This window comes from Streptacidiphilus melanogenes (assembly GCF_000787835.1).
Lineage (GTDB): Bacteria > Actinomycetota > Actinomycetes > Streptomycetales > Streptomycetaceae > Streptacidiphilus > Streptacidiphilus melanogenes.
In genome coordinates this window covers 1-42,510 of record NZ_BBPP01000055.1, presented here as the reverse complement: position 1 = coordinate 42,510, position 42,510 = coordinate 1, and the positions used below count along the sequence as shown (strand labels likewise).

General features: G+C 68.1%; 33 protein-coding genes and 6 pseudogenes. 16 read left to right on the top strand and 23 right to left on the bottom strand.

Annotated elements, in window-relative coordinates; all coding sequences use genetic code 11:
* Positions 1–166: 166 nt before the first annotated feature.
* Together TR49_RS47095 and TR49_RS35300 are read right to left on the bottom strand one after the other, a co-directional pair.
* On the bottom strand, positions 167–754 hold the full coding sequence (locus TR49_RS47095; protein ID WP_236653669.1) for a hypothetical protein: 588 nt from the start codon (positions 752–754) through the stop codon (positions 167–169).
* A gap of 264 nt (positions 755–1,018) precedes the next feature.
* A complete protein-coding gene (locus TR49_RS35300) occupies positions 1,019–2,596 on the bottom strand; it encodes an alpha/beta hydrolase (RefSeq protein WP_084725754.1) in 1,578 nt (525 codons plus the stop codon).
* Between the two features lie 592 nt (positions 2,597–3,188).
* Between TR49_RS35300 and TR49_RS42110 the strand changes: the two genes are divergently transcribed.
* Positions 3,189–4,036, top strand: a protein-coding gene (locus tag TR49_RS42110) for an IS5 family transposase (RefSeq protein ID WP_439654155.1) whose coding sequence is annotated in 2 segments (ribosomal slippage) — positions 3,189–3,540 and positions 3,540–4,036 — 849 coding nt in all. Because the reading frame shifts where the segments join, the coding sequence is not laid out codon by codon here.
* 157 nt (positions 4,037–4,193) lie between these two features.
* On the opposite strand, the gene TR49_RS35285 is transcribed toward TR49_RS42110, so the two are convergent.
* The 3 genes from TR49_RS35285 to TR49_RS35275 form a co-directional block, all read right to left on the bottom strand.
* Complete coding sequence (locus tag TR49_RS35285; RefSeq protein WP_042389549.1) at positions 4,194–5,054, bottom strand: RNA polymerase sigma-70 factor; 861 nt, start codon at positions 5,052–5,054, stop codon at positions 4,194–4,196.
* A complete protein-coding gene (locus TR49_RS35280) occupies positions 5,051–5,647 on the bottom strand; it encodes a carboxymuconolactone decarboxylase family protein (protein WP_042389547.1) in 597 nt (198 codons plus the stop codon). The genes TR49_RS35285 and TR49_RS35280 overlap by 4 nt, the downstream gene beginning before the upstream one ends.
* Positions 5,648–5,802: 155 nt before the next feature.
* Positions 5,803–7,017, bottom strand: coding sequence for a glycosyltransferase (locus tag TR49_RS35275; protein WP_042389545.1), 1,215 nt, complete (start codon positions 7,015–7,017; stop codon positions 5,803–5,805).
* A 127-nt stretch (positions 7,018–7,144) separates the two neighbouring features.
* Here TR49_RS35275 and TR49_RS35270 point away from each other — a divergent pair, with 127 nt between their 5' ends.
* Positions 7,145–7,510 carry a helix-turn-helix domain-containing protein gene (locus TR49_RS35270; protein WP_236653668.1) on the top strand — a complete coding sequence of 122 codons (366 nt, stop codon included), beginning with the start codon at positions 7,145–7,147 and terminating at the stop codon, positions 7,508–7,510.
* Positions 7,511–7,928: 418 nt separating this feature from the next.
* On the opposite strand, the gene TR49_RS35265 is transcribed toward TR49_RS35270, so the two are convergent.
* Positions 7,929–9,377: a tetratricopeptide repeat protein gene (locus TR49_RS35265; protein ID WP_063770253.1), complete on the bottom strand. Its 1,449-nt coding sequence runs from the start codon at positions 9,375–9,377 to the stop codon at positions 7,929–7,931.
* Positions 9,378–9,852: 475 nt separating this feature from the next.
* Here TR49_RS35265 and TR49_RS42105 point away from each other — a divergent pair, with 475 nt between their 5' ends.
* Entirely contained in the window at positions 9,853–9,978 is a 126-nt protein-coding gene (locus tag TR49_RS42105; RefSeq protein WP_369405361.1) for a hypothetical protein, read from the top strand.
* A gap of 23 nt (positions 9,979–10,001) precedes the next feature.
* Here the strand turns inward: TR49_RS42105 and TR49_RS35260 are convergent, their stop codons facing one another.
* On the bottom strand, positions 10,002–10,634 hold the full coding sequence (locus TR49_RS35260; protein ID WP_042389543.1) for a maleylpyruvate isomerase family mycothiol-dependent enzyme: 633 nt from the start codon (positions 10,632–10,634) through the stop codon (positions 10,002–10,004).
* A gap of 398 nt (positions 10,635–11,032) precedes the next feature.
* Between TR49_RS35260 and TR49_RS35255 the strand changes: the two genes are divergently transcribed.
* Positions 11,033–12,220: a preprotein translocase subunit SecY gene (locus TR49_RS35255; protein WP_160311692.1), complete on the top strand. Its 1,188-nt coding sequence runs from the start codon at positions 11,033–11,035 to the stop codon at positions 12,218–12,220.
* 88 nt (positions 12,221–12,308) lie between these two features.
* Here TR49_RS35255 and TR49_RS42100 read toward each other — a convergent pair.
* A pseudogene (locus TR49_RS42100) lies at positions 12,309–12,994 on the bottom strand (LysR family substrate-binding domain-containing protein); the annotation flags it as partial.
* Between the two features lie 9 nt (positions 12,995–13,003).
* On the opposite strand from TR49_RS42100, the pseudogene TR49_RS35245 reads away from it, so the two are divergent.
* A pseudogene (locus tag TR49_RS35245) lies at positions 13,004–13,710 on the top strand (SDR family NAD(P)-dependent oxidoreductase); the annotation flags it as partial.
* A gap of 65 nt (positions 13,711–13,775) precedes the next feature.
* Here TR49_RS35245 and TR49_RS35240 read toward each other — a convergent pair.
* Positions 13,776–14,243, bottom strand: a complete 468-nt coding sequence (locus tag TR49_RS35240) for a nuclear transport factor 2 family protein (RefSeq protein WP_042389533.1) — start codon at positions 14,241–14,243, stop codon at positions 13,776–13,778.
* Positions 14,244–14,518: 275 nt separating this feature from the next.
* On the opposite strand from TR49_RS35240, the gene TR49_RS35235 reads away from it, so the two are divergent.
* Positions 14,519–14,869 (top strand): hypothetical protein, encoded by a 351-nt coding sequence (locus tag TR49_RS35235; RefSeq protein WP_042389532.1) that lies wholly within the window; start codon positions 14,519–14,521, stop codon positions 14,867–14,869.
* A gap of 115 nt (positions 14,870–14,984) precedes the next feature.
* Entirely contained in the window at positions 14,985–15,626 is a 642-nt protein-coding gene (locus TR49_RS35230; RefSeq protein WP_042389530.1) for a DJ-1/PfpI family protein, read from the top strand.
* Between the two features lie 52 nt (positions 15,627–15,678).
* Here TR49_RS35230 and TR49_RS46085 read toward each other — a convergent pair whose 3' ends face one another.
* The 3 genes from TR49_RS46085 to TR49_RS35215 all read right to left on the bottom strand — a co-directional run bounded on the left by TR49_RS46085 (position 15,679) and on the right by TR49_RS35215 (position 20,001).
* Positions 15,679–15,873: a winged helix-turn-helix transcriptional regulator gene (locus TR49_RS46085; RefSeq protein ID WP_236653667.1), complete on the bottom strand. Its 195-nt coding sequence runs from the start codon at positions 15,871–15,873 to the stop codon at positions 15,679–15,681.
* A gap of 193 nt (positions 15,874–16,066) precedes the next feature.
* A complete protein-coding gene (locus TR49_RS35220) occupies positions 16,067–18,472 on the bottom strand; it encodes a ricin-type beta-trefoil lectin domain protein (RefSeq protein ID WP_084725751.1) in 2,406 nt (801 codons plus the stop codon).
* A 194-nt stretch (positions 18,473–18,666) separates the two neighbouring features.
* Complete coding sequence (locus TR49_RS35215) at positions 18,667–20,001, bottom strand: RNA-guided endonuclease InsQ/TnpB family protein (RefSeq protein WP_236653671.1); 1,335 nt, start codon at positions 19,999–20,001, stop codon at positions 18,667–18,669.
* A 47-nt stretch (positions 20,002–20,048) separates the two neighbouring features.
* Between TR49_RS35215 and tnpA the strand changes: the two genes are divergently transcribed.
* Positions 20,049–20,477 carry an IS200/IS605 family transposase gene (tnpA, locus tag TR49_RS35210; protein ID WP_084725750.1) on the top strand — a complete coding sequence of 143 codons (429 nt, stop codon included), beginning with the start codon at positions 20,049–20,051 and terminating at the stop codon, positions 20,475–20,477.
* Positions 20,478–20,588: 111 nt separating this feature from the next.
* Here the strand turns inward: tnpA and TR49_RS35205 are convergent.
* Positions 20,589–21,068 (bottom strand): annotated as a pseudogene (locus tag TR49_RS35205) (transposase); the annotation flags it as partial.
* A 292-nt stretch (positions 21,069–21,360) separates the two neighbouring features.
* Positions 21,361–22,737: an IS1380 family transposase gene (locus TR49_RS35200; protein WP_084725748.1), complete on the bottom strand. Its 1,377-nt coding sequence runs from the start codon at positions 22,735–22,737 to the stop codon at positions 21,361–21,363.
* A 106-nt stretch (positions 22,738–22,843) separates the two neighbouring features.
* Between TR49_RS35200 and TR49_RS40615 the strand changes: the two genes are divergently transcribed.
* From TR49_RS40615 to TR49_RS44785, 3 genes are all read left to right on the top strand, one after another.
* The gene (locus tag TR49_RS40615; protein ID WP_052434914.1) at positions 22,844–23,368 is read left to right on the top strand and encodes a hypothetical protein; all 525 of its coding nucleotides are present in this window, start codon (positions 22,844–22,846) and stop codon (positions 23,366–23,368) included.
* A gap of 86 nt (positions 23,369–23,454) precedes the next feature.
* Complete coding sequence (locus TR49_RS35190) at positions 23,455–24,465, top strand: WD40 repeat domain-containing protein (protein WP_042389524.1); 1,011 nt, start codon at positions 23,455–23,457, stop codon at positions 24,463–24,465.
* A 761-nt stretch (positions 24,466–25,226) separates the two neighbouring features.
* A complete protein-coding gene (locus TR49_RS44785; RefSeq protein ID WP_236653666.1) occupies positions 25,227–25,661 on the top strand; it encodes an SDR family NAD(P)-dependent oxidoreductase in 435 nt (144 codons plus the stop codon).
* 69 nt (positions 25,662–25,730) lie between these two features.
* On the opposite strand, the pseudogene TR49_RS47090 reads toward TR49_RS44785, so the two are convergent.
* A pseudogene (locus tag TR49_RS47090) lies at positions 25,731–26,247 on the bottom strand (transposase); the annotation flags it as partial.
* A gap of 154 nt (positions 26,248–26,401) precedes the next feature.
* Here TR49_RS47090 and TR49_RS35180 point away from each other — a divergent pair.
* The 3 genes from TR49_RS35180 to TR49_RS35170 all read left to right on the top strand — a co-directional run bounded on the left by TR49_RS35180 (position 26,402) and on the right by TR49_RS35170 (position 28,766).
* Positions 26,402–26,875 (top strand): hypothetical protein, encoded by a 474-nt coding sequence (locus tag TR49_RS35180; RefSeq protein ID WP_152627620.1) that lies wholly within the window; start codon positions 26,402–26,404, stop codon positions 26,873–26,875.
* Positions 26,872–27,300 (top strand): hypothetical protein, encoded by a 429-nt coding sequence (locus TR49_RS35175; RefSeq protein ID WP_042389518.1) that lies wholly within the window; start codon positions 26,872–26,874, stop codon positions 27,298–27,300. The genes TR49_RS35180 and TR49_RS35175 overlap by 4 nt, the downstream gene beginning before the upstream one ends.
* A gap of 284 nt (positions 27,301–27,584) precedes the next feature.
* On the top strand, positions 27,585–28,766 hold the full coding sequence (locus TR49_RS35170) for a hypothetical protein (RefSeq protein ID WP_152627619.1): 1,182 nt from the start codon (positions 27,585–27,587) through the stop codon (positions 28,764–28,766).
* A gap of 52 nt (positions 28,767–28,818) precedes the next feature.
* Here TR49_RS35170 and TR49_RS46070 read toward each other — a convergent pair.
* Positions 28,819–29,439 (bottom strand): annotated as a pseudogene (locus tag TR49_RS46070) (transposase); the annotation flags it as partial.
* Positions 29,440–29,583: 144 nt separating this feature from the next.
* Here TR49_RS46070 and TR49_RS46065 point away from each other — a divergent pair.
* Positions 29,584–29,878, top strand: a pseudogene (locus TR49_RS46065) (IS110 family transposase); the annotation flags it as partial.
* Positions 29,879–30,006: 128 nt separating this feature from the next.
* On the opposite strand, the gene TR49_RS43320 reads toward TR49_RS46065, so the two are convergent.
* The 5 genes from TR49_RS43320 to TR49_RS46900 form a co-directional block, all read right to left on the bottom strand.
* Entirely contained in the window at positions 30,007–30,588 is a 582-nt protein-coding gene (locus TR49_RS43320) for a hypothetical protein (protein WP_152627618.1), read from the bottom strand.
* A gap of 9 nt (positions 30,589–30,597) precedes the next feature.
* The gene (locus tag TR49_RS46525) at positions 30,598–31,932 is read right to left on the bottom strand and encodes an RHS repeat-associated core domain-containing protein (RefSeq protein WP_439654154.1); all 1,335 of its coding nucleotides are present in this window, start codon (positions 31,930–31,932) and stop codon (positions 30,598–30,600) included.
* 490 nt (positions 31,933–32,422) lie between these two features.
* Positions 32,423–32,779 (bottom strand): hypothetical protein, encoded by a 357-nt coding sequence (locus TR49_RS35165; protein WP_042389514.1) that lies wholly within the window; start codon positions 32,777–32,779, stop codon positions 32,423–32,425.
* Positions 32,780–32,879: 100 nt separating this feature from the next.
* Positions 32,880–33,191, bottom strand: coding sequence for a hypothetical protein (locus TR49_RS35160; RefSeq protein WP_042389513.1), 312 nt, complete (start codon positions 33,189–33,191; stop codon positions 32,880–32,882).
* Positions 33,192–33,546: 355 nt separating this feature from the next.
* On the bottom strand, positions 33,547–33,684 hold the full coding sequence (locus TR49_RS46900) for a transposase (protein ID WP_084725756.1): 138 nt from the start codon (positions 33,682–33,684) through the stop codon (positions 33,547–33,549).
* A gap of 572 nt (positions 33,685–34,256) precedes the next feature.
* On the opposite strand from TR49_RS46900, the gene TR49_RS35155 reads away from it, so the two are divergent.
* The gene (locus TR49_RS35155) at positions 34,257–40,673 is read left to right on the top strand and encodes an RHS repeat domain-containing protein (protein ID WP_152627617.1); all 6,417 of its coding nucleotides are present in this window, start codon (positions 34,257–34,259) and stop codon (positions 40,671–40,673) included.
* Positions 40,674–40,737: 64 nt separating this feature from the next.
* Here the strand turns inward: TR49_RS35155 and TR49_RS43310 are convergent, their stop codons facing one another.
* Together TR49_RS43310 and TR49_RS35150 are read right to left on the bottom strand one after the other, a co-directional pair.
* Positions 40,738–41,667, bottom strand: coding sequence for a hypothetical protein (locus TR49_RS43310; RefSeq protein ID WP_152627616.1), 930 nt, complete (start codon positions 41,665–41,667; stop codon positions 40,738–40,740).
* 529 nt (positions 41,668–42,196) lie between these two features.
* Positions 42,197–42,510 (bottom strand): C40 family peptidase (locus TR49_RS35150; protein WP_042389511.1); only part of this gene is annotated, 314 nt, incomplete at its 5' end.

Below are 42,510 nucleotides of genomic sequence, written 5' to 3'. Positions count from 1 at the left end.
AGATTCGACCCGACCGCCGCCTCCTTCGGCGATGCGGACGCGAGCTTCCTCGAGACCGAACAGTACTGAGAGGAGGCTTCATCCTGCGGATGGTGTCTGAGGTGCATCATGGCTTCGGAGCGGTGGGGTCGGGCGTCGTAGTCGCGTGCGATTCGGCGATGGTTCATCAGCCAACCCAGCGTCCGCTCGGCGGTCCAGCGGCGGGACTGGACCTTGAAGCCTTCACTGCGGGGTCGCGTTGGACGATCTCAAGGTCGATGCCGAAGCGGTCGCCGTGGTCGATCGCGGTGGTGCGACAGCCGTTGTCGCCCCAGGGCTTTGCGCAGATGCTGGCGGGCGGTGGGGAGCTTACGATGCCGAGAACTGCGGCCGCACGGTCCCGCCGAATTGCCACGCCGGGCATGTCCTCCAGGTACTCAGCAGCCAACTCGCAGCTCTCCTCCGGAGTGAACTCGCGGCAGTCGCGCCACCAGGGTGCTACGAGAAGGAGCTGCAACAGCTCCCGCAGGCCAGACGCGACCAGAGCCGCACGGCCTTCGGAGTCTGCGTACAGAATCGGACGTTCCTCGCCACCATCGCCACAGAAGAAGTACGTGCCCCCAGCCCCATCACCCGCGAAGCCTTCCAGCTCCGCGCCCGACGCGAGGTGAACCTCCTCGACGTGGACCCCTCGGTCAAGGTCAAAGTCACCAGGCCAGGCCAGGAAGTCGGCGACATCTTGGCGTTCGGCGATGACAGTGATCAGCGATTGCATGCGCCGCACCTTAACGGCTGGGTAGAACAGTCCCGCGCTCACGTGTGTCCGGAGGGACGGGCAGAATCGCGAGCATGCCCCTGTCCGTTGGCCGGGCGCAAAGGAGGCAATAGTGCACGGCCGGAATAACCCCTCTGAACCCTGGCGTCGTTGAGGGGGTCGCTCTGTCGGGTCAAGGGCAACTGCTCAGCGCGGCCGAGTAGGAGAGGCGCACGCCAGCTGCTCTCCGCGACTGCGACCTGGACTGCGAGCCGCGGCCAGGGCCTACCCAAAGGGCGTCTGGTCCGGTTGGCAGACAGTGCCGTTGGCGGGGGTGACGAGATCGACGAGGTAGCGCACCCTCGCCTCGTCGACGCATTTGCTGGGGACCTGGTAGCTGGGGTGGCCGTAGCCGTTCAAGGTGAGCAGCACGGCGTTGCCGAGTCGCCGTTGCGCGGCCTGGGCGTTGCTGTATCCGGTGGCGGGGTCGTAGCGGGCGTTGATCAGCAGGATCGGGGTTCTGGTCCTGGCGTTCCAGGGTCCGGTGTAGCGGTCGGCGTCGGGGGACGGCCAGTGCGAGGCGCACGGCGACCAGAGCCACCAGCCCAGCACCGTGCCCCAGAGCCTGCTGGTGTCGGTGAAGTCCGCGATCTGCCAGGTCCAGGCGGAGGACGGGACGCGGGCCACGGCGTCCGCACAGGAGATTGCCGACGAGGTGGTCGCGCCGACGCCCAGGGCCTCGGGCGTCTGCAGGGCGTTGGCCGCTGTCTTCAGGTTCGACGCGTCGCCGCCTACTGCGGCCTCGAGGTCGTTCGCGAAGGCGGGCCAGGTGAGTGGCGACCGCAGCGGGTTGAATGTGGAGACCAGCAGGTCGCCGTAAGTGAGCACGCCCGGCGGGTTAGCGTGGCGCGCGGGGATCGGCGCCCGGCGGGCGGTGGCGAACAGCCCCGTCACGCGCTGTTTGACCGTGTCGCCGTGGCCGGCGAGCGCGCAGCGCCCGGGACCCGCCTGCTGGCACAACGCTTCGAACTGGGCTAGCACCTGGTCGGTGGAGGAGACGGCGCTGGTGATGTTCGCTTCCATGCTGGTGGTCTGGGCCACCGTGTCGACGATGCCGTCGAGCATCATCGCGCGCACCCGGCCGGGGAACAGGTTCGCGTACGTCTGGCCGATCATGGAACCGTAGGACAGGCCGACGTAGGTGAGCTCGGGGTCGCCGACCAGCGCGCGGAGTCGGTCGAGGTCGCGGGCGGTGTCCGCGGTGGAGATGTGCGTGAGCAGGTCTCCACTGAGCTTGGCGCACCGGGACGCCAGCTCTTCGGCCTTGCGCTGGTAGGCGACCGATTCCGCCGGGGTGCTGGGGATCGACACGCCCTTCCAGAACTGATCCTGCTCATCGCTGCTGGTGAAGCACTGCACGTGGGTGCTGTCGTTCGAGCCGCGGGGATCCCAGCCCACCACGTCGAAGCGTCCGTCGCCGAACGTGTCGAGCTCCTCGCCCGAGTCCCGTACCAGTGCAACACCGCTCTGGCCGGGGCCGCCGGGATTGACGAACATCGACCCGATGCGCGCGTCCGGTCTGCTCCCGAGACGACGGATGACGGCCAGTTCGATCTGCCGGCCGGTCGGCCGGTTCCAGTCCAGCGGCATCGGGACCCGCGCGCACTGGAACTGCCTGCCCAGTCCACTGCAGCTCGTCCAGGCGATCGCGTCCGGTCGGGCTCCGGCATGGGCACCGGCTTCGTGCGCGCCGTTCGACGTGCCCGCGGCGGCGGCCAACCCGAGAACGACCGCGACGGCCAGCCTCGCGCGCCGCCCCCATCGAGCAGCCTGCAGGGACGGTGGGGCGGTCTCGTCAGTCATCCCTGAGGCAATCCTCGGCTCAGCATCCCATCTGCCTACGCCAGCCTCCGACGCGAGCAGGCGATGAGCGCGACGCCTCGCCGATCCCGGTCCGCAACCCACCCGCTTGGTGCACCCGCCTCGCTCGGCTCCACCCGTCACGCCGGACACCTCACGGCCTGTGCAGCCGGTTACCGCACAGCCCGCGGCCGTTCCGGGTCCGTAATGCTGTGCGGGTGAATCTGGTTACCGCAGCAGTGACCTCACGGGGTTTCGGTCAGGACACCCGAACCGACCAGCTCCCACGGCCACACCCCCATCCCCCTCCCCCGCACCGCTCCGAGACGACTACGCCGACGACGCTCGCGCCTACCACGTCCATCGACTCGTGGTCGGCACCCTCCGCCTTTGCGGCGGAGGGCCTGGACGTGCCGACAACTCGGCCGAAGCCGGCGTCAGGCCCCCTTCAGAAGCCCTGCCTCTTCCAGCGTGGGCAGGTTGGCACGCTCGACAAGCCTGGCCGAGCGACGCACCGAAAAGCGCATGTCGTGCTGCTTGGCGCCACTAGGGTCCGTCTTCAAAGTGGATCAACTGATGAGAGATCACGTCGCGTGTGGTGCGTCGGCATGAGCTTTCGGATGCGGAGTGGGAGGTGCTGTCACGGCTCCTCCCACCTGCTGGTTTTGGGCGGCCCCGGATCAATGACCGGGTGGTGTTGAACGGGATCGTGTGGAAGCTGCGGACCGGGTCGGCCTGGCGGGACGTGCCGGAGCGGTACGGCTCGTGGCAGTCGCTGTACACGCGTTTCCGCAGGTGGGCCCTGGATGGGACGTTCAGCCGGATGCTGCGGGCGATCCAGGCGGAGAAGGACGCGGCCGGCGACATCGACTGGGTGGTGTCGGTGGACTCCACGATCGTGCGGGCCCACCAGCACGCAGCGGGCGGCAAAAGGGGGCTCGAGACCGGGACGAAGCGGGTGATCACGCCCTCGGCCGATCCCGTGGCGGACTGAGCACCAAAGTCCACCTGGCTTGCGATGGACATGGTCGCCCGCTCGGCTTCGTCCTGACCGGTGGCAACACCCACGACTGCACCCGGTTCGAGCAGGTCATGGCCGAGATCCACGTTCCTCGCACCGGTCCCGGCCGTCCACGCAGCACACCGGACCACGTGATCGCCGACAAGGGGTACAGCTCTCGCAGGATCCGCGCCTACCTGCGCAGACGCGGCATCCGCCACACGATCCCCGAACGCAGGGACCAAGCCGCCGGCCTCCGACGACGTGGACGGGCAGGCGGCCGACCGCCCGGCTTCGACCGGGCCGTCTACCGGCTCCGCAACGTCGTCGAACGCTGCTTCAACCGCCTCAAGCAGTGGCGCGGCCTGGCCACCCGTTACGACAAGACCCGCGAGTCGTACCAGACCGCCGTCACCATCGCCTCAATCCTGCTCTGGATCTGAACTTTGAAGACGATCTCTAGGCGGCGAAGTGGACGTCGAGCGCCACCGCCTCGGGATTCCCTCCCGTCCGCCCACTGCACCTGCGATGACCCTCGACTGATACCGCCGAGACGTGGGTCTTCCGCCTACGGCGTGCCCGGAACACCCGCGCGGCGGTCTACCTGGTGAGGTCGGCCGGCTTGTCGAGTCGCATCAGTTTCTCTGGGTTGGACGTCGCGTAGATCCGGGTGATGTGCCCGTTCTCGACCACGAGGCTGACCGCGGCCCGGCCGCTGGCGGATTCGATCCGGATCGCGGGGACGCCGTTGAGCCACACCACCGTGTGTTCGAAGGCGGCCCGTCCGGTGCCGGTGAGCATCGTCGCCACGAGTTGGGCCCCGTGGACAGGGGCCGGCGCGGCGGCCGTGAGCCCGCCGCCGTCGGCGATGAGGACCACGTCCAGCGCCATGATCTCCATCAGCTCCTGCACGCGCCCGGTGTTCAGCGCGGCTAGGAACCGGTCCATCACGGCCCTGTGCTCCGAAGGGCTCACGCTGACGCGTGGCCGCCGGGCGGCGACGTGGTCCCGGGCCCGCCGAGCGATCTGCCGAACCGCGGCGGGCGTCTTGCCCACGGCCCCGGCGACCTCGTCGTAGGGCAGGTCGAACACCTCGCGGAGCACGAATACCGCCCGCTCGGTGGGGCTGAGCGTTTCCAGGACGGTCAGCATCGCGATCGAGACGCTCTCCGCGAGTTCGACGTCGTCGGCGACGTCGGGGCGGGTCAGCAGCGGCTCCGGCAGCCACTGGCCGACGTAGTCCTCGCGGCGGCGGGCCAGTGTGCGCATACGGTTGAGCGCCTGCCGCGTGACGGTCCGGACGAGGTAGGCCCGCGCGTCGTGGACCTGCGACCGATCGACGTCGGCCCACCTCAGCCAGGTCTCCTGCAGCACGTCCTCCGCGTCGGCTGCGGAACCGAGCATCTCGTAGGCGACGGTGAACAACAGGCCCCGGTGGGCGACGAACGGTTCCTCGATCACGTCGCGGTCCCGGCTCCGGTCCCAGCCCCGGCGGAGGACGCGGCCGGCCGCTCGGCCAGCGGGATCTCGCAACTGTCGGAGAAGCCCTGGGAGGTGACCCCGTTCGCCACGTTGGCCCTGGTCGCCAGGTTGACGTAGGCGACGAACGCGGTGAGTTCCACCATCGCCGGGGCCCCGAGCCGCCGCAACAGGCTGGCGTGCTGCTCGTCGGTGACGGTTGGCGGCGTGTCCGTCATCGCCTCGGCATACCCCATGACGCCGCGCTCCAGCTCGGTGAACACGTCCGTCTCCCGCCACCGCGGCACCTGGCTGGCCTTGTTCAGGTCCAGGTTCTCGTTCTGTGCCTGGAAGTAGCCGACGTCCAGGCACCAGCTGCAGCCGACCTGCGCGGCCACGGCCATGTGTGCGAACGACCTCAGGTCCGGGGCGACCGCGCCCCACGCCCCCACCTTGGCTCCGAACTCCAGGTTGTCCCGGGCCGCTTGGGGGCTGTGCCAGAGCACCTCCACGTTCTCGGGCACCATACCCAACTGCTTGATCATGTTCTCCGCGAGCTCGGCGGGGAGCTCGGCCTTCGGCAGGCGCAGCGCCATGCTGACTCTCCTTACTGGCGCCCCCTTGTGGGGCTGTTCGGCATGAAGACACCGCCCGGCTGCCGCGTGTGACAACCACCGCGGCCCCGGCGGGTTCCGTGGCCCGTCCCCTCCGGCGTCGTTCTCCCTGGATTCCTGTCACGGCGTTCGCGGTCTCATCCGTCGAGCGCAACCCCGACGTGGGCCAGTACCGCGGCGGCGCCGTCCTCCGCGGCGATGCGGCGCGCGAGTTCGACCGCTCGCTGCCCGTGGGCCGGATCGGCCACGCAGGCCGTGATCGCCTCGGCGAGGGCTTCGGCGGTGAGCTCGTGGAACGGCAGCGGCCGCGGGGCGACTCCGAGGCGTTGCAGCCGGGCGGCCCAGAAGGGCTGGTCGGCCATGACGGGTACCGCCACGGCGGGCACCCCGGCACGTAGTCCGGCTGCGGTGGTGCCCGCCCCGGCGTGGTGGACGACGGCGGCGGTGTGAGGGAAGAGCCAGTCGGGCGGGAGGTCACCGACCGGCAGGACGTCATCGCCGGTGGTGCAGGCCGGCCCACCCGGCCTGCACCACCGGCGCACTCCCGCCCGAGCCGCTGCTGCCGCCACCGGCTCGCCCAAGCGTTCTCCCTGGTCCGGTGCCATGCTGCCGAACCCGACGAAGACCGGGGGTGGACCGGCTTGGAGGAAGTCGACCAGCTCGGCCGGGGGCCGCCAACCTCGCGGCCGGGCGGGCCACCAGTAGCCCGCCACCTCGACCCCGGAAGGCCAGTCCGCCGGGCGCGGCACCACCAGCGGGCTGAAGCCGTGGAAGACCGGCCGGAGCCTTCCCGCCTGCGTCGACGCCTCGGCGGCGGGCAGCCCGAGCCGAGCGCGCAGCCTCGCCAGGACCGCTTGCTGGAGCGTTCCGGCCTGCGCCAGCAATGCCCGGCCCGCGGCGAGGTTGCCGTCCGCCCCCAGGTCGTCGGCGCCCGGCGTGCCCGGCAGCGGGAACTCCCTCGTGGCGAAGGCCGGTGCGAGGTAGGCACCGATGACGGGAATCGCGAACGCCTCAGCGGCCGCCTGGCTGAGCGATGCGGGGCCGAACGCGGTGAGCACCACGTCGGTGTCCGCCGCAACGGCCGCCACCACCCCATCTGCCAGCCGGTCCAAGAACGCCGCCGTCACCGCACGCGCCTCCTGCGGTGACGTCGCCAGAGCACGAGCACGGATCAACTCCTGCGGATTCCCGGGCAGAGGCCGGTATGCGAGACCGCAGCCGGCGACAAGTGCGGCGAAGGGTTCGTGCGCGGCCACGGCGACCTGGTGCCCGGCGTCCAGCAGGCGCTGTCCCAGGCCCGTGAACGGGGCGACGTCCCTGCGCGAACCGGCGGTGACGGTCAGAATCCGCATGTGATGATCCTCCTCGGCGAGTGCCGCCCCGAGCGGGCCGCAAGGCGGCGATCGCGTGGACGCTAACGGCTCCTGCGCAGTGGAGATTCAAGCAGCTGTGACGCACGCCATACGAGGCGAGAACACGGTGAGCATCGGCGACCTGGCCACGCGCACCGGGCTGCCGGTGAAGACCATCCGCTACTACTCCGACATCGGGCTGCTGCCCGAGAACGGACGCAGCCGAGGCGGTCACCGCAGGTACACCGCAGACGCGCTGTCGCGACTCCGACTGATCCAACGTCTGCGCGCGCTCGACACCCCGATCGCCGCGATCGCCACCGTGATGACGGGGGAACGCTCCCTGGGCGACCTCGTCAGCTGCGAACTGGACACCGTCCAGGCGCACATACGTGAGCTGACGTGGCGCCAGGGAATGCTGCAGGCTCTGGACGACTGCCCCGAGCTGGAACGGCTTCGCCGACTCGCGCTGCTCGCCGAGGTGGGCGACTGAGATCCACCTGGCCGTCGAGCAGGCGCAGAAGCTGATGTCGCTCGTGATCACGGCCGGACAGCACGGTGACTCCCCGCAGTTCCAGGTCGTGCTGGACCGCATTCGGGTGCCCAGAACCGGCCCGGGGCGCCCGCGCACCCGGCCGGACAAGGTCGGTGCTGACCAGGCCTACGGCTCCCGCACGAACCGCGTCTACCTGCGCAGACGCCGTATCGGCTGCACGATCCCGGAGAAGCGGGACCGGATCGCCAACCGCAAGAGGCGTGGCTCCCACGGGGCCAGCCGCCAAGGTCCGACAAGGCCGACTACCGCCGCTGGCGACCACCCGTCGAACGCGCCGTCGCCTGGACCGTCTACCGCGGAAACCGCCGACCGCACTACCGCGGCATGGTCCGCCGGAACAGCGGGATCGCCCGTCCTAGTCTCCCGCCGACTCATACGCGCGGGCGAGGTTGTCGCGGCTGGCCAGGGTATCGGGGTGGTCCTCGCCGAGCAGCCGCAGCCGCTCGTCGAGGGCCCGCTGATACAGCGCGATCGCCTGCTGCATGTCCCCCGCCGACTCGTATGCTCTGGCAAGGTTGTCGCGGCTGGCCAGGGTATCGGGGTGGTCCTCGCCGAGCACGCGGCGGGTGTCGTCGAGGATCTGCTGGAACAGCGGGATCGCCTGCTCCGGGTCCCCTGCGGCGTAGTAGACGAGGGCCAGGTTGCTGCGAGAGATCAGGGTGTCGGGGTCGTCCTCGGCGAGCACGCGGCGGGTGTCGTCGAGGATCTGCTGGAACAGCGGGATCGCCCGGCCCGGTTCTCCCGCCGACACGTAGGCGACGGCGAGGTCGTCGCGGGAGGCCCGGGTGTCGGGGTGGTCCTCGCCCAGCACCCGCAGCCGCCCCTCGAGGGCCCGCTCATACAGCGGGATCGCCTGCCCCCGGTCCCCCGCCAACGCATAGGCGACGGCGAGGTTCTTGAGGGAGATCAGCGTGCGAGGGTGGTCCTCGCCAAGCACCCGCAGCCGCCCGTCGAGGGTCCGCTGATACAGCGGGATCGCCTGCCCCGGGTTCCCTGCGGCCAGATAGCTTTCGGCAAGAAGGCTGCGGGACAGGAGCGTGTAGGGGTGGTCCTGGCCGAGTACCCGGACCCTGTCGTCGAGGTTCTGCTGGAACAGCGGGATCGCCCGGCCCAGATCCCCCGCGGCCAGGTAGCTCTCCGCAAGATTGTTTCGGGCGGTCAGAGTGTCGGGGTGGTCCTCGCCCAGCACCCGCAGCAACTCGTCGAAGGCCCGATGGAACAGCGGGATCGCCCGCTCCAGGTCCCCCGCGGCCTGGTAGCTTTCGGCAAGGATGCTGCGAGAGGTCAGAGTGTCGGGGTGGTCCTCGCCCAGCACCCGCAACCGGCCATCGAGGGCCTGCTGGAACAGCGGGATCGCCCGCCCCAAGTCCCCCACGGCGTAGTAGCTTTGGGCCAGGACGCCGGCGGTGGCCACGGTGTCGGGGTGGTCCTCGCCCAGCACCCGCAACCGGCCATCGAGGGCCTGCTGGAACAGCGGGATCGCCCGCCCCAGGTCCCCCGCCTTCGTGTAGGCGATCGCGAGATTGCTGCGGCAGGACAGGGTTTTGGGGTAGTCCTCGCCGAAGATCCGCAGCCAGCCACTGAGGGTCCACTGGAGCAGCGCAACGGCCGTCGATATGTCCCCCGCGTCGCTGTAGGCGATCGCGAGGTCCTCGCAGGCGTCCAGGGTGTAGGGGTGGTCTTCGCCGGACTGCATCAGGAACCGCTCGAACGTCCGCGTGCACTGCTCAAGATCGGAATCGCCGGGCGCGAAAGCGCCACGAGCGACGACCTGCGCATAAAGTGAAGCAGGCATCGACAGCATGTCGGAAGCGTCGTGACTGTCTTGATCAGCGAGTGGCTGGCCTAGGTCCGCATCGCGCCCGGACGGTGCGTCTGGACGGGTCGCGCGAAAATCGTCTTCCTTCACTTCTTCCAGCCCTCTTTGGTCCAACAAAGCCCTGGATCCGACCCAAGACCTGTGCCTACCCAGGCACGAGTCGGGTCGCATCGTTGTGAATCGTGCCGCCCGTTCGCAGCGCCCAGCCGTCGCTACCGCCCTGGTCCCTGCGCTTTTCGCCCCATGACGCGTCGGTCTTCCCGCTTGCCACTCCCCCGCCCACCGAAGCGCCTGACGTGCCCACGCCTGGCGCAGGCACGTCAGTACATTACTCACAAGTAGCAGGATCCTCATCCGCCAGAAGGCCAGGGCCCGACCCCCGACCGGGGGTCCCGCACCCCGGGCATGAGCCCACCACGCCAAGGACCCGGACGGCAACGAGTTCGAGGTGATGTGGCGAGTGCCGCGGGAGGACTGGCCGCCGGCCGACGACACGTCGAAGATGCGGGCACTGGGCCTGGAGGCCGACATCGCCCGCTGGGGCGCCGACCTGGCCACCGGCGCCGCTGCCGGCTCCACCACCTGAGGACGGCCGCGCGGCGTGCCGCACTAGAAGGCGGTGATCGTGGTCGGGGCGCGTTCCGCCCTGGTCAGTGCACGCAGGACGGGCACGGAGCCGCGCCTGCGGGCCGCCAGCGTGGCCAAGAGGCTGACAACCGCGTCGGTCGCCGCAACGGGCAGCTCAGGGGTCGGCACACCCACGCTGACAGCCAAGTCGTCGAGGTGGACGACCAGCTCCATCATGCGGTTGGCCAGCAGGTCGTCCAGCCGCAGTGAGGGCGGCCCCCACGGGAACTGCACCACCCGCGACGGGGGCTGGCGCGGCAGGTCTCGGCGCAGCCGGTCGAGCACCTCGGCGGTCCGGCTCGCCAGTGCCCGCGGACCGGACGCGGCGTAGTCGGCGCCACGGCTCCTGATCCCCCGGTGGACCTCGCTGTCCTGCTCGGCGTCGATCCACCTGGCCTGGAGGAAGTAGTCCACCAGCGCCACGGGCTCGGTGTCCGGTTCCGGACCGTCGAGCGCCTTGGCCACCACGTTGACCTGCCCGGCCAGATGGCCCGCGAGCCCGCTGACGGCGTAGCCGGTCAAGGCGCTGGGCCCGGCCCACGCGTCGGCCACGGACTGATGCGCCAGCAGCGACACCGCCGCCGATGCGGTGGCGAGATAGCTCTCGCTGATCATATCCGTGTTATACCACGCGCCTAGTAACGACGAGTCAGCCGCGCCCCATGACACGTACGCCGGAGCAGGGCGCTCACCGAGCCGGGATCCCAGTGCCGACGACTCCGGCGGAGGCAGCAGGAGGAGCCCGGCACCGAGGGCCGCACCGGCGGGCGCTCGGCGGAGTTCACCGGCGAAGACCGACCGCCACCTCTGATGCGATCCGTGCTGTGCCACGGGGGCCGCGTCGGGCTCTGAAAGCCATGGAGCGGCGTCCCGCGATGCGGTACACCCGAGTGGGCGTAACGGCGCTTCTGCCAGGATGAGTTGTGTCGGTGCGTAGACGCATGGCTGGGGGCGACGTGCTGTCGTGGTGGTCTCAGATCGTTCGGCTCTCCGAGGTCCGGCACCGTGCCGCAGTGACTCTGGCCGCGGTCGCGCTGTTCCGGCTCGGTCAGTACGTGCCGCTGCCAGGCGTCGACGTCCACGCAGCCCAGAACCATCAGGTTTTCTCGGGGGCCGTGAAGGTGCTGATGGGCAACGCTCTGCCGGGCTTGTCGCTGTTCGGGCTGAGCGTCTTCCCGGTCGTGACGGCCCGGTTGTTGCTGGACCTGGCCGTGATCACCGTCCCGCGGATGGGGGCGCTGGCGCGGGAGGGCTCTGTGGGAGCGGCCGCGGTCGCGCGAATGGCCAGGGTGGCGACCGTGCCCGTGGCGCTGCTCATGGCCTGGGCCGTCGTCACGGTGGGCCAGGACCACGGGTTGCTGCGGGCAGCCGGCACAGGCGCGGTCGCGCTGGACGTCGTGTGTCTCGTGGCCGGTTCGGTGGCGACGATGGGGCTGGCGGAGGTGGTGAGCCGGCGCGGGCTCGGCAACGGCTACGCGGTGCTGGTGCTCGTCCAGGTGCTGGCGGTGCTGCCGGGAGAGTTCTGGGCCGTCCGCGAGCAGCGCGGACTGCTCCCTTTCGTCGCCCTGCTGTTCCTGGGACCGTTGACGTTCATGGGGCAGACCTTCGTGGAGCGCGCCGAGCGCACCGTCCCGGTGCAGTACGCCAAGCGCATGACCGGCCGTCGGCCGTCAGGGGGTGGTTCCGCCTACATCACAGTGGAATTCGGCGAGTTGGATGCTCCGGTCACCTTCTCCGCGTCGCTGCTCTACTGGCTGGCCCTGGTCGCACAACTGCTGCCGCACACCGGCTGGACCGGCGCGTTGCGGGACCGCCTGCTGGCCGAGGAATCAACGGGATACCTCGTCCTGCTGACCGTGCTGATCCTCGTCTTCACGGCCTTCTACGCAGCCTTGGAGTTCGAACCGGAGGCGATAGCCGACGAGTTGAAACGGGTCGGCGGCTTCGTGCCCGGTATCCGGCCGGGACGGCCGACAGCGCAGTACCTGCGCTACGTCCAGCACCGGTTGACCTGGCCCCGCGCCGTCGCGGTCGCCGCCCTGGCGTTGGCGGTCGTGGGGTTCTCCCGGCTTCTCGGCGGCGAGTCGGCCTTTCCCTTCGGCGGCGAGGCGATCTTCATCGCGGCCGCGCTCGCCGCAGAGCTTCTGGGGAACATGGAGGCCGTTCGACTCCGGCGTGCCGCCGTGACCTACCTGCGCTGAGCAGCGTCAGACCGGACAGGCCCGGGCCCGGGTGCGGGTGGGCGCGGGGACGTCCAAGAACTGCCGCCGTGGCGGTGACAGCCGACCGTCACTCACTCCTCACGCTGTCAGCGTCGAGCGCCGAGGCGCGCAGAGCGGCCGCGAGGCGGAGTGTCGGCCGGTCCGGCGGCTGGGGCAGACGCGCCAGGAGCAGCCGCCGGACCTCCAGCGGGCCGCCGCGCACGGGCAGGATGCGGACGCCGGACGGCGCGGCGCGCAGGAGGCCCCGCGACACCGTCGTCAGACCGCAGCCCGCGGCCACCAGCTGCAGCTCGCCATCCAGTCGCGGGCGGTGTGGGCGACGTCGGGCCGCTCGTCCAGACCGGGCCACACCCACATGAGCTGCTCCCCGGCCGCCGAAGGGCCCGCGATCCACCGCTGACCGCGCAGATCGGCCACGCCGACGAACTCCCCGCGGGCCAAGGGGCGCATCGCCGGCACGGCCAGGCAGAGCGCGCGCTCGGCCAGCGTCTGGACCGCCAACGGGGGTGACTCGGCGCCAGGCGCCCGGAACGGCGGTGCCGACGACAGCAGGGCCAGGTCGATGCTGCCCGCCCGTAGCGCCCGTACCAGGGCCGGGGTGCCTCCCTCGCGGCTGACGACGCGCACGCCCGGGTCGGTCCGCTGGAGTGCGGCGAGGGCGCGCGGCACCAGGCCGGCGCCGGCCGAGGGCACCCAGCCGAGCCGCACGGTGCCGCCCTCCTCCCCCGCACCGGAGAGCTCGCGCGCAACCGCAACCTACGCGTCGCCCGGCTCGACCTCACCGACCCGGACTCCGTCCACGCGTTCACCGCAGCCTGGCAAGGCCCCCTGCACATCCTCGTCAACAACGCGGGCGTCATGGCCTGCCCCGAGCGGTACACGCCCCAGGGGTGGGAGTGGCAGTTCGCCACCAACCACCTCGGCCACTTCGCCCGGCCACCGGTCTGCACGGAGCCCTCGCCGCAGACGGCTCGGCCCAGGTCGTGGTGGTCAGCTCCAGCGGGCACATGCAGTCGCCGAACGTCTGGGACGACGTCCACCTCGCCTTCCGCCGCTACGACCCCCGGCTCGCCTACGGCCAGTCGAAAACCGCCAACGTCCTCTTCGCCGTGGAGGCGTCGCGACGCCGGGCCGAGGACGGCATCACCGCCAACGCCCTGATGCCGGGCGCGATCTACACCAACCTCCAACGCCACACCGACGGCCGCGGCAGCGGCGCCGTTCCGCCCGAGCTCATCAAGACCGTCGAACAGGGCGCCGCGACCTCCGTGCTGCTCGCCACCTCACCCCTGCTGGACGGCGTCGGCGGACGCTACTTCACCGACTGCAACGAGAGCGAGGTCGTCCACCGTCGCACCGGCACCCTCCACCGCGTGGCCGCCTACGCCGTCGACCCGGACGGCTCACGACGCCTGTGGGCGCTGTCCGAGGAGCTCCTCTCGACGGCCGGCCGCCGGATGCACCCCTGATGGTGGTTCAGGTGAACGCTCCCCAGGGCCGTCCCCGACCCGACGCGGGCGATCCAGGAAGCGGGTCAGGGAGTACTGGGGCGGGTTTCGGTCCAGTCGACCATGAGGCGTCGTTCGGCGAAGAACCACTGGCCGTCCTTCTTGACGAACTCGTCGAGGTAGCGGATCGAAGCGATCATGATCGTGCGTTCGACGGCCGTGCCGCAGGAGATGTGGTGGGCCAGGCAGTAGGTCTCGCCGCTGGCCCGGTCGCCGTTCAGCGTCACCGTGCTCTGGCCGTTGAAGTGCGTGGTCGCCCTGTAGGTGTTCAGGTTCTCGAAGACCGGGGCGAGGGAGTGGCGGCCGTACAGTTCCTGGGTCGGCTCCGCGGCGGTGGCGTCCATGAAGACCAGGAAGCGCGCGTCCTCGGTGAACAGGGCCATCTGTCCTTCGGCGTCCCGCCGGTCGGCGCAGTGGGCGTAGGCGTCGACCAGCTCCCGGACGGCCAGCCGGTCCGCGGCCTGCTGCGGTGAGATCGGGGCATGTGAGGACATCGCGACTCCCTCAGAGGGACGTTCCACCTCGATGAGAGCACCGGTTCCGGAACCTCTCAACCGGGGCGACCAGGTGGCCGACGCGTCGTCACTCGACCCGTCGAGGGGGCCGGTCCCCTGCCGCCCCGCAGAGGGATCACCACGTCCGCCCCGCGGGGCGGGCGCTCGTTCGAGGGACTCCTCGGCTGGCTTCCCAGCAGCCATGATCGGCATCGGTCAAAGTGGCGCCAGGTCGCCTTGGACCCATGCACCCATCGAAGGAACCCGACACACCCATGCGCATCCCTCTGTCGTGGCTCGCCCGAACGGGCGGCACCCTCGGATCACTCGCTCTGACGGCCGTCCTCGCCACTGCCACCACCGCGGTCTCTCTCGGCGCCGCCACGTTGCAGATCGACGACGGCACGACCGTGGGCTCCCGCCAAGTCGCCGTCGGGCAGTGCGTCAACCCTTCCCTGACGACCCACATCCAGAGCATCGCGGTGGGAAGCCGGACGGGCAACGGCAGCATGACCGTCTTCCAGTCCCGCAACTGCACCGGCAACGTGATCGGGCAGGGCGCGAGCCCCATGTTCTTCAACCCGCCGACGGCGATCGGCTCGGTCCGCATCGACGGCGCTCCCTGACCACCTGGACGACCGGGCCCGGGCCGCCTCCGCCTGTCGCCGGGCCTGGGCGGCGGCCGCGTGGCGCTCTCGGGCCCGCGTGCCGGGACAGGTTCCGATCCATCAAGGAGTACGCATGACGGTCTACGGGCTCCTGCTGTTCGATGGAGTCGAGGAACTGGACTTCGTCGGTCCCTGGGAGGTGTTCACCGCCTCCGCCGGGATCCGGGCGCAGGGCGACACCGCCGTACTGGTCGCCCAGCGGCGGGACCCCGTCCGCTGCAACAAGGGCATGCGGGTGCTGCCCGACTGCACCTTCGACGACCACCCGCCACTCGACGTGCTGCTCGTACCCGGTGGGAACGGCACCCGCACCGAGGTGGCCAACCCGGTCCTGATCGAATGGGTCCGCAGAGTCTCGGCCCGGGCCACCTGGACCACGAGCGTCTGCACCGGAGCCCTCCTGCTCCACGAAGCCGGCACCGCCCGTGGCCGCCGGGTTGCCACGCACCACGCCTTCGAGGAGACCCTTCAGGCTCGCGGGGACATCGACGTGGTGCGCGACGCACGCTATGTCGTCGACGGCCGCCTGGTCAGCAGCCAGGGCGTTTCCGCCGGCATCGACATGGCGCTGTGGCTGGTCGGCCGGCTGCACGGCCGCGATCACGCCCGCGCCGTACGCCGTTACATCCAGTACGAACCCGCCCCGCCATACCTCGCCGACGAGCCGGAGCCCGCAGTCGAGGAAGGCGGCGAACGGCCGACCGCGCAGCCCTGATCTGCTGCTCCGTACGGGCCTGCAAGGGTCACATCCATGGACGGGGCGGTCGTCAGACCTGCGGTGCTCGCGCAAGACCTGCGCTGTCGATGTTCTCCTCCGCCCAGGTGCGCAGCAGGTTGAGCGGAACGGCGGCGCTCTTGCCGAGCGCCGTGAGGGAGTACTCGACGTGCAGCGGGACCGCAGGGTAGACCGTGCGGTCGAGCAGTCCGAAGTCCTCCGGTCGGCGCAGCGTCGCGGTCAGCACCTTGGGGCTGACTCCCTGCAGCCTTCGCTTAGCGCGCCGAACCGCTGCGGCCCTCCTCCAGCGCGCCGACGACCAGCGTGGGCCACTTGTTGGCCAACAGGTCGAGGGACGGAGGCCTTGGCCGACGCGCCGGCCCCGGCGGACTTCTCCGGGGCCGGCGCACAGCGACGGGTGGGGTGGGCAGGTGGCGTCTCTAGGGCAGCTTCCACTGCTGGTTGGCGCCGTCGTTGCAGTCCCAGATCTCCAACCGGGTGCCGTTGCTGAGGCTGGCGGCGGGGTCGTCGAGGCAGAGCCCCGACTGCGTGCCCTTCAGGGTGCCGTCCGGCTGGGGCGTCCACTGCTGGTTGGGGCCGCCGTTGCACTCCCACAGCTCCACGAGCGTCCCGTCCGTGGTCCCCTGGCCGGTGACGTCGAGACACTTGCCGTCGTGGGTGAGGCTGCCGTTGGACCACGTCCACACCTGCGACGCGCCGCCGGTGCAGTCCGCCAGCTCCACCGCCGTGCCGTCGACCGCGGAGTCGCCCGCGTCGTCGACGCACTTGCCGGGCAGGGCGGAGGTGATCGGCCCGACGTGCGGCGGGGCCGGGGTGCCGGGGGTGAGCGTGAAGTTGTCGAACTCGTCGGTCTGGTAGCCGGTCACCCCGAGGCCGGCCTGGCCGTTGGTGAAGCTGCCGTCGGTGGCGCTGCCCAGGACGTGGCCGTCGAGGGTCGCGGTGAGGGTGGTGTCCTGCATCGTGAGCGCGACGGTGTGCCAGCGGCCGGTGCCGAGCGCGGTGGCGGTGCCGGACGCGAGGGTGGTGAAGTGCCAGGCGGTGTCGCTCTTGTCGATCGACCAGGCGCCGGTGTCGGAGACGCGCAGGTGGTAGGCGTTCAGGCCGTTGTTGTTACGCCCCTGCTGGTTGACCCGGCCGAGCAGTTCGACGGTGCTCGCCTGCTCGAAGAGGGTGTCGGCGCTGACGGTGTAGTTGGTCCAGCCGCCGTCGCCCATGATGGTGTAGGGGGCGTCGTAGGGCTCGTCGGTCCAGCGGATCGGGGCGCTCGCCGCCATCTGGCGCAGGCAGGTCCCGGCGCGGCCACCCTCGCAGGGGGCGGTCTGGAAGGCGCCGTTCATGTCGGTGAAGTACGTCGGGGAGGTCGTGGTGGCCGGCTTGTCGAACCCGTCCGCGTAGGGCAGCGTGAGCGGCGCGGGGGCCGGGGGCGTGGCTGTGCCCTTGCCCTGGCCGGTGGTCGTGGTGACGGTGTAGACGTAGCCGGGCTTCAGGGTGAGGGTGTAGCGCCCGTGGCTCGGGGTGACGTCCTGGGTGTGCACGAACCAGTCGGCGGGGTCGGTCGAGTCGACGTCGGTGGCCCAGACGTGGATCTTGCCCGTGGACAGTCCGCCGGTGACGCTGAGGCTCGCGGTCTGGTCGGCGGTGGCGTCCATGGTCTCGATGACGGTGCTGTAGTCGTGCTGGTCCGGGGACTTCAGCGTGACGTAGCTGCCGTCGGCGCGGTCGCCGCCGAGGTAGCCGCCGGCGGAGTCGACGTAGTGCCAGCCGGGCTGGGCGAACTGGGTGGTCTGCGCGGTGACCCAGGTGGTGCTGCCGATGCTGTAGTTGCCGGACCAGGGCTGGTTCGCGATCGACATGCCGTCGGAGGAGAAGGACAGGTTGGGGTAGAGCGCGGCGATGACCGGCCAGTTGATGTAGGAGGTCATCCTCCCGTCGATGTAGTCGCGGTTGATGGCGCGCGCGACCGCGGCCGCGCCGGCGTTCGCGTCCTCGGAGCCGTTCTCGCTCGCCCACAGCGGCTTGCCGAGCGCCTGCGCCTTCGCGGTGCTGGGGCAGGAGGTGAAGGAGCCGAGGTAGCCGCAGGGGTAGTGGACGCCGACGATGTCGACGGCCTTCTTGAACGCGGGGTCGGTGGCCATGGCGTCGGCCACGGACCAGTCGCTGTCCGCGGCGACGACCTTGGTCGCGCCGTAGCCGTGGGCGACCAGAGCCGCCTTGAGGTGCTCGTACCAGGTCGCGTTGAAGCCACGCTCGTTCCAGCCGCCGAGGTAACTGACGGTCAGGTGGTGCTGGGCGGCGCAGCCCATCCAGGACATCAGGTAGTCGATGGTGTCCTGCGACCAGAAGTTCCCCGACCCGCCGTCGATCCAGCCCGGCGCGCCCCAGGCGAGGCCGTAGAACCTGATGTGCGGATTGCGGGCCTGGGCCTGTTCGGCCAGCCACCACTCGTAGCCGTTGTCGCAGTCGACGGCGCCCTTGGTGTGCTCGATGCTGGGCTCCGCGCCGTCGGTGGAGTTGGTGTCGCCGCCGATCTCCAGCTTCAGTGTCTGCAACGAGGCGCCGTAGCCGGGCTTGAAGAGGTAGTCGAGCAGCTGGTCGCGCTGGCGGGGCGGATAGTCGGCCAGCAGGCGGGAGTTGCCGCCGCCCCCGGAGATCGCGCCGACGCCGTCGAAGACCAGGCCCGGCTTGGACCCGTCCACCGTGATGGCGGTGGAGACGGCGGGGGTTGGGGAGGCGGACGCAGCTTGGGCGCCCGTCGAGGCCGGCCCGCCGAGCGCACTCGCGAGGGCGAGGGCTGCACTGGCGGCGACGCGACAGATCGAAGGCATGCTTCGGTGACCCACGGATGGTCTCCAGGGTGAGGATGAGGGTGGGGGGTCGCGTTGAACTCTGATCAATATGAAGGCCAACTGAGCAACAGTCAACAAGTTCCATCAGAATCGCGCGTATCCCAACTCACTGACGCAGGGCAGCCTGCGCCCGACGCCGACCTGCACCTCGGCTCCGCCGACCGCTGTGTCAATCAGCCGCCGTCCCGGACCGCCGCGAGGCACTGGTCGTACAGGCGCGCTAGACCCAGTCGCCCTTCTCTCGGCCCACAGTTCGGTGACTCCTCCTCCGGCTGAAGCCGGGGGCTTCTCGTTATGCCGGTGCCGGCTTCACGACGGACCAGCCCGGCCCGTAGAACGTTGATGGCTCCCACCGTGTCAGCGTGCGCCGTGTGGCTACAGGCGAGGCAGTGGAACTTCTCCTGGGTGGGCCGGTTCTCCGCCGAGACATGTCCGCATTCGGGGCAGGTACGGGAGGTGTTGCGGGGGTCCACGGCGATCACTTCCCGACCGGCACTTTCAGCCTTGCTGGCGAGGATCGTGAGGAACACCCCCCAACCGGCATCCGAGATCGAACGGTTGAGACCTGCCTTTGCTGCTGCCCCGTTGGGCAGGAAGCTGCCCAACGTCTCAGGGTCTGGCTTCGGCGCAGGGGCCTTGACCATGTTGCGGATCTTGAGGTCTTCATGCGCGATGAAGTCGTGCTCACGGACCAGACCGAGTGCAGTCTTGTGCGCGTGGTCGAGCCGCTGGCGGCGGACCTTGCGGTGCAGGTCGCCGACAAGCTGAACGGCTTTCTGGTGGTTCTTGGTGCGCGTGTCGCGGCGCACGCGGGGGAACCGGCTGAGCGCCTGCTGCGCGTCTTCGAGCTTCGCCGCGGCGGTGCGGCCATGACGGGGGTTGGGAACGAACCCGCCATTGGAGTCCGCTAGGAAGTTGGCTATACCCATGTCGATGCCGACCACGCTGCCGGTCGCAGGCAGCGGCTCAGGCTCACTTTGCTCGACGGTCACGATGACGTACCAGCGCTTTCCCTCGCGCTTGACGAACACGGTCTTGACCTTGCCGACCACGACGCGGTGCTGGTTGACCTTGACGTGCCCGACCCCTTGCAGGCGGACGCGGGTGACCGGGTCGTGGGGGGTGGAGTTCCAGCGGCAGCCGTCGCCGTCTTTGGGGAAGTCCACCGTGTCGAACCAGTTGGCTCCCCGGAAGCGCGGATAGCCAGGCTTCTCGCCGGACTTGACCCGCCGGAAGAACGCCGCGAACGCCTTGTCCAGACGGCGAAGCGTCGCCTGCTGCGAGGAGAACGACCAGCGGCCCTGACGCTCAGGATCGAACGCCCGGATCTCCTTGAGCTGCGCGGACTGCTGCCCGTACTTGACCGAGGTCTTGGAGACGTGCCGGTAGGCGTCGCGACGCTCCTGCAAAGCGCTGTTGTAGAGCGAGCAGTGGTCACGCAGCATTTCACCGAGTGCCTGCGCCTGACCCACGGTGGGCCGTATGAGGAACTTGTACGCACGGATCATCCAGCCCACCCCCTTCAAGGTCAATACGACCACCCTACACTTGGCCCATGTCACCACGCTGGGAACCAGACCCCGATATACGGCGGGGAAACCATGTCGTCTACAACCTCCACGCACACTTGGTGTTCGTCACCAAGTACCGGCGCGAGATCTTCGATGACGCCATGCTGACCCGCTGCGAGGCGATCATGCGGGACGTGTGCGAGAGCTTCGGCGCGGAGCTGCGGGAGTTCAACGGCGAAGGCGATCACGTCCACCTGCTGGTGCACTACCCGCCAAAGGTCGCTGTCTCCAAGCTGGTCAACAGCCTCAAGGGCGTCAGCTCCCGGTACCTGCGCGCCGAGTACGCCGGGCGTATCAACCGGATCGGGATGGGGTCCGTGTTCTGGACACCCTCGTACTTTGCCGGGTCCTGCGGCGGCGCACCGCTCAGCATCGTCAAGGACTACATCGAGAACCAGAAGCGGCCCACCTGACCCTCACCACGCAGGTGCAGAGACTTCCGGCGCTTCACGCCTCCGCGTCAAGGATCCCATTCCCGCCCGGCCTAACCTCGATCTGCTCTGAAAATACCGTCCCGCTCCAGCTCACGTGGTCTGCTGTGGCTGGAGCGATACGTCGTAGCCCAGCTGTGTGAGCTGGCCTACGAGGCGGCGAGTTTGGCGAGACTTGTGGATCCGGTTGACGAAGTGTTCTGCGCCGAGGTCCTGGTAGGGCGTGCTCCGCGAGAGGATGTGCCAGACCGACCCAAGGATCGAGTGTTCGACGGCGACAAGTGCCCGCTTCTTGCCGCGATGGCCGACCAGCCTGCGGAATTGTGCGGACAGGTAGGTGCTCCTGGAGCGGGCGGCCGCAGCGGCAGCGATGCCGAGGACTCCCTTGAGCCAGGCATCGCCGTGGCGGGTGCGCCCGCTGGTGACTCTTCCCGCGGACTCGTGGTTGCCGGGGCAGACTCCGGCCCACGAGGCCAGGTGGCCTGCTGTGGGGAAACGCTGCATGTCGACGCCGATCTCCGCGATGACGACCTGAGCGGCGATCAGGCTCAGACCCGGGATGGTGACCAGCAGCGCCGTGCCTGCGCCGGGTCCTCAGCGCCAGACTTTCGTACAGGCTCGAATCGGCACCAAGATCGAACGACGTCAGCCTGACGGCCGCCCACCCCGATTTTCACGGCTCCAGGGTGTCCCCGCCAGGAGTCCGGATGAGTTTCGTGACGGTCCGTCGGTTCGCCTGGCGGGCCGGTTCGGTTCTTCTGGCTGATGGCGGGCATGCCTGCGACCCGGCTGTCGCGTCGGGTGGGCGCCGGGTTCCACTGCTCCGGTCGTGCGAGGGCTCGTCGGTGCGGGTTGTTCTCGCTGGTCAGCCGGGGTTCGGGAGGGTTTGGAGTCGCTCGAATGCGGCGGTGATGATCTGGGTCCAGGGCCAGTGGTGTGCCAGGCGGAGCCAGCGGCGGCGGCCGGTCGTGACGAGCTGGCCGGCGGCGGAGAACAGCCGCAGCCGCAGGCGCTTGGGTTCCCACCTGCGGGTTTCGCCCGTGAGGGCGAGCATGGGCATCCAGGCGAGCAAGTCCTGGGCGAGCTGGACGATCTCCAGGCAGATCCGGTTCTGAGCGGTGTCGTGCAGGGGCAGGTTGCGCAGGCCGGTGTCGCGTGCGGCGCGAATGCGGTCCTCGGCGCGGGCTCGCTGGCGGTGCCGCAGCTCCAGAGCTGCGATCGGGGTGCTGGTGGTGTTGGTGGCGAAGCAGGTGATACGCATGCCGTCAGCGTCGGTGATCCGCAACTGGGCGCCGGGGTGCGGACGTTCCTTGCGGACGATGAGCCGCATGCCTTTCGGCCAGCCCTTGAGGACGTCGCCGGCGAGCTCGGCGACCCAGGCGCCGTCACGCACGTTGCCGTCCGGCTCGATCGCGGGCGTCCAGGCGGAGGCCGGGACGAGGAGGACGGCCTGGTGGATGGCGTCGGTGATGACCATGCCGACCGAGTAGGACAGCCACCGTCCCCGTGCGGTCAGCCAGTTCAGGAAATTGTGGGTTCCGCCTGCGGAGTCGGTGCGGATCAGTGTCCGTCGTCCGCGCCAGTGCTGCTTCGGCAGCTGGGGCAACGCCTTGCGGGCGATGGTGATGTGGTCGCTCGCGGTGTTGCTGCCCGCGTTCCCTGGCCGCAGCAGGCCCGCGACGGGCTCCCCGGAACCCTCGCGCCCGTGGTCGACGAAGGCGATCAGCGGGTGGTGGCCGAAGGTCTTCTTCCAGGTCGCGGTGGCATCCTGCTTCTCGGAATGGGCCAGGACCAGCACGCCGTCGATATCCACGACCACTTCCCCGCCCGCGTTCGGTGCCGCGTCACCGGCCAACGTCCAGGCCCGTTCCCGGACTTCGGCCCGCGCCCGCCGTATGGCCGTGAGGGCTCGGGGGCCCGCCAGAGCGAGCGTGTCGACCAGCCTGGAGACGGTCGGATCGGACGCGACGGCGCCGAACACGCCGGGCTCGGCCCGCAGCATCGCCACATCAGCCAGGCAATCCCCGCCCAGCGCAACGGTCAGGGCGAGATCCAGGAGGATCTTGCCAGGATCGTGGACCGCCCGAGGCTTGCGCCACGGCTCCAGCGCCACCGACAGGGCGGTGTCCAGACCGGTCCGTCGGACGGTCTCCACCAACAGCACCCCGCCGGCCTGCGAGACCACCCCGCGACCGCCACCCTGCACCTGGACCCGCGGATATGAACCGCTACGCTTCTTCACCCGGAGAGCGCTTCCCATCCTGTGACGACAAGGACCAGGTCAGAGGCGCTCTCTGCCTAGCCGGTCACCCATCGGACAGTGCCACGGTGGGTTCGCCCAGGAGGTCATGGTGCATCCTGCCGTCGGACAACTGCTGCAGCTCCTGCCCACGCCACCGGACGGCGGCGACGCGCTGGACTGGGGTCGCGTGCATGCCGAGTTCGGGTGGCGCCTTCCTGGTGACTACCGGGACTTCGTGGCCGCCTACGGGATGGGCACGATCAACGAGACACTGACCATCGTCACCCCGCCGCCCAGCGACTACCCCTTCGTCCACCACCTGCTCTACGGACGCACCTACCCGCCGGCTGACGGCCTGCTGCTGTGGGGTGCGACGGACTACGCCGACGACTTCTACTGGCGCTGCACGGACAGCGATCCGGACCGATGGACGGTAGCCGTCCGCTCCCGTACCCACGGCTGGCACGACTACCCGCTCGGGATGGCCGACTTCCTCGTCAACCTGCTGAGCGGCAAGATCAAGCCCGCGCTGCACGCCGGGCTCGGCATCGAACAGCAAGCGACTTTCGAGTCGTGGCGCGAGGAAGCCCGGCAGGCGCGTGAGGCGGACGAACTGGGCAGCTTCAGTTAAGGCTGCCAGGCGCCCACCGCACCTCCAAGAACTGCCCCTCAGCGAACCCTCAAAGCGCAGATCACAGACGCCCCGGACGGATAGGGATGAAACGGAAGAAGCTGCTGATGGCTTCGAAGGAACAGGATGTCTCCCGGCGAGCGCTACTGACGGCTGGCAGCGTCACCCTGGCAGCCGCTGCTGTCCCCGTTGGCCTGTATTTTTACAACGCCGCCAAGCCGCACGCGGCCGCGGTGCTCCAGGTGGCGGACGAAGACGTGAACGACGTGGCGTTCTGCCAGGGTGGCAGAACGCTGGCCTGTGGCACCGATACCGGGCTGAGTCTCTGGGACATCAGGACCGGCCAACGCGCCCAGTCACTCACAGAGAGCGGCTCGGTCTCCCGGGTCGCAGCCAGTCCGGACGGCCGTTGGATCGCGGCGTGCACCACAACGCTCGGTATCTGGTGGGCGGAGTCCGGAACGCCTGGGCCACAGCTCCGTGGTGGCCTCTCGGCGCAACCCTTTAGCATCTCGTTCGACTCGACCAGCCGCCAGATCGCGGCTGGTTGCGACGACGGGGACCTTCGCGTGTGGGACATGGGCAGCGGTCAGCTCGTTGCGACGCTTTCGGGTCACACGGCGCCCGTGCTGGAAGTGGCCTTCGCGCCGGTTCCCGGGTTGGTGGCCAGCAGTGACCACAACGGCCAGGTGCGTGTCTGGAACACAAACACCGGCAAGACAACTCTGGTACTCCCTGGCTCGCAGGGTGGCGTGTCGATCAGCTTCAGTCCAGACGGACGGATCCTCGCGGAGGGCGGGGTCCGCGACGGCCTATCCGGGGTGATCACGCTGTGGGACACCCGGACAGGTGCCAAGATCGCATCCGACAATCAAGTAGGGGACGGCATCAGCGCGCTCGCGTACTCACCGGCCGGGCGATATCTGGCCGCGGGCACCCCCACCCAGGTCCTGCTCTGGGACGTGACGGCCCGACGAGTCGTGACCCAGTGGGACGTGCAAGACGTAGTGAACGGCCTGTCGTACGATCCAAGTGGAAGGAAGCTCGCTGCCGGTATCGGCGACGGCACTGCCCCCTTGTTCGCGGTTGCCGCATAGCCTCGATGCCTCGTGGCGGTCCGTCAGTCTGTTCCGTCGGGCGACTGCTGCATCGACGACTGGGAAGGGGGATCCCTGAGGGCGAGTGAGTGGGCCCGCAAGTAGGCCCACCCGTCGTTCCCAGGAGTATGCGTCTGGCCGTCAAACGAAGCTGGATGCACAGTGGCCTGGGCAGATCGGTGGTCGCCACCGTTCTGACTGGGGCCAACTCCCGAGCCTCCGCGCGTTCGGGCTGCACGCGGCACAGACGTCGCTCACCTGGGAAGTGCACCCGCCGCTGCGGAAGCAGGACCTCGGCAGTGCTCGTTTTCGCTGGCCAGAAGGATTCTTCCGACAACCGACCACCTGCCGGACATCCCAGCTCGTGAAAGAGCGAGGCTAAAGGCCGGGATTCCCTGCGAAGATTCAGAGGATGGCGGTGTCGACGCGGGCGAAGACCGTGGCCACGATCGCCTTCGCGCGCGGATCGCCGGGCAGCCGGCGGCGTCGACCAGGCGGGCTTGGACGACCGGGACGAGCTCGGCCTGCCAGCGCAACCGCTTCTCGATGCCAGGAATGTTCCTGGCGTCCGGCGCCAAAGCCGTCCGACGCGGTCCGCGCGCTCGCCACGCGCGGGACAGGCCATCACCGCCGACCAGGGTGACCCAGGGCTCGTCCGCTCTCCTCGTCGCGATGTCAGGGATAGCGGCAGCCGGGACCAGTCGGGCCGAGGGCGTCGCGTGGCGAGAAACGCCGTGGCTCGGCGCGGGGGTCGGAGGCTAGTGACCGACTTCGACGCCATGTTCGCGCTGAACGTCAAGGCCCCCTACTTCCTCACCGCGGCACTGGCCCCGGCCATGGCCGAGCGCGGAGGCGGCGCGGTGGTGAGCGTGTCCACCATGGTCGCGGACTTCGGCATGCCCGGCATGGCGCTCTGCGGCTCGAGCAAGGCCGCAGTGAACCTGCTGACGAAGTCGTGGGCGGCGGAGTTCGGCCCCAAGGGCGTGCGCGTCAACGCCGTCGCCCCCGGCCCGGTCCGCACCGAGGGCTCCGCATCGATGGGCGACGGCCTGGACCAGCTCGCCTCCCAGGCGCCCGCCGGACGCCCCGCCGACCCGTCCGAGATCGCTGCCGCCGTCGCCTACCTCGTCGGCGACGAGGCCTCGTTCATCCAGGGCGTGGTCCTGCCGGTCGACGGCGGCCGCGCCGCCGTCTGAAACGCCACCACACCAGCCGCACTTCTGCGGGCGGGGCGCCTGCGCACCAGAACGAACCAACCTGATGCCCCGCCGCAACGGACCCGACTTCCCCGGGAGATGCGGATGGATGAGCACCCCTGAGCAAGGCGCCCCGAAGCCAGCCACCGCCTGCTCGTCCCGCTCACGCGCAACCTTGGCCGGGACCTGATGGCTCCAACCGTGACGGCGGAGCATCAGCGAGATGCCCGACAAGGTGAACGACTTGTGGAACCGTCGTCCGATCAGCGTCTTGATCCGGGCCAGGTCCATGTCTGGTCCGGCCAGCCGTCGCGACCGCGCCCTTGGCCAGCTCGACCTCCAGCACAGCGAACAGGGAGTCGCTCAGCCTTTGCTTGGAGACCGGCCCCGTGGACCGGAGCCCGCCAGTGCCAGCCTCCCTCCAGGCCCGATGCCACCTTTGAACCGAGCGCACGCTGACCCGTAAGTCCTTGGCGACCTCCCCGGTAGTGGCCCCGGCGGCGAACCGCTCGGCAGCCTCCACCCGGATCCGCTCACGAAACGCCTGCCGTTCCGGCGTCAGCCCACCGCCCTGCGGATACCTCATACAACCGGCATACCGCGACGATCACACTCCGTCAGCCCCCAACGACACCACGCCTCGAAAGTAACGCCACTCCCGGCCGGTCACGAGGAATCGACCCACGTCGGCTACCGAGCGTGTCAGACTCCCTACACGACGCGCCGCGAAAGGGGGATCAGTGGCCAACGCAGTGGCGTTCGTTGTCCCAGCCGTGTTCGTGGCAGGCACGGCGACGCTGGTTGTCATGCTCGCCCGCTTCGAAGCCAGAATCCATCGCCTGGAGAATCGCCTTGAGCAACGGCGCGCACGAGAAGCAGCCAGAAGAGCCACTGTCCATCTCTTCGACTTCATCGTGTTCGACAGCCAGGAGACCGCCAAATTCGCGACCAGCATCGTCGCGGCGGCTGGCGGCGGGGGAATCAGCGGCATCGCGGCCAAGGCCGAGGCGGTCGTGAGGTCCCTGGCCGAGACAGAAGCCCCCGGGCCGACCCTACTTGATGTGGGTGACGACCCGGACACCGTCCACGCCGCCGCGTCGATCAGTCAGGGCTTGACCCAGTTGTTCCTCGTCCTAGGGCCGCCGCCGGATCCGAGCGGCACCAGCGCCAACGCCCCCCTCGTTCCAAGCCAGGGAGGAGGTGCCCTCGAATGACGGACGCACCTACCGCCATTCCGGGGCCGACCGGCCTGGAGATCGCAACCCAGTGGGCCGTGCTTCCTCCCGAGCACCTCAAGGCCGCGCTGCTCCGCTTGGAACCGGAGTTGAAGCGGCAGCACGAGGCCCGGATGGAGGCACTTCGCATCAGCGAGGCGTCACACAACCGGCAACTCGCCCTGGACGAGAAGGAGGCGCAACAGGACTTCCTGCTGCGCGGAGGCGGGCTCATCGCAGGGTTCATGCTCGCCGCGGGAATGCTCGCTGCCGCGGTCGTCGCGGTGCTGCGCAACGAGCCGTGGGTGGCTAGTGCCTGGGGAAGCACGGGCATGGTGGGCGTGGTCGGGGCGTTTGTACCGAGGTTCCGCGCAGCAGCCATGGGAAAGACCGCGAATGCGAAGCATGAAGCTCAAAAAACCTGAGTCCTCAGGCTGACGTCGGCTGGCAGACATCATGCACACGCGCGGTGATCACCGCTACGGCCTGCGTGGCATCGGCGAATTGCGAAACGTTGGACGGCATCGCGGTGTCGCTCAGAGGCCCTGAAGGCGAGATACAGCAAGGCCCACGTGCGGGGGCTAGTCCGGTTTCCGCGTGGGGCCACGCCGCCTCGCCTTGAAGGAGACGAAGATGATGCCTCGGAGCTGTATGAGCCTGCGCGGATCCAGTTCCGCTGCCGACGTGTTTGACACACAGGCCAGAGACGTTGGAGAACATCAGCGTGTTCAGAGTCGAATTCTCCGAGGTGCATCGCCGCCTCCGTGAAGACATGCGCCTCCTGCAGGGGATCCCCGAAGTTGAACGCGTAGCGTTGACGCGAAGTGTGCTCAAGGCTGCGTCCCGGGTCATTCTTCGCCGGGACACGTTCTGGGCACATTGGGAGTTGGGCCCTGCAGGCTTCGTCCTCATAGCGCCACTGACCTTCCAGATCCTCACCTCCCCCCAGCCGGGAACCTACGCCTCCGAAGTCTTGCTGGCAGGGACGGGCATCACCGGAGTCATCAGCCTGCTACTGCTCGCACGCGTCTTTGGGAAATTGGCGTCATACGGTATAAGCCGTTGGCCGCAGTTGTTCATTCACTTCCTGCGTCGTGCCTCCGCGTTCGTACTCCCACTCGCTCTCCTGACCCTTGGCTATCTCTCTGCAACGCACCCCGCTCCCGCCTCGTATAGCCGTCGGACGCTCTCCTGGCCCATAGCCCTGGACGTGTTCACGATCGCCATTGCCACTCTGGCGACGGCGGCATGGCTTTTCACCCGAAGGATGCTGCGTCACTACCGCCACCAGAGCCTGGACGTCATGATGATGGGGCTCCTGGCGATTGCTGCTCGCATCGGTCACGTTCGTCGCGCCGGGCAGTGGAACGACGCCCAGGCCAGATCCCTCGCTGTGCGTCTGGAAGCTCTGGCGTGGACCGCGGAGTACTACCCGCCCTTCGAGCACCGGGCGCCGCTGACGGACTACCGGGCAAGGGCCTTGGCCCGCAAGGAGGGGGCGCGTCTCGCCGCGCTCATCAGGCTGCACAAGGAACCGGTTCTGACCGCGCTTCGAGCCGACCAGCTCGAGCGGGTCGAGGCATCGATCTGTCACGGCCTGCTGTGCTGGAGTCGCGGCGACTGGACCGCGCTGACCGAACACGCCCCGGCTGTGGTCAGTCCTCGCCGCTGGTACCGCGTGTGGCAACGGGTATGGCCAGCAGGTGTCCTGGCGGGCTTCGCCCTCCTCCTCCCGATGATCCATCAGCTGGCAGGCAGCCAGGTGGCTGCCAGCATCAGGATCAGCCTTCTCGTGGCTGCGGCCCTTTCGCTTGTCACTGGCGGGGTTCCGGTGGCGGACAAGGTCCAGGACGTTGTTGGGAAGTCCCTCCCCTGGCTCAAGAGCGGATGAGGACGAGAGCCGGCAAGTGCGGTCACCTGCCCGGGGAGGGAGCACTGACTGGTCGTCGGGCCCGGTCGAGGGCGTCCTTATCCCCGGCGACAGCGTCGGGCCGGGTGCGGGGCCGGCAGACGGGACCACAGACCCGGGTCTTGTTCAGGACGGGGATGAACTGCGGGCTGTCGGCCGCCTGCCCTGCGGTCAGGATGAACACCAGCGGCCGGCACTTGCGGTCGGCGGCGAGGTGGACCTTGCTGGTCTGGCCCCCCCGAGAGCGTCCCATGAGGGCGGACTTCCGCCGGAGCTTCCGGCGGCGTCGGACTAGTCGTCGCTCCTCCCGCCCGGGGTCAGCTGCATTGTCCCATCCGCTTTGTTCTTCACGGTAGCCCCTTTGACCTTGCCTTCTCCTCCTCAGCGGCAGCCTTCTCCAAAGGGATGAGCACGTCCAGGCTCAGGTGCATCCCGGCATCGTGGTGAGCGCGCGGTGGTGAACTCGATGCTGACCAGGGGCAGGTCCACGTCGCCCCGCTTCGCAGCCTCCGCGATCAGGCGCCTCGAACACGCCGACGTTACGCCACTGGCGGAAGCGGTTGGAAACGGTCGACCATGCGCCGAACTCCCGGGGCATCTCCCACCACTGCCCGCTGGTCTTGAGCCGCCAGATCACACCTCGAACTGCTGACCTGTGTTGACGTAATAGTCGGCAGCCACAGGATCCGGCACACGAGAGAGATGACTACCCGCGCGGATTCCCAGCCACCATCGACGTCCTTGCACGTTCCTACCTGCGGCGATTGACCCTTCGGGCTTCAAGGTGCGAAGTGCAACACGACTCCAGCACCCCGTTGTCCTCGCCCTGCTGGAGCGGTTCGGCTCTCCTGCCCAGATCCGCAAGGCCGGATGCCGTCGACTGGTCGACTTGCAGCAGCCGAAGGCCCCGCGGATGACTGAGCGGCTCGCCGAGGACACCTTCGCTGCCCTTGACGAGCAGACCGTCGTCGCTCGGGGCACACAAGCGGCCGCACTGACCGTTCCCAGCCTGGCCGGCCCGCTGGCCGCCATCCTGGACTCGGCAAAGACCTGGCCCACGGATCGAGGAACTCCTGGACAGCCACCCACTTTCGACAGGGTCACCAGTATACGGAGGCAGCTGCAGGCTCCTTTGGACCAGGGCTCTCTCCCGCAAGATGAAACAAGCCGACGGCGCCATCGTCGTCGATCACCGCCAGAAGGCTCCGCCAAATCGGACGACTTAGTTTGCTTTACGCATCGACCATGTCCATTCCGTGGAACCAGACGCGAGCAGTCGATTGAGCAATGGATCCTCTTTCAGAAGAAGAACCGAGAGCAGTTCGACCATTGTAAGATCATAACGTCTCCATGCCTCACCTGGTCTGTCTCCGCGGAACCAAACAAGGCAAGGCCAGGTATTTGGATCGGCTTCACTCGTGAGCCAGAAGCAATGGTCTCCATTTGGATTAGAGGCCCATGCGAGCAGTCCACCGGATTCTGGATAGAAAACGTATGGGCAGGCACCAGGCCTAATTTCGTCAATCTCAGTAAGAGCAGCCCCAATCTCTCGCGAGTTATATTCGACCATGCGGATAAATCCGCCGCCATCAACGCGCCAACCGCTCCCCCGACGGATCAAAGGGGAGAAGATTCTCAGTTCATCGGCGATCTTCCCCGGAGGAAATGTTTCACAAAACTGCAGATAGTCCTCCGGCAGATCTATGCCAATTTCGGCACGGACGGCTGGCCTCGAAATCGAGATGCCACCTCGAATTGGCGGCGGCTGCAGCTTTGATTCAAGAAATTGCAGACCTGAATACAAGACCTCTCCTCAGTTCCCTAGGTTGTAGCAGCGTTCGCCGAGCCATCGACAGTTCTCGACGTCATAGTCCTTCTCGTGCACATCCGTCCCATCGGCGTTGTACCATACCAAAACATATTGAAAATCAGTCGGGATGGTGCTCTTTCCCGGCCAGCGATAAATCGGTTTGGCCGAGAACTCCACGATCTTTCCTTGGTCGCGCAAATAATCAGCCTTGATCTGGACATCGTACATTCCACCTCTTCCCGTATTGACGGGGTACTGCCAGCACGGCGCCAGGTTTTGAGCGGCGCCAGCCCCTCCGGGATCCTTTGGGAGTAGGTGACAGCGGGAAACCCAGTCCGTTGAAGAGTCCTCCATAATCCTGTCCGCCTTGCTAACCGCGTCGGGATAACCGGCGACGTTGCGCGTCGGGTCACCACCCTTGCCGACGGGACCGAAAAGGCACGCCCCGGCTCCAGTTGCTGCACCCGTATTCGGGTCCACATCTCCGTACCATGACCAGCCACCACTCGTTCCATTGGGCACTGACCCCGGCGGAGGGTGGTCGATGCACCGATCCCCTCTACGGTCGCGTCGTGTATCCACTACCCCGTCACCGCCCGGCCCCACTCGCGGTTCTGGGTCAGGATCGGGTGTTGGCCCGGGTGCCGGCTCGTCGGAGAAGTTTGCGATGATGTCCGCGAATGCCGCGTCAACAGCATCGGCTGTCAGTGTGGTCACCGTTGTGGCAGCAGCGCTCGCGAAGGCACCGGCTCCAGCGGCGACGCCGGTGATGAGGCCCGTGGCTAGGTGGGTGACTTCCCTCTCGATCCAGCTGAGTGGGTTGTCGTGGATGTGCGGGCGCTTGTTGATCGGGGTCGGGTCGAATTTGGGGCCGCAGTTCAGGTAGCAGTTCCCGCCACCACCACCGCCACCGCCACCGCCGTTTCCGCCGCCGCCACCGTTTCCACCGCCACCGTTTCCACCCGGGTTGAAGACATCCGTGACGCCGCCACCCGGCTGGGTTCCGTCGCCGCCGCACTCCTGAAGCCAGGAGTGGGTATCGCACAGGCGCTGGCGGGCTGTCTCGTCGCTACCACCTCCACCCGCTGGGATGAGGCTGGACGAGCCACCGTCACCGGCCTCAAGAAGGCACCACAGTTCGGCCTCGACGCCGTACTCCATACCGAACTCGATGCACTCCACGGGGGATACGTGCCCTGTCGGATCGGTGCCGTCGAGTGGGTCACCGTCGGCATAGGTGTAGCGGTTGCCCTGGATGGACTTGGGGTTGGGGTTGAGCGTCCAGCTGTCGCGTGAGGCGAAGGTGCCGGTGCCGGGCATGTACCAGCGTGCGTGCATGTTGACGAGGCCGGTGGTGGGGTCGGTCCAGCCGCTTTGCCTCCGTCGAGGCACACGAAGCCGCGCTGGCCCGCGTCGCCGAGGCGGGCGGACAGCCGGTCAGCTGGGTGCAGCTGATCTGCGAACTTCAGCGCGACTGGAACCGTGCGGACACCCGGGACACCTTCACATCGATCCTCTTCGAGCACGGCGAACCGCCCGCGTGATCGACGCGGGAGCACGGCTGGACACCGCCCTGGCACGCCGCGCACCGGCCGGACCCGGCCGGGGCCCGGCCGGCGCGGCTCTTCTGAGGCCGCCACGCACCGCGGTGCCCCCGGAGAGCGGGAAGTGCGGGCCCAGGCGCGATCCGCGGCTTCCCCTGAGAGCGGCACGCTGAAGCCCGCTCAATCCCCGGCCGCACGGCCGCAGCCCCCTCCGCGTGCGGAGGGGGCTGCGGCCGTGCGTCATACCGCGGCGGTTGCAGCGCGGGAGCCGCCGGGCGGGCGGTCTACTGCGGGTGCCCGCCGCTGTCAGTCGGTCCGCTTGCGCGAACCATCTCCTCGAGCAGTTCGAACAGCTTGGCGACCACGCGGGCGTTGTCCTCGGGTTCGAGACGGCGCCAGTCCCGCGTCGGCCAGTCCGTAAGGCCGGCCTCTTCAAGGACCCGCACGTACCAGACCTGGTTGGTCCTGCGTCCTGTGTGCTCGACCAACCAGTCCTCGAGTGCAGCCACCAACCCCGGGGACCGAGCGGACTCCATCCCCATGAAGAAGGCAACGTACCCTCCGAACGAGCCGTCCAGGCCGAATATGGCCGGCCTCGAACGGGCGAAAGCGAGGATCTCCTCCTCGGAGAGCGGGGTCATCTACTCGGCACCGCCGCCCGCGCCGCCTGTGCTGCCTGTGCTGCCTGTGCTGCCTGCACCATCGCCTTCTCCCTCCGGGACGAACCGGAACCCGCCGCCGTCACTCGGAGCCAGGGAGCCGTTGCGCCCCCGTCCATTCCGCGCCCGACCCTGGGCCCATGTCGTCGAAGTTCGCCATGTACTCCTCCATCGTCTCCCCGTCCCGGCCGGTCCAGTCGTCGAAGACCATCCCGTCCATCTCCACCGCGTAGTGGACCTTCCACCCGCTCTCGGACTCGCCGCGGTAGTTCAGGATCCCGCCGAAGGGCATGACACGGTTCGAGATCTCGATGATTCGGCCGCCTCCGAGGCGCTGCTGGATCTCCAGGGCGCACGCCTCGCAGTTGGCGCTTCCCCCTCCTGAAGGGCGCACTGACCTGCGTCCTCGCCAACCTCAACCAGCTGGACGACGACCACGTGGTGCAGTCCTGGCTGGACGCCGGGATGGTCGGGTCCACAGCAGGGCAATGCCTGGCACCGTCGCGGTCCTGCACGTTCGCCGCGCCGACGTGGACGGCCTACAGCAGGCCGAGGGTGTCGGTGACGATGAACCGCTTGCGGCCCTTGACCTTCTTACCTGTGTCGAAGCCTCTGGTAACGACCGGGACCGTGTCGGCGGTGCGGACTGACTGCGCGTCGATGAGCCTAGCGGCAGGCTCGATGTTGCGGCCGCGGCCGCACGGCCCTGATCCCGGAGCGCGTCGTGGAGCCGCCCGACCGTGCCGTCGTCATGCCACCACGAGAAGCACCAGTACACCGGTGGGCCACGGCGCGAGGTCCTTCGTCCACTGCTGCCAGGAGCAGCCGGTCCGAACCAGGTAGAAAATCGCGTCCAGGATCCGACGCCGCGGGTGCTTCTCGCACAGACCACCCTCGGTCCCACTCGTGCCGGCGGCAGCAACGGCTCGATCAGCGCCCGCTGTTCATGCGTCAGCTGCGGCGGATTGCGCCCACCGGTCACAGCAAGCCCAACGATCATGCTGCCCTCGGGGCACGGCAGACGTCGAGGGGCGCGCCGGTAGCTGAGGCGCCATGATCCAAAGGATTGTGACTGCAGGTCAAAACATGTGCCGATGTGTCCGAATCAATAGTTCGGTAAGACGCATCCGCATCCTGGTCGGCCAATTGCGACGACGTTTGGGGCACCTTCCAGTCGTCCGGTCTGCTCTGAAGCGCTCTGGCAGCGCCAACGCTCCAGCGTCATTTGTGTTGTCCGGTCACTGCTTGCACCGATCAGTCCTTCGTGAGGCTGGGGTAAGAGCCACAGCAACGCTCGCTTCCGGAGCTCCTTGGACCGCTGTTAGCGTCCGCTCGAATTGCTTGATCAAACCAGGTTTGACGAGGGGCGGACGCTGTGAAACCCGGCATGCACCGGCGAACTTCCGTTAGACACAGGCACCGAGGATGGACGACGCTCAGGAGTGCAGTCGCATCTTCCGTGACCGCGGTACTGTTCACCGCAGCACTCGGCTCCGCACCCGCCTTCGCGCACGCGCGTGCGATACCGCAGGCGCCACACACGAGGCCGGTTCCTGTCGCACCGGTCCTGTCGCACTACCGGCACACCACGCCGCTGGCGACCTGGCACGCGCCCACCACGGTCTGGCCGTCGGGCTCGGCCGAAGTTACCGTTGCGACACCTGCGCACTCGTCGGCTGCGACGGCCCGCAGCACCGCCGGCACGATACCCCAGGCGCCCCAGCGCGTCGGCTCCCTGCCGGTGTGGGTGTCCGGAACGGGAGCCGCAGGCACTTCGACACCCGTGTCCGTGTCGGTCCTGTCGCGTCAGGCCGCTGCGGCCGCAGGGGTGCACGGAGTCCTGGTGGCCGTCAGGGCTCCGCTCCAGGCGGGGCGGCTCAATGTCACCTTGGACTACGGGGCGTTCGCGAACGCGTTCGGCGGCGACTGGGCCTCGCGGCTGCACCTTGTGCAGCTGCCCGCGTGCGCGCTGACCACACCTCAGATTGCCACGTGCCGCTCCCAGACACCGCTCACGACGCGCAACTCGACCAAGTCCGAGAAGATCTCGGCCCAGCTGTCCTCGTCGAGCACTTCGGCGGCCAGGTCCTCCTCCAAGACCGGTCCAGCGGTCCAGGCGAGCGCCGTGATGTCAGCCGGCGCGACGGTCCTTGCCGCCGACTCCTCGGCCGGCGGCGGAGGCGGTGACTTCACCCAGACCTCCCTCAAGCCCTCCAGCACCTGGCAGGCAGGCGGCAGCGCGGACGCGTTCACCTGGTCCTACCCGTTCTCGACTCCGCCCGTGCCAGGCGGCCTGTCGCCGAAACTGTCTCTCGCATACAACTCTCAGGCGCTGGACGGGCTGACCTCCACGACGAACAACCAGGCCTCGGTGGCTGGCGACGGCTTCTCCCTGGGCGAGAGCTTCATCGAGCGCTCGTATCAGTCTTGCCACCAGAACCCCTCGGGCCCCACGCAGACCTGGGACCAGTGCTGGTCGTCGAACAACCAGATCACCCTGTCCCTCAATGGCTCCTCGACCACGCTGATCAAGGACGACAGCACCGGTGCGTGGCATCCGCAAAACGACGCGAACGAGAGGGTCGAGTATCTGACCGGGGCGAGCAATGGCGCTCAGAACGGCGAATACTGGCGGGTGACGACCCCGGACGGCACCCAGTACACATTCGGGCTCAATCAGCTGCCCGGCTGGGCCTCCGGTGACACGGCGACAAACTCCGTTCTGACCGAGCCGGTGTACGCCACCGCCTCCGGGCAGCCGTGCTACAACTCGACGTTCTCCAGTTCGTACTGCGAGCAGGCGTACCGGTGGATGCTTGACTACGTCAAAGACACACACGGCGACGTCGTCTCGTACTTCTACAACAACGACACGAACTACTACGCCCAGGACCTCGGGACCACTGCACCGACCACCTCGGCGTACACGCGTGACGCCTACCTTCACCAGATCCAGTACGGGCAGCGCGACGGTTCCGTGTACTCCACGAGCCCGGCCGCGCAGGTGACGTTCTCCTACAACGGCCGCTGCAACACCTCGTCGACCGGGTGCGCCACCTCCACACTGACTTCCTCGACGGCGTCGAACTGGCCCGACGTCCCCTACGACCTGAATTGCGCGAGCAAGGCGTCGTGTAGCGCGCAAGCGCCTTCGTTCTGGTCCGAGAACGAGCTCACGGGCATTCAGACGCAGGCGCTGGTCGGTTCGACCGAGACCAACGTCGACTCGTGGGCTTTCACCTACTCCTTCCCGGCGACCGGGGACGCGACCAATCCGTCGCTGTGGCTGTCGACGCTGACCCGCACCGGTCAGGACACCACGGCTGGCGGCTCCAGCTCATCCATCACGATGCCTTCCATCTCGTTCTCCGGGACACCGCTGTCGAATCGGGTGAACCTCTCGGACGGCTACCCCCCGATCACGCGCTACCGCCTCAACAAGATCATCACTGAGTCCGGCGGCGTCATCAACGTCGGCTACTCAGCGCCAGCCTGCGGTACGTCAGTGCCGAGTGACCCGAGTCAGAACACGCAGCTGTGCTATCCGGCGTACTGGACTCCGAACGGCCAGACCAGCCCGATCGAGGACTGGTTCAACAAGTACATCGTCACCGGCGTCACCCAGCAGGATCCGACTGGTGGGGGCGTCAACGACACCATCGCCACCACTTACACACCTGTCGGAAGCCCCGCCTGGCACTACGACGACAACCCGCTGACGCCCTCCAACCAGCGCACATGGGGTGAGTGGCGCGGCTACCAGGGCATGAAGGTCACCACCGGCACCAGCCCGGACCCGGTGACCGAGACCGACTACACCTACTTCCGGGGCATGGACGGCGACACCCTGCCCAGCAACGGAACCCGCTCCGTATCGATCACCGATTCGCGCAATGACACCGCGATCGCGGACTCGAACCAGTTCGCTGGCATGACCTACGAGACGATCGTCTACAACGGTGCTGGCTCGGGCAAGCAGGTCACCGACACCATCACCGACCCGTGGACCTCCTCCGCGACCGCGACGCGCGCTCTCTCCGGGCTTCCGTCCCAGCAGGCATTCCACACCGGCAGCGCCAAGACCCGCGACTTCACCCCGCTGGCCTCCGGAGCGACCCGGGAAACGGAAACCGACTACACCTACGACTCCTACGGCCGAGCGACCAAGGTCAATGACCTCGGCGACGTCTCCACGTCGGCGGACGATCTGTGCACCACCGCGACCTACGCCGACAACACCACCGCGTGGATCCTGGACAAGACCGACGAAGTCCAGACCGTATCGGTGACCTGCTCGACGACTCCCACGCTTCCCGCGAACGCTGTCTCCGACACGCGTGCCTTCTACGACGGGTCCGCCACCTTTGGTAGCGCACCCACCGCAGGCGACCCCACCATGGTGCAGACGGCGACGTCCTACACGGGCAGTACGCCGACCTACACGACGATGTCCACGGTTGTGAGTTCGGATCAGTACGGGCGCCCGACATCCGTCAAGGACGCAGACGGCCGCCAGACGAGCACCGCCTACACCCCGGCGACCGGCGCCCAGCCAACCTCGGTGACCATGACCGACCCGCTCGGACACACGAGCACCACGAGCTACGACTCTCTCCGGGCGCTTCAAAAGTCCGTCACCGATTCGGGGGGATACCAGGTCTCGGCGCAGTTCGATGCCCTCGGCCGCACGACCGCAGTTTTCAAGCCCGGCATCACGAGTGCGGTGACGAAGTACAGCTACTCGGTGTCCAACTCCGCGCCGTCGCTGGTGACAGCGCAGACACTCGACAACGATGGAACCAACTACCGTACCAGCGAGACCCTTTACGATGCGCTGCTGCGGGTGCGTGAGACGCAGACCGCGACGCTGGACGGCGGGCGCGACGTGACCGACACCGTCTACAACACGCTCGGGTTGGTCTCCAAGACCGCCGATCCCTACTACACCACCGGGGCCCCGAGCGGAACGCTCGTCCAGGCCCAGGACGGTCAGGTCCCCTCCGAGACCGGCTACAGCTACGACGGGGCCGGACGGAAGAGCGCCACCATCGCCTACGCGCTCGGCACCCAGACCTGGCAGACCGGCTACACCTACGGCGGCAACTTCATCACCACCGTGCCCCCGTCCGGCGCCACGGCCCAGACGGTCATCACCGACGCCCGCGGACGCACCACGAACCTGTACCAGTACCACAACGGGGTCCCTGCCGACCCAGTCAACGACCCATCCAGCGACTACGGCAACACGCAGTACGCGTACACCCCCGACGGCAAGCTGGCCTCGGAAAGGGACGCAGCAGGAAACAGCTGGAGTTGGTCCTACAACCTGCTCGGCCTGCGAACCTCCGTCAGTGACCCCGACACAGGGATCACCAGCAGCACCTACGACAACGCAGGGCAACTTCTGTCGGTCACGGACGCGCGCGGCAAGCAGACCAGCTACACCTACGACCTGGACGGGCGCAAGACGGCCGCGTACGACACCACCGGCAACGTCACCCAGGCGGCCACCAACCAGATCGGCGCCTGGACCTACGACACCCTGAAGAAGGGCTACCCGACCGCAGCCACCTCCTACCAGCTCGGCACGGCGAGCGCCTCAGTCACCTCCACGGTGTTGTCGTACAACAGCTTTGCCAAGGTCGCCGCATCCAAGACGACTCTGGCCAACCTGCCTGCCAGCGAGGCGCCGCTCGCGCCGTCCGGCGGCTACGTCACCAGCTACGGATTCAACACAGCGGGCAACCAGACCAGCCAGCAGGACCCGGCCGCTGGCGGCCTGCCCGCCGAAACCGTCACGACCGGCTACGACAACTACAGCGAGCCCACCAGCCTCGCCAGCAGCGGCACCAGCGCTTGGAACTACGCCCAGGCCGTCGGCTATGACGAGTACGGGCACCCGCTGCAGTACACCCTCGGCCCATCCACCAGCTGGGTCGACCTGACCCTGTCCTACGATCCCCAGACCGACGCCGTCACCGACGCCAAGACCACCGACTCCACCAGCAGCACCGTGGTCGACGACACCAGCTACACCTTCGGGAACTCAACCGTCTCCAAGGGCGCCGGACTGCTGACCTCGACCACCGACTCTCAGAGTGGCGGCACCACGGTCGACACCCAGTGCTACACCTACGATTACGCCACCCACCTGACCGGCGCGTGGACTGCCACCGACCACTGCGCCGCCACCCCGCAGCCCGGAAGCAGCAGCAGCGTCGGAGGCACCAACCCTTACTGGCAGACCTGGACCTACGACGCGGCCGGCGACCGCCTGACCCAGACCGACCACGACACCACCGGCAACACGGCCAACGACACCACCACCACCTACAACTACCCGGCCGCCGGATCCGCCACGGACCAACCGCACACACTCACCAGCACCACAGCCACCGGCCCCAACGCTGCGGCCAACACCGCCACATATGCCTACGACGGCTCCGGCAACACCAAGGCCATCAGCGGCGGAGCCCTCGGCAACCAGACACTGACGTGGACCGACCAGGGCAAGCTCGCTACGGACACCAACAGCGCTGGCACCACCAGCTACCTGTACGACTCCGACGGGAACCAGGCCCTGCGTACAGGACCCACCCAGGCGACCTTGTTCCTCGGCGACATGCAGATCGTTGAGAACCTGTCCTCCCAGTCCCTGACCGGCACTCGCTACTACACCATCGCCGGCGCCACCATCGCCGAGCGATCCAACACCGGCGACATCCAATACCTCATCCCGAACCGGCAGGGCACCGACACCCTCGCCATCGACTACCAGACCCAGAACGTAACCCGCCGTCAGTACCTTCCTTTCGGCGGCACCCGCGGCACCGCGCCCTCCTGGCCGGGCGACCGGGGCTATGTCGGCGGCGCCCCAGACTCAGTCACGGGACTGGAAACACTGGGCTCTCGTCAGTACGACGTCCAGACTGGGCGCTTCATCTCCGCGGACCCCGTCTTTGAGATAACCGACCCTCAGCAACTCGGAGGCTACGACTACGCCGGCAACAACCCGGCCACTCAAAGCGACCCCAGCGGCAACATGGTCTGTGACGACGAGGTCTGCGGAAGCGTAGCCGCCGTAGAGAAAATCGACGCCGAAATCGCGGCCGAGCAGGATGCCTTGGCCGCCGCAGCAGCAGCTGAGACGGAGAACATCAGCAACGACCACGACATCGTCGTCGCTGACACTGTTCGCGTGATCAAGCAGGAGATGGTGCGCCTCCATATCACCGGAAAGATCACCATCAGCAACAAGGACAACGAGATCCCTGGCGGAGCCCGGGATGGTAGCGGGGGCACTGGCTACGCCGACATCATCCTGTGGACGGACGACCACGAGGTGTACGTCTGGGAGGTGAAGAGCCGCGGTGGCAGTGCGAAGATCAACGGCAACTGGGTCTCGAACGGCGTACTCGGACCGATCCAACTGGCCCGCTACATCGAGAGGCTGCAGGAAAAGCTCGACGAAGATTCCAGTGAGGGAAGCTACCGGGTGCTGCCAGGCTTCGGACTGCCAAGCAGTGCAGCACCATCGGTCCAGAAGAAGACGGCGGGCCAGGTCATGAACATCTGGTCAGGAAGCCCCGATGCAGGTGACGAGGGGCTGCGCTTCTACGCGTACCCCAAGGCCCAGAAGAAGGCGCAGACAGAGCCACAGAAAGCTCCCGCGCCAGCACCGGCGCCGGCACAGCAGGGGGCAGGATGCGGGTTGATAGCGGCACTTGCCGATGGCGGCTGCGGTGGTTCGGGGCTCTACCCGGTGCTCCCTCAGGGCGAGAACCCGGTAGTGCCCAACGCACCTCAGATGCCGTCAATTCCCCTCTTTCCCTGGTTCGGCGGGGGCGGCGGAGTCCCCGTCGGGGCCTGGTTCTGAGATAGCCAACTGAAGGAGGGCCCCGGTGCACGCGCACCGGGGCCCTCCTTTGGCGCTGCCGAGATTATGCGAAGCGAGCCGCATCCTCCCAGACGATGCTTCGCTTGCGTCCCTCCGCACGACCCGCGATGGTCTCACGCGGAGTCCCCGGGGGGAGCACAGGGGCGACCGCCCGAAATACGCGCAGAACTGCTGCTTCGTCGTATGACGAAAAACGCTCGGTCGCCTGGAGAGCGACAGAGCCGCCACGAAGCTCGTCCACGGAAACAAAGGCGTCGGAATCGCTCAGCGCGGAAGCTCCCCCGAGCCTGTCGACCAACTCTCGGGGCAATACCGTAGCCCACGAATAGCCGCGAAGAACGGACCTCGCCGCAGCCAATGATTTGCGATGGCCACCTCGCCAGAGGACCTCATCAAGGGAGGTGAGACCGCTGTATCCTGCGTCGTCGCAGACATGCCCGAAAGAGGTGCTGGCCAGCATTGCAGTACGCCTGACGAGCCCGAGGAGCGCCTCGGCGGCAGAATCCTGCGGGGTGGGCGATGAGGGGTCGCCAAGAGTGGTCGAGACAAGCAGGTTCGGTGACGGCTGCGCAATGCCGTCCAATGCGACATCCCACACGGCGTCCAGGCGCAGTGATTGGCTCTTGTCTTGGGCGACCATGCCTTGGGAGTCGAGCCGAAAAACGGACACGCCCATGTTCAAGGGTCGCTCGGAAATGTTGCCTTTGATCCATTCGTCAGGATCGGCTGTGCTCGGCATCTCCACAACAGCATCGGGGCGACCGGACATCCGGGCGAAGATTGCGGTGGCATAGCCGTCAGGTGGACCGCAGGTATCGTCGCTGGGGGGAAAAATTCCGTTGTCGGCGATCCAGAGCCATGCACTGGGAGCGACGGCTTGCAGTCCTTGAGTAAGCCATTCCGCTGCCGCGCTGTCCGAGTCCGGAGAGCTGGGGTCGTCAATGTTAAGAAGAGCGCTCAGGCGAGGGAACACGTAGGGGAGCCTACCTCCAGGCTCCCCAAACTCCCACACCTGGCTCCTGGGCGTCGTCATGGCACCCGAGCAGATCAACTCCGCGATCGTCGATGTGGGAACGCAAGCGCGAACGCTGTCCGCGCGTTCTCCGCATGCTGGACCGGTGGACGAATGGTCAGCATCTGTCACCAGGGTGTGGTCGTCGGCAACCTCCACCCAGCACCTCCTGCGGGGCGCAATGCGACGCTTCGCGTCTGATCGCTCGATGACGGCCAGGATGTACCGGCGTTGACCGGTCAAGGTGACGGTCTCAATGAGGAAGCGCCAGGTGACGGTGGCGGCATCGATGGGCCAGCCGGCCCCCGCGGCGAGCAGGGAGCCGGCCAAGGACGCGCGCCCAGGATGTCGATCGCGTCGGTGGTGGGGCGACGGCGTCCACCTCCGTCGCCCGCTGCCAAAGTGCCTCCGACCCGGCGCAACACGCTCTTGGCCCCGCAACCGGGAGGATCTGACCGAATGCCTGGGCGCAGGGCGTGCTGAGAGCGGTTCAGATGTGGCGCATCGCGTAGATCGTGCCGATCGTGGTGATGGACTCGAAGCGGACGACGGCGCCCGTGTGCGGGGCGTGCAGGATGATGCCGTTGCCCGCCCACATGCCCACGTGCTCGCCGCCGTTGAAGAAGACCAGGTCGCCCACGCGCAGGTCGGAGACGGAGGCCACCGGAGTGCCGTCGTTCAGCTGGGCGTAGGTGTCGGGACCGAGCTGGTAGCCGGCCTGGGCGTAAGCCCACATCATCAAGCCGGAGCAGTCGAACTCCGATGGCCCCTTGTAGCCGAAGTGGTAGGGGGAGCCGATCTTCG

What these genes read in the sequence shown, in the direction of transcription:
- TR49_RS47095 (WP_236653669.1), bottom strand. Translation starts at nt 754, where the DNA reads ATGCAATCGCTGATCACTGTCATCGCCGAACGCCAAGATGTCGCCGAC.
- TR49_RS35300 (WP_084725754.1), bottom strand. Translation starts at nt 2,596, where the DNA reads ATGACTGACGAGACCGCCCCACCGTCCCTGCAGGCTGCTCGATGGGGG.
- TR49_RS35280 (WP_042389547.1), bottom strand. Translation starts at nt 5,647, where the DNA reads ATGGCGCTGCGCCTGCCGAAGGCCGAGCTCCCCGCCGAGCTCGCGGAG.
- TR49_RS35275 (WP_042389545.1), bottom strand. Translation starts at nt 7,017, where the DNA reads ATGCGGATTCTGACCGTCACCGCCGGTTCGCGCAGGGACGTCGCCCCG.
- TR49_RS35265 (WP_063770253.1), bottom strand. Translation starts at nt 9,377, where the DNA reads ATGCTGTCGATGCCTGCTTCACTTTATGCGCAGGTCGTCGCTCGTGGC.
- TR49_RS35260 (WP_042389543.1), bottom strand. Translation starts at nt 10,634, where the DNA reads ATGATCAGCGAGAGCTATCTCGCCACCGCATCGGCGGCGGTGTCGCTG.
- TR49_RS35240 (WP_042389533.1), bottom strand. Translation starts at nt 14,243, where the DNA reads ATGTCCTCACATGCCCCGATCTCACCGCAGCAGGCCGCGGACCGGCTG.
- TR49_RS35235 (WP_042389532.1), top strand. Translation starts at nt 14,519, where the DNA reads ATGCGCATCCCTCTGTCGTGGCTCGCCCGAACGGGCGGCACCCTCGGA.
- TR49_RS35230 (WP_042389530.1), top strand. Translation starts at nt 14,985, where the DNA reads ATGACGGTCTACGGGCTCCTGCTGTTCGATGGAGTCGAGGAACTGGAC.
- TR49_RS35220 (WP_084725751.1), bottom strand. Translation starts at nt 18,472, where the DNA reads ATGCCTTCGATCTGTCGCGTCGCCGCCAGTGCAGCCCTCGCCCTCGCG.
- TR49_RS35215 (WP_236653671.1), bottom strand. Translation starts at nt 20,001, where the DNA reads ATGATCCGTGCGTACAAGTTCCTCATACGGCCCACCGTGGGTCAGGCG.
- tnpA (WP_084725750.1), top strand. Translation starts at nt 20,049, where the DNA reads ATGTCACCACGCTGGGAACCAGACCCCGATATACGGCGGGGAAACCAT.
- TR49_RS40615 (WP_052434914.1), top strand. Translation starts at nt 22,844, where the DNA reads ATGGTGCATCCTGCCGTCGGACAACTGCTGCAGCTCCTGCCCACGCCA.
- TR49_RS35190 (WP_042389524.1), top strand. Translation starts at nt 23,455, where the DNA reads ATGAAACGGAAGAAGCTGCTGATGGCTTCGAAGGAACAGGATGTCTCC.
- TR49_RS35175 (WP_042389518.1), top strand. Translation starts at nt 26,872, where the DNA reads ATGACGGACGCACCTACCGCCATTCCGGGGCCGACCGGCCTGGAGATC.
- TR49_RS46525 (WP_439654154.1), bottom strand. Translation starts at nt 31,932, where the DNA reads ATGCACGCACGCTGGTACATGCCCGGCACCGGCACCTTCGCCTCACGC.
- TR49_RS35165 (WP_042389514.1), bottom strand. Translation starts at nt 32,779, where the DNA reads ATGACCCCGCTCTCCGAGGAGGAGATCCTCGCTTTCGCCCGTTCGAGG.